The sequence below is a fragment of the Methanomassiliicoccales archaeon genome, assembly GCA_013415695.1.
Classification (GTDB): Archaea; Thermoplasmatota; Thermoplasmata; order Methanomassiliicoccales; family JAAEEP01; genus JAAEEP01.
This window is the reverse complement of sequence record JAAEEP010000007.1, coordinates 1-57671: the sequence shown is the minus strand read 5'-3', so window position 1 is coordinate 57671 and position 57671 is coordinate 1. Positions and strand designations below refer to the sequence as shown.

The following is a 57671-nucleotide window of genomic DNA, read 5'->3' as shown; positions in this document are numbered from 1 at the left end:
GAGAATTGTCAGGTGATTTTGTAGTGACCATCTATCCTGGTGGTTCCAAAAGGTTTTTCCTTCTTCAGTTTCCTTGGTTCAATTGAAATGAGAGTACGAGTCAAACTGTTCGCGTCCTTCCAGGAGATCACCGGAATCAAGGAGGTAGAGCTGGAAGTCAATGATGTCAGGGGAATCATGAACCAGATCGCGGACCTTTTTCCAGCCATGGAAGGGGAGATGTTCACCTCTTCTGCCAGAGAGGAACTTCGACCGAGAGTCAAGGTAATGGTGAATGGCAGGAACATCGATTTCTTGGATGGCCTGGACACAAAGGTCGATGCCAAAGACAGAATCGCGGTTTTCCCACCCGTGGCCGGAGGATGATAGGACCAAGCCTCGTGCATGCCATTCCAATCGATTGAATTGGAATTCATTTCACCTATGCATTTCTCTCAATGATCGCTGGATTCCGTCCATCGATCGACTGACATACGGAAATATTTTCAACTCTACCTGACATTCTCAATCAGGGGTACTCGCTTGACCATCAATTTCGATAAGATGTTCACTTTCTCCCAACCCGGGAGAATAGTCTTCGGCTTTGGAACGATATCAAGGGTGGGAAAGGAGGCTCGATCTCTTGCAGGGGGTCCAAGAGCCCAGGTCATCACGGACAGTAAGCTCATGGAACTGGGTCTTGTGGAACCTGTGATAGAGGCTCTGAAGGCCGCCGGGCTTGAGACCGAGGTCTGGGCTGGCGTCGCCGGAGAGCCAACGCAAGGCTTGATCGAGGAATGTAGAAAGGACATCGAGAACTTTGCTCCAGATGTCTTTGTGGGATTTGGGGGAGGAAGCAGCATCGACGTGGCGAAGATCGTCGCTGGACTGATGACGAATCCAAAGGATCTGCATGATTACTTCATGAAGGATCTGGGGGTTGGGAGGTTCGAGAATCCTTCGAAACCCCTGCTTGCAGTTCCCACCACCGCCGGGACTGGTGCGGAAAACACTTGGCTTGCCATCACATCACTGGACGATGTGGAGGGAAAGGTTGGCTTCGCCGATCCCAAGATAATCCCACCCAGGGCTCTGGTGGATCCTGGGCTTACCATGGCTCTCCCGCCTGGAATCACCGCTTCCACGGGAATTGATGCCCTTACCCACATTCTTGAGCCATACCTCAACGCCAACACCAACCCATTCACAGAGGCGCTGGCGTTGCAGGCAGTGAGGATTGTGCCGGTTTTTCTCCCTAGGGCTTTCAAGGATGGAAAGGAAAAGGAGGCGAGGTTCCAGATGATGATGCAGGCCACTTTGGGTGGGCTTACCCTCAACTACGGAGGCGTGAGTGAGGGGCATCTCATAGGACAGATGGTGGGGGGAAGATACCACATCCCTCATGGGGTCTCACAGGGGATTGCCTTACCATACTGCTTGAGGTACTCCCTGGACATATTCCCAGAAGGGCTGGCAAACCTTGCCAATTGGTGGGGCATTGACATCTCCGGCCTTGATATCAAGGAGGCGGGTCTAGAACTGATCAAGGCGAGTGTGGACCTGCTCAAGGAGCTGGGGATGCCATGGAATCTACGGCAGATAGAAGGTGTCAACAGGGACGATCTTCCCGAGATGGCCAGTGCGATAGCCACGCAGCCCTACTTCATCACCACCGCGGCGAGCTGCTGCAGGAAGATAAACACCGAGAAAGACTATCTCTGGATCCTGGAGAGAATGTACGAGGGAAACTTCCTGGATTGATCCTGGACTGCATTATTCTGTAGCAAAGCCGACCGCAAAATTTCTTATTTGACAATGATATTTAGCCTGGATGTCCTCCAAAGGGGATTCCGATGCGGAGAAGCGCTTCGATAAGATATCCGGAAGCAATCCGTATGGTAATCAGAACAAGCTTCTATGGCACATGCCCAGGATATGTGAGTTCCTGAATACGGGATCGACTTTCCCCATCCAGGTGGAACTGAATCCGACAAACAACTGCAACATGGCCTGCAAGTGGTGCTTGACCGAATACGCGCGCAAGAAAGAGGATATCGACATGGACGCGCTTAGGAAATTTCTCAAGGAGTTCGCCGAGCTCGGGGGGAAATCCATAGACTGGACTGGGGGAGGTGAGCCCTCTATCTACCCGCACATCGACGAGGCGATCGAGTACGCGTCCGAAATGGGATTGAAACAGGGCATGATGACCAACGGTCTGTTCAAGTCGAGCCTGGTCGACATTCTCGTCGAGAACATGACCTGGGTTCGCTTCTCCCTCGATTCGACGGATAATGATTCGTACTGCGAGATGAAGGGCGTGGGCCAGGGAGCCATGAAGCGCGTACTGGAGAACATGTGCTCGATGTGCGAGTCCGAAATTCGTCCTCGAGTCGTCGCCAACGTGAACCTCTCGATGTGGAACTACCCTCATCTTGAACAGACAGTGATAGACGCGAGAGAGCAGGGCATCGACGGCTTTCAAGTGAGGCCGGTACTTCCACAGCCAGGCGAGCTTGTGAGCGAGGAGGAGATCGACTTCTACCGCGACGTGGTCGCAAAGCTGGAAGCGCTCAAGAAGCACGAGCGCGAAGGATTCCAGGTGTTCTTCTCCTACGACAAGTTCATGGACATGGTGTCGGGTGATGTCTACCTTCGGCCATATGACAAATGTCAGTATCACCAGTTCATTCTGGTGCTCAACGCCAACGGAGATCTGTGCGTCTGCACCCACCATCTTGACGACGAGAGATTCACCTTTGGCAATATTCACGATAACTCGGTGAAAGAGATCTGGGAATCGGACATGAGGAAAAGAACGACAGAGTACTGCAATCTACTGGACTTCTCCGAATGCCAGGTCTGCTGCAAGGGGCACGAGCTTAACAAGCTTCTATATTTCATCCAGAATCCGAATCCCAGGAGCGATCCCGACTTCTTCTAGGTTGCCACTAGGAATATGATCAACCCAATTGAGACTCAGGCCACCCTTATCTTCCTGTATCTCTGGTCCCTTTCCGCGGGATCCATGCTCCATTCTTTCTCTGACCAGCAGGATAGTGTGACAGTCTTTAGCCATTGTTTTGCGCCGGCTTCGGCCCTCTGCACCTCTTCGAAACTTGGTCTTCTCCATGGTGCGTCAGGGACCGGGATGTAGCCTATGATGTGGTACGGGATGGTATCGTCAATCGAAGACACGAACTCGGCGATCCTCAATATCTCCTCGACATCGATCAAGCCTGGAATGAGCACCGAACTCGCGTCCAGCTTCACACCGTTCTCGTATGCGGTCCTGAAGTTGCTCTGGACCATGCTGCTCGGTACCCCGCAGTGGTCCACATGGATGTTTTCCTTGAGTGTCTTGATGCTGATGTTCGCCTCGTCGATGCCCTCAGGGGGAACTCTAGCTCCATTTGAGTGGCCTAACTTGGTGACAACCCCCATCTCGTCATGAGCAAAACTCGCCAGTTCGGCAAGTCCAGGATACGTGGTGGGCTCCCCTCCTATGAAATGCACCCGGTCCACATCGAGATTGGACAGTGCTGTCTTGACCTCATCATCGTGGAGGAACCTACAGGGCATCTCCCTTTCCTTCAATCGGTAGGAACACCATGTACACTTGAAGCCGCAACCGTGATTGTGGACATTCCCTCTCCGATAGTCGGGGTTATATGTTACCTTGTGAATAGCCATGCTTCTTCCGCCCGCGGTTTCCTTCGATCCGATAATAATTACGGTATACAATCGTAACACTTATTTCTGAATCGTATTACGAAATATTGGAATAGGTATTTTTACCTTACCCCTATCAGAACAATTCTATGATGGATCCATATTCATTCTTGAATATGGCCTTTTTCCACCAAATAGGCCTTGAGTGCGTCCTTCCAGAATCGCATCTCTATACCCGCCTCCCGCAATCTATGATTGGAAAGGGACGAATCGCTGGGTCTTCTTGCGAGCGTGGGGTATTCCGATGAGATGATCGGATGAATTGCGGGGGTCTTTCCGAGCAGTTGGAATATCGCCTGGGCAAACTCGAACCAGGAGCAAGATCCGTAGTTGGTGACATGATAGGTGTCAAACCTTAACCCTCTCTCTAGAACAGCTCTTATGGCCTCTGCGGCATCCAGTGTGTATGTGGGTGACATGACAACATCATCGACTACTTTGAGCCCATCCTCCTTGTTCACATTCCGAATCATTGTCTCGATGAAGTTGCCCCCCTTTCCGCTGGCTCCGGCGGTTCCGAAGAGGGACGAGACCCTCAGAATGTAATGTTCGGGAGAGTATGCCCGGGTTAGAACCTCGCCTGCGAGCTTGCTCGATCCGTACACATTGATGGGTCGAACCGGATCCTCCTCGTAATAGTGACCACTTGTCCCGCTGAATACGTAGTCGGTGCTGATGTAAACGTTCACCGCTCCGATCGAGGAACAGATCCTCGCCACGTTCAATGCACCTATGGCATTGACCTCAAAGGCTTTCTCAGGCTCGTTCTCGCAGCCATCGGTTCGGTGGAATGCGGCGGTATTGATCACCGCATCTGGAGCGATCTTCTGCAGGACCTCACAACTCGAAGGGTCAGTGACCTCGATATCCTTGTGACCTAGAGCAACGACATCCTCGAAAACCTTGACCAGATCAGATCCCAGCTGCCCTCCAGCTCCTATAACAGCAACCTTCAAGATGATCACTCCTGGAATGGAGCCCATGTTCCATCCTTTTCGGACACTATCACATCTTTCAGAGGCCATTCTATCCCGAAGGCTGGATCGTCGTACCTGTATCCTCCCTCGGTCTCGGGAGCCCAGAGCTCGAATGCCATATACTCCACTTCGGTCTGATTCTCTAAAGCCTGATATCCATGAGCCATTCCCTCCGCCGGTATGAAAAGCATCGTTCTATTCTCTTCAGATAGTAGCTCCCCGACCCATCTCCTGTAGGTTGGGGATCCCTTCCTCAGGTCGACAGCGACATCGAATATCGAACCCCTAGTGCACCTGATGAGCTTGGCCTGGGCTTTCGGAGGCCGCTGGAAATGAAGTCCTCTTATCACACCCCGATTGATATTGTAGGACAAATTGGTCTGGGCCACCTCGGCCTCCAGACCCAAGGCACGGAACTTCTCAGTCTGAAATGCCTCCGCAAAGAAACCCCTCTCATCATAGAAACGCTCCAGCTCGATGATGTAGACGCCGGCTATCGCGGTCTCGATGAACTTCATCCTTATCAGTCCCGAATCTCGTGGGAACACCATTATCCTTTCGTGCCCTTTCTCAACGAAAACCCCATTTTTCGGGTTTTAATCTTAGAAATCAACTATCTCGATGGGTTACGGTTATTGCCATTTCGATCTATACGTGTTTCATGGGATCGGAAGAGTGCAATGATCAGACGCTCACAATCATCGGAATGCAGCTGGTAGGCTTTCTCGCGAACGGAAACTTCGAGAGAGCTCACACTCTTTTTGCTACGGAAATGAAGGCAGCCATGACTCCCCATGACCTGGAAGCGGCCTGGAAGGGTGTGATACAAAAGTTCGGATTGCTCCTGAGGTTGAATGGATCCCGGCTCGAGAGAGAGGGACCCTACAATATCCTGTATGTTACCGGCGTCTTCGCCTCAGGTTCTATTCTGGATGTGAAGGTCGTGTTCAACGAGGCCTGCGAGATCGCCGGAGTCTGGTTCGTCCCCGCCCAATCTGATTTCAAGCCTCCGGAATACGCAGATCCAACAGCGTTCGAGGAGAAAGACTGCACGGTGGGTAACTGCGGTCTTCCAGGGAAGACGACCATCCCCACGGGGAAAGGACCTTTCCCGGCGGTGGTTCTGGTACATGGTTCCGGTCCCAACGACATGGACGAGACTCTCTGGGAGACCAAGGTGTTCCGGGACCTGGCCTGGGGTCTTTCCAGTGATGGGATTGCGGTCCTTCGCTACGACAAGCGACCCAAGGCCCGCCCGGACCTCTTTGATTCATCAATCCCGTTCACAATAATGGACGAGGTGATCGAAGACGCCTTGGCTGGAGTGGAACTGCTTACCCAAACCAAGGAGGTGGACCCTTCCAGGATCTTCGTGCTGGGACACAGTCTTGGAGGAATGATGGCTCCGCGTATCGCATCGCTCGACGATCGAGTAGCAGGGATCGTCATGATGGCAGGCGATGCAGCCAAGCTGGAGGATGCCTTCCTCGAGCAGATTGAGTACTTAGTCAACTTGGATGGGATCATCGATGAGAACGAGGCCGCCCTCCTGGTGGAGGCAAGGGAGACCGTCACCAAGATAAAGGAACTTGACATCGGCGATGGAGAGATGGTGCTGGGCGCTGGAAGGAGCTACTGGGATGACCTTGCTTCTTATGACCAGATGAAGGTCGCCTCTTCCCTCAAGGTGCCCATGCTCATCCTCCAGGGCGAGAGGGATTACCAGGTCACCATGGAGGACTACGATCTCTGGAAGAAGGCGCTCTCTGGCAAGATCGTCAAGTTCATCAGCTACCCCACTTTGAACCATATGATGATAGAAGGTGAGGGTCCTTCCACCCCGCAGGAATATACTCTGCCTGGACATCTGGCCCAAGAGGTTGTAGAGGACATCGTTGACTGGATAGGGAGCTTGTTACCGGATGGTGTTTGACAATCGTCCAAGTTCTTGGTCAATTTGAATTGTTATCATCAAAGATAATAAATAAATAGTATCAGCTCAATCCTTTATTAGTAATCCTTTGGAAGAAAACGAATATGAGAATATCCAGCGGATTACTTCGTCATTCCTGATCATTAGATTAGGTCATCTGACGGCAGAAAACAGCTTTAGAAGATTCAGATCCTTCTTGGGTGAATAAGAAGGGCCTGGAAAGACAGTCGATATTGCGTAATCTCGAAACCCCTTTTGCTACGGTGGCCAAATGGCCATCCCCCCTCTTTTTCCGGTCAGCCTTCTCACTCTCTAGAAAGATTTAAGGGAATGAGGTCGGAATATTATCCAGGGGTGGAAAACCCCGGGAGGAGAAATATCATGATGCATACAATACCGATCGATCTTAATAGGGTCAAGCAAGAGGACATCGACCGTGAGATTCTAAGAACGGCAATCATCGCTGAGCTGGATGCCATTAACCTCTATGAGCAGATGGCCGCCTTGGCCAAGGATGTGAACATCAAGAAGGTCCTGATGGAAATTGCGGGCGAGGAGAAGACACACGTCGGTGAGTTCCAGACCATGCTCTTGATGAAAGATGAAGAGCAGGTGAAGGAGCTCGAAGCCGGCAGGGAGGAAGTCGAGGAGATGTTGGAGGAGTGACCCCTTCGGCGCTTGCCCGGAAAGCTCGATTTTCGATTCGGGAATGGCTTTTCCGGGGGTTTCAACCTCCGCCTTCAACGCTTACACAGGGTATTACCGAAATCGTGAAATACCAAGGGTAGAAATTAATTTGTTTAGGAGGCTATCCATTTGAAAGGGACAATTGAAAGCCTAGCGAAAGCGTTTATTGGCGAAAGTCAGGCGAGGAACCGATACACCTTCTATTCGAAAGTGGCCAAGAAAGAAGGTTACGAGCAGATCGCCGAGATATTCAGGATCACAGCAGACAATGAGAAGGAGCACGCCGAGTGGCTCTTCAAGCTCATGAACCGGTTGAAGAAGGGGGACCCCAACTTCGATGACATCGATGTTCCGGCCGATGTTCCCACCATATGTGGTGACACCATCGCCAACCTCAAATCCGCAATTACAGGGGAGAACTACGAACATACCAGAATGTACCCGGAGTTCGCGGAGATCGCCAGGAAGGAGGGCTTCCCTGAGGTTGCGGAAAGGCTACTGAACATTGCCAGAGCGGAGGAGCATCACGAGGAGAGGTACATGAAGCTCCTCAAGCAGCTGGAGGCTGGCACGCTCTTCAAGAAGGAAAAGGAAGTCTGGTGGTTCTGCCGGGAGTGCGGATACAAGCACTTCGGCAAAGAGCCGCCGGAAAAGTGCCCTTCATGCGATCACTCCAGGTCGTACTACCAGCTGATGTGTGAGGAGTTCTGAAACTAGGAAATGATGATATGACTAAGAGTATGCAGGTTTACGAGTGCGAGGTCTGTGGTAACATCATTGAGGTATTGAGAGAGGGCGTGGGACAGCTGATCTGCTGTGGCGAGCCCATGATCCTCTTGGAGGTACACAGCTCTGATCAGGGTTACGAAAAACATGTGCCAGTAATCGAACGCACATCAAAAGGAGTAAAGGTCAAGGTTGGTGCCAACCCCCATCCGATGCTGGAGGAGCACCACATCGAGTGGATCGAGGTCTGCTGGGGAGCTGGTCTGTCTCAGAGAAAATTCCTAAAGGCAGGCGATGCGCCCGAGACCGAATTCTGTGTCCCCGCGGACAAGATCAAAGCCCGGGAACACTGCAATATCCACGGTCTTTGGTGGGGCGAGGAGTGAATTTCGCAGAAACCATTTCCCCCTCCTAATTTTTCATTTTCTATAGATTCTTAACACCATTAAATATATGATTCAGTAGATACCGTACCTCCTTATAGGCAGGTCTTCCTGAAATATAGGCCAAGGAGTGTAATACATGGGCGAAAATGGCTGCAGAATTGGAGTTTTTCTCTGCAATTGCGGTGGTACTATTGACAGCATAGACCTCCTTGAGGTGGCGGATCATTGCAGGAAGATAGATGATGTGATCCATGTTGAGATGTACGATTTCCTCTGTTCTCCCAGCATGAGCGAGTCCATGGGTCAGACCATCAGAGATTATGATCTCGAGAGGATCGTGATAGGAGCCTGCTCACCGAGAATCTACATGGATCACTTTCGGGATATCATCGAGAGTTCTGGGATGAATCGCTATATGGTCGAGATGGCCAACCTACGAGAGCAGTGCGCTTGGATACACACCTGCGATGGCAAGGGGGCAACAGAGAAGGCCAAGGACCAGATGCTCATGGCCATCGCGAGATCAAGAAGGATGACTCCCTCGATCCACGGCACGATCGCTTCGGTCGATGCCGAACTCTGCGACGGATGCGGTGTGTGCAAGACCGTCTGTGAGGCTGACGCGATATCCATTGTCTCCCGTAAGGATGCAGAGGGGCTGCTATCCAATGTGGATCCCAAGATCTGCGAGGGCTGCGGTGTCTGTGTCTCCTCATGCCCCAGCGGTGCTATGGACATGGAGCTCTTCTCCAACGATGAAATCCTTGCAGAGGTTGACGCCGCTACCGAGGGAAGCAATGGATTTCCTCACATCGTGATATTCGCCTGCCACTGGTGCGGCTACGCGGCGGGTGACATGGCTGGCATCAAGCGCATCCAGATGGATCCAAGGTTTCGGGTCGTCAGAACACTCTGCTCAGCCAGGGTCGATCCCGAATGGATACTGAGGGCGCTTTCCAATGGAGCTGATGGAGTCATGATAATTGGTGGAAAACCAGGACATTGTCACTTTGAGGTTGGCTCCCTTCGCACCAGAAAGAGAATGACCTTGCTTGGAAAGCTGCTTGCACAGTTCGGCTTCGACAGGGGGCGGTTCAGCGTAGCTTGGATAGACGCAGATCAGGCCGAGGAGTACGCCAATGTCGTGGACAGCTTCATAGAAGAGGTGGTGAAGCTGGGTCCAAACCCAATGAACGAACCCAGGGAGGAGGTCTCTGGACTCACTGGAACCTGGGCGGAGAAGCTGGCCCGGTTGAAGGAGTAGTTCGTTAAATTGCACAATTGCGCATTTATACATAAAGATATGCGCAATAATTCATAAACTATTTATATTACTTCTACATAGTTCATATATGGAGTGTCATACGACCTCCTTGGCTTGCACAAGCTCCGGACCCGCGGGAAAATGATGACACTCCATCCCCCCTCATATAGGTGATTGAGATGCCAGGCGGATATGGAAGAGGAAATCGATATAGGTGGATATACAGGCAGACCGGGGTCCCTGGGTGGGCCAGGGGTAGATATCAGATCTACGGTCTGGGTCAGCCTCCGGAAGTGATGTATCCCTATCCCGAACCAGGGATGGTGCCATACCAGTACCCACAACGGATGCGGATCGATCCGGAAGAGGAGATCAGGATGATGGAGCAGGAGCTCGAGATGATGGAGATGGAGCGTGATGACATCTCCGAGGAGATCGAGTCCCTGAGGAAGGAGATAGAGAAAAGAAAGAAAGGTGGTGATTGAGATGCCCAGAGGAGATGGAACGGGCCCCATGGGAGCAGGTCCCATGACAGGTAGAAGGGCCGGATTGTGTGTCGGGTATCCCATGCCGGGTTTCGCCAACCCAGAAGTTCCCAGAATGGGAATGGGATGGGGCAGAAGGCGTGGCTTCGGAAGGGGAAGAGGCCTTGGCATGGGATACGGCAGAGGTCCCGGTAGGGGGTACGGCCGATTCTATGGTTGGGGTCAGTGCTACGACCCTTACTTTGACCAACCCTACGACCCGTACTATGACCCATACTACATGCCCCCAAGGCGCGGGTCCTGGTATCGCTGGTGAATGAAAGGGCCCTAGTGCCCTCCTTTTATTGGAGGTTTCATGAGGCGATCTTCGGTCGAGCAGTACCTCAAGACCATCAAATCCCTTCAGGAAAGGAACGATCGGGTGTGTACTTCCCTTATCGCAAAGCGTTTGGGGATCAGACCATCCTCGGTGAGCGAGTTCTGCAGAAAGCTCAACAACAAGGGATACATTGCCTGGAAGCCCTATCAGGGCGCCCGGCTGACCGAGAGGGGAAAGGAGATCGCTACCAGGGTGGAACAGAGGTACCAGGCCATTCTCAGATTCCTCATCTTACTCGGCGTGGAGGAGGATGAAGCGATCATCCAGGCATGTAGACTTGAGCATGAGATCAGCGACGATTCTGCAGAAAGGCTTCAGAACCTCATAGGCAAAATTGATTTAGTATTGCCACCTAAGTATTAACGGGGTGAAAGTATCTTCGCAACAAGATGGTTCGAATGCGTCAATTGCGGCGAGCTATTCGAGGTACCATACGGAGAACCCAAGCCAAATGAATGCCCTGAGTGCGGTTGTACCGAGATCAAACGAAGCCTTCACGGTATCCTTTTCGATAACAGCGTCATGGAGGAATTCAGGTCTGGCTGACATGAACTGACATGTCGCAGGTGACTTTCTCAAGAACTATCGTTCAAGCTGCTACGACTTTTACGCTCAGCCCCGCCCTCTAATCCATCATGGGCACGACACAGATGAAGTGCAGCTCCCCTTCTCCAATGTTCTGGAAGTTGTGCTTGGTGTTCTCCGGTACGAAGATCACACCTCCCTCGGTCAAAACGGACTCCTCACCGTCACAGACAACCTTGCACTTACCTTTCATCACGAAGACCTCGTGCTCCCAAGGATGGGTGTGAAGGGGGGAGTGCCCTCCCTCAGCGATCTCGAAATACCGCATGGCGAATCTTGTCGCTTGATCTTTCTTCGAGATCAACCACCGGATCTTTGCACCTTCGGCACCCTCTTCGGTGACATTCTCAAGCTCAACGTCAGTGTAGGGAACGGCCTTGAATCCCATATCCCCGTCATGAGTCCCGAGATGATATTTACCTTTTCATATTCATGAGATGAGTGTTCTTGATCCGACCTCATTCCCCTTGTGTAAAATGAATGTATCAATCTTGATTTTTATCAAATGGAATAATGAAATCCAACTGACAAGTTCCCGTCATAATTACCAATCTTGATAACGAACACAAAAGATATATGGGAGGTCATTGTTAATTTTCGGGGGGAGCCTGAAGTCTAGGTGATCAATATTAGTGACAGAGGGAATGGGATAGTCTGCGTCATACCTGCTTTCAACGAGGAGGTTTCCATCGGCAGCGTGGTTCTCGAGGCGAGAAAGCATTGTGAGCACGTCATCGTAGTCAATGATGGATCCGTTGACAAGACATCAGAGATAGCCCGGCTTGCAGGGGCCGAGATCATCGACATGTCAAGGAACACTGGGAAGGCAAACGCACTGCTGACTGGACTCAGACATGCTGGTACCAATGGCTTCAAGGCCATTGTCACAATGGATGGGGATGGTCAGCACGATCCGGGACAGATATCGTCACTTGCCGCTCCCGTTCTGAATGGGGAATCCGATCTAGTAATTGGCTCTCGCTTTCTGGAGAGTAAGCATCGAATACCAGCCTACCGGAAAGCAGGCCAAAAGGTGCTCAACGGACTGACCAACGCTGCATGTGAGCTCGACATAACCGATTCCCAATCCGGTTTCCGCGCTCTCAGCAAGACTGCCATTTCCAACCTTGACTTTCATTCGAAGGGGTACAATATCGAATCCGATATGATCTGCAATTTCGCGGAGAAGGGGCTCAGAGTCAGGGAGGTCCCTATTACCGCTATCTATGATGTGCCAAACAAACACAAGAAGCACCCAGTGACCCATGGCCTGTCCGTGATGGGCAGGATAATCAACACGGTCAGCAAGAACAGGCCCCTGCTCATGATTGGCGTTCCTGGTTTCGTTATCGCATGCGTTGGACTGATATTGGGTTTCCTCTCACTATTTGAGTTGACCATTTGGGGCATGGGGTGGCTTTTCCAGACCGTGGTTGCTGCTTTCCTGTTCACCCTCGGATTCGTCATGTGCATCTGTGCACTTGTGCTGAACTCGCTCTCGGATCTTCTGAGAGGCATCAAGAATTACCTGGAAAAACAGGATGTGAAGCCCCAATGTCGTGGTGCGGATGATTTCCTTGGAGAAATGCCGCCCGAGACAAGGAACATCCTTTCACAGAATGTATCCTCGGCTCAAGGCCATATACCAGATATCGCTCTGGAGAACGCTGTGATGAAGGAGATCAACAACTGATCTCTGACACACTCTAAGTTCATTTCTATTCTTCAGAGGCCGTGCCTTCTCTTGAAAATCTCTATCAGATCCCTTATCTTGCCCTCATCCTCACTGGCCACCATGATATTGGCCTTGGATAGCTTGGAGTAGCCGTGCATTCCTATGGCGCCGGTGATAAGTGCCTCCACACCCAATGAAATGACGATGTCCGCAGCCTTCATACCGGCTCCCATGTCCCAGGTGACCGCCTCATTCTCCACTGACTCGAACTCCATGGTTTCAGTGTCCACAACCAGGAAATAAGGGGAGTGGCCAAGATCCTCCCCTATCTCCGAGTCAAGTGATGGTTCCTCAGCAGAGACTGCTATCCTCATGATATCAAAAAGGAATGGACAGCGCCCTATATGAAGAACCAGGGAAGGACTCTCAATCAACATTCTTTGATAGAACTACCCTCTCGTAGTCCGCCACGTGAATTTCGACCTTGCGAACTCCGGAAACGGATCCCACCGCTTGTTTAATGCTGAAGGCTACCTGAACGCTGGAACACAGCATTGCCCCGGGAGAGAAGATCAACCGGACATGCCCATCCTTGATTTGCACATCATGAACCAGATCTAGGTCATAGACAGAGGCGTTGCTCTCGGGAATCATCACCCCACGCAGGGATTCTATGATCTCAGTCCTTAGAACGTCCTCCGTACGTCTCAATTTTATCCTCTATATACCGTAAGAATGCGGGATAGTATAACTTTACCCTACTACGCCCTTAGCGTATAGGTCATCAACCGCCTTATATAGGGTCGAGACGGCGAGACCTGCGCAGTGCAGGCTGTCCTCTGGAAGGCCTCCCAACTCATCAATTAGATCGTCATCGGTCATCATCAGCACATCTGCGAGTTCCAAGCCCTCGACCATCTTCATCAACCTGCTCCCCACGGCCATGGTTGCCCCGCAACCATCGGTCTCAAAGCTCGCCTCCAGGATAGTCTTTCCATCGACCTTCAGGTAGATCCACATGGTGTCCCCGCAGATCCCCTGAACCTGGGCCCGGCCATGAGCGTCCTCCATCTTCCACATGTGGTAGGGGTTCCGTGATTCCTTCAATACGATCGGCGAGTAGAGGCGTTCCTCATCTTCGACTATCCTGGCCTGTATCTCCTCAATGGCCTTCTCGAACGGGTCCTTCTCACTCACTCAGGATCTCCTCCATCTTGTTCCACATATCCTTGATGATCGGAGCCAGGGGATTATCGACATGCTCGATCAGTGTTTGTCCCTTGATCATGGATTCCGTGGCCGAGTCATGGTAGGGCAGCCGGCCCAAGAATGGTACATCCCGCTCAGAGCAGTAGGTCCTTATCTTGTTGGTGTTGTCCTCATTTATGTCGGCCTTGTTGACGATGACCGCGGAAGGGATTTTGAAGTGTTCGGCGACCCCAAGCACTCTTTCCAGATCGTGCATTCCCGACAGGGTTGGTTCAGTAACCACAAGGACCATAGAAACGCCGGAGATGGCGGCGATCACCGGGCATCCTATTCCAGGAGGACCATCTATGAGTACGAGATCCTTCTCACTATTCTTAGCGACCTTCCTTGCCATCTCTCGCACCATGGCCACCAGCTTCCCCGATGCCTCCTCTCCAGCCATCAGCGATGCGTGCACCATGGGCCCGAACCTAGTGCTTGAGATGAAAGCTTCTCCAGATATGCGGTCTACCATCGAGATGGCGTCCTCCGGGCAAACCAGCTGGCAGACGGCGCATCCCTCACAGCTGTCGCGTATTATCTCGAAATCTTCACTGATGGCCGAGAATCGGCAGTGATCCAGGCAGCGACCGCAGTCGATGCACTTATCCTCGTCCTTGATCGCTAGCTTCAGTCCCAGGAAGTCCCTCCGCTCCTCCACAAGTGGATCGAGTATAAGGTGCAGGTCAGCCGCGTCCACGTCGCAGTCCGCAAGAACGGCGTTCTGGGCAAGGGAGGCGAAAGCGGCAGCCAGCGTGGTCTTTCCCGTGCCGCCTTTCCCGCTTATCACAGTGACTTCCATCACGGTCCCGCCTCCGCTATCTGATATATCCTCCAATAGGACTGGAGCATGATCTCCCTGTACTCTTGTAACTCAAAGATGAAAGGTATCCCATTCGAGTACATCTCTGCGATCCTGCGATCATTGGGGATGCGCATGACGATCTCTATGCCCTCCTCTTCACAATAGCGATCCACACAATCATTGCCCACTCCATCCCGGTTGATTATCACCCCTAAAGGGATGTTCATCTTCCTGACGACATCGACGGCAAGCTTCAGATCGTGTAGGCCGAACGGCGTTGGCTCTGTGACCAGCAGGGCTATGTCAGCATCCTTCAGGGTGTCAATCACGGGACATGCCGTCCCGGGAGGGGCATCGTAAATCACCACGGAATGATCTTTGGCGTACTCCTTGACTCTCCTGATGATGGGCACTGCAAGGGGTTCCCCTACCTCCAGCTTTCCCTGGTAGATGTCCAGTTCGGCAATGCGGGCGTGGTCTATCTCACCAATTTTCCTCGTGGATTCGGTAACTGCGTTCTCTGGACACAGGATCGCACATCCACCACAAGAATGGCACATGTCTTGGAAGAACAGCAGCTTTTCGGGAAAGACCGCGATGGCATTGTACATGCAGAAATCAGCACATTTGCCACAGTAGGTACACCTATCCAGATCGAATACCGGGACAGGAAGTCTCACTTCCTCCAATTTCTGCATGGACGTGTTGAGGAAAATGGCACAATTTGGCTCCTCCACATCGCAATCAACGAGGGTACACTTCTTGAGGGACAAGGCGAGGTTCACAGCCACCGTGGTCTTTCCCGTGCCGCCTTTCCCGCTTGCGACGGCTATCTTCATCATTATCACTAGTGCTCATGCTCTTTACAGGCATTCTGGGCGTTTGCAGGTTCCAATCTACCATCCTGGAGCGCTTCTATTGCCTCCCTCACCGTGCCTTGGGCTCCGGTGTAGACATCGATTCCCAGCTCCTGCAGTCGATTTATAGCCCTCATTCCCGCATTGAAGACTATCATGACATCGGCACCGGTTTTCGCGATCAGGTCCGGTGGAAGCCCCACCCCTCCACGATGTTCGCTGGTGTTCTCAACTATCTTGACAAGGTTGGTCTGGGTGTCAACGATTGTGTATGTGGGTACCTTGCCGAAATGGAGGCCAACCTCTTCGTCCAGCCCCCGCTCTCCATTGGTCGGTACTGCTACCTTCATTCGAATCTCTCCTTCAGTTGATCTGGGCCTCCCAGTATCACATCCTTCCTCTTCCACCTCTCATTCCTGAGTGCGAGCCTGTAGTAGGGCCAGCGGTCGTCTCCTTGAGTGCGCCCGTTTTGAAAGCCTCCACCGTTCTTCTCACCGTCCCGGAAGCTCCGGTGAACATGCGAATCCCCGCCGCACTCAGAGCCTCGAAAGCGTTTGGTCCAATATTGCCGGTGGCCACTGCCTCAGCGCCTAGTCCAGCTACTGCCTGTGCGGCCTGGACACCAGCACCGCCTGCCGCGCCCACTCCCCCGTTCAAGACGGCCTCGAACTCCATGCTCACGGTGTCCACTATCAAGAAGTAGGCGCATCTTCCGAACCGGGGGTCGACCTCTGAATCGAGATCGTCGCCCTGTGATGTCACGCATAATTTCATGTTTGATTTCCTCCTTTCATCCCAGAAGTCCATTCCTGGGTAAAGAGGGGGCCAAGGGGCCCCCCCTCTTTCTTAATCATTCTTTTTCAGTTTGTCGGTGATCTTGTCCACGATTTCCATGAAGGCACTCGCTGCCTGAGAGCCAGAATCGTACAGCACGATAGGCATGCCATCGTCTCCTGAGTGTACTACCTTGGGATCTATTGGAACACCACCCAAGTAGGGAACGCCAAGTTCCTCAGCGGATCTCTTACCCCCTCCGATCTTGAACAGGTCAATGTGTTCTCCACAGTGAGGGCAGACCATGCCGCTCATGTTCTCGATTATTCCGATTACGGGCAGCTTGAGCGATCGTGAGAAGTTGACCGATTTCCTGGAATCGAGCAGTGCCACGTCCTGCGGGGTGGTCACGACGATGGAGCCATCAGCCTTTGGGATTAGCTGAGCGATGCTCAATGGCTCATCACCAGTACCTGGGGGAAGGTCTACTATGAGGTAGTCCAGATCACCCCATTTCACATCCCCAATGAACTGCCTTATAGCTCCCATCTTCATGGGTCCCCTCCAGATGATAGGGGCGTCTCTGTCCTGGAGGAGGAACGCCATGGACATCACCTTTAGGTGTGGGGGTACCTGAACAGGGTACAACCCTGTTTTATCTCCAGTAATGACGGCGTCCTCTATCTTGAGCATCTTTGGGATGTTGGGCCCGTGAATGTCCACGTCCATCAGACCCGTTTCATATCCCTTCATTGAAAGTGCGACCGCAAGGTTGGCGGCAACCGTGCTTTTTCCCACACCGCCCTTGCCGCTCATGACTATGATAACGTGCTTTATTCGCTTCAAATTGCTCAAGACCTTCAGGTCCTCTTCGTTAGCCATGGGTATTGTTGCTTCCTCTGCCATTTGCTTCAGCCTCTTCGTCTCGAATGATACATGACGCCTTTCAGCATTATCTCATCGACGTACATGTACGGGATAAAGAACGAGGGTCGATAGAAGGAAAGATAAAATAACGACAATGAGTAATCAGAATGATAATTGAACGGCTTCGATTGTGCCGTTCAAAATGTTTCAGGTGGATACTTCATCTTTGATAGTGGCCTTCGCCTTCTCGTAGGATTCCTTCACGAGGTCCAGATCTCCATTCATGTCCACCTTCTCGAGTTCGAATATCTCAGCGAACTCCACCGCTTGATCTTCGAACTTCTCGGCGTCATTCAATCCCGTGTCGATCTTGATGACCTTCGTGTATCCAGAGCTCTGGAGTACCATCTTGTAGAGGCTGATATCGTATCCCGGTGGAACCACCCTCGTTCTCACTGCCATCTCCCTCCAGACCTCCGCCCACATCGGTGTCAGAAAGAAAACACCCAGATCCCTGCTGACGATCTTCTGGTAAGCTTCTCTTCCACCTATGACAGCAGCGATGCAATCGTCCACGATCTCTCCCCTCGAATCCCTGAGTATGGTGACCGGCATCCCCGCTTCTTTGGATAGGCCGCCAATATCCTTGAGCGCGTTCCCGCATAGCCCGTAGAACAGCATGGCGGCATCGCAGGTTCCCCTGAGCTTCCGAATGGTCTCTATCATGTCCTTCTTCAGTATCTCGGGGCTCTCATGGAGCGCCATGTCCTTCATCCAGACAAGGATCGAGAACCCATCATTCTTGGGAAGTGATTGGAGTTCATCCTCGTTCAACAGCCCGATGGGAACCCCTTCAAGCCCGTCATTGAGTTTGGACAGTATGCTGTCATTCACCTCGTTCTCTATAACGAGGACGCTCTTGATACTGGAATCATGAGTAATGACGTGAACCATCTCGTCCTCCATGAGGAGGCAGCCGATGATAGCTAGTGTGCCGTTCTCTTCCACGAAATCACCTCCTGTAATTCGAAGGTCTTGCTCATATACCACAACATTTCGAATATCATGTTTTCGGCTCCACCTGGAATGTAAAAATTGAAAGGGAGGTTGACCTCCCTGAATTCGTTTCTTAATCCTTCACTGAGGTATCGGATACCTTCCGAACTCGTAGCAGGTGTCATACATCGCCACCGCGACCTCAGGTGCGGTCTCGGGCTCGATGTTGTGGGACGCTGCTGCGATGTATCCGCCACCCGGAGCCAGGATCTTCAGGTACTCCTTGGTGCCCTCGATGACCTCCTCCTTGGTGCCGAATGCCAGCATCCTCTGCTCGTCGATTCCGCCGTGCAGAACGATGTCCCTTCCGAACTCCTTCTTGAGCTTCGCCGGAGCCATATCCTTGGCCAGAGGTTGAATGGGGTTCAGTATGTCCACGCCGATGTCGATCAGATCAGGGATGAGCTGGTATACCGAGCCACATGAGTGCAGTTTGAGCTTGGCCTTGCTGTTCTTTTTTATGGTCTTGATCAGCTTGCCCATGTAGGGCTTGACGAATTCCTGGAACATCCTCGGTGGCATAAATGGCCCGTCCTGAGCTCCCATATCATCACCGATCAGGATCACATCGGGGTAGTCACCAAGCTTCCCCCAGTAGTTCTCTATCCACTGCACGTTCAGGTCCAGGATGTGCTCCATCATGGCGTGGTAGAATTCCGGGTTAACGATCATGTCGGACAGGAACTTATCGAATCCTGCGACGAACGCGTATGCGTGTCCCAGCATTCCCCAGTATCCGCAGAGAGCGTAAACCGACCAATCCGTATCCTCCTTGAGGTGCCTCAGGGTCTCCTCAGTGCCCTCTAAGTAGTATGGATCGTTGGGGTTCGCCCACTTGCCGTAATTCTGTATATCCTCGATGGTGGTCGCATTTCCCAGAGGGAAGTCGAAGGGGTTATACCAGTTGCCAAGGGGCTTGAATCTGATTCCATGCACAACGGTCATCGTTCCGTCCTCGTGGACGGTGATGGGTCCCTCGGCGTTCGGAGGGAAAACGTGCCTGAAATCAGAGTGCAATCTCTGATAGATCCTCTCATCAATATTGGCCACGCTGTTCAAGATGTAAGCCACAGCAGGCTTTTCATAATCAGTGACACCCAGATGTTCTGCCAGAGCACGATATCCATAGGGGCCTGCATCCAGTATTGTGGATATCAAGCCGCCAAAATCGATGGGTACTCGATCAGGCTCCTTGAATCTGCAGGTTGTCTCAACCCTCTCTCTTGGAGTCATCTCATCCATTTTTATGCCCCCATAGCTTTCTTGATCACAGTCACCGCCTCAAAAGCGTTCGGAGCGTACAGGTCACCGCCGATCTCCTTCATGTACGCGGCGTCTATTGGCGCTCCCCCGCCAATGACCTTCACGTTCTCCCTGACACCATCTTCATTCAACAGATCGACGGTGTTCTTCATATTAACCATGGTGGTCGTGATCAGGGTGGACATGCCCAAGACATCAGCGTCAGCGGACTTGATCGTGGAAGAGAATGATTCTGGCGTGACATCGTTTCCGAGATCAATCACGTTGAACCCGCTTACCTCCAATGCGACGCATACGAGGTTCTTCCCAAGATCGTGTATATCTCCCTCGACGGTTCCCATTACTGCGGTACCTATCTTCTTGTCAGTAGCCTTGAAATGGGGCCTTATCAAGTTCATAGCGATCTTGAAGGCGTTTGCGGCTACGATGACGTCAACGAGATACGCTTCCCCTTTGTCGTACTTCTCACCGATGATCTCCATTCCGGCTGCGAGACCTTTTTCAACGATCTCTGTGGGTTCTTTACCCGATTCGAGAGCTCCGTCAACAAGCACTGTGACTTTCTTGACATCACCAACCGCGGTTGCCTGTGCCAATTCTTCATACAAAGTTACTCCTCCGAGCCCTTTCACCTTATATGGGTTTGGGCTAAACTATTGTATAATAATCCCCTAAAAAAAGTTTACGTTATATCTGCCTTTCACTATTGTTAAAACGAACATTATCAAAACGATATTCGTAGACAACATCAAAACTAAAATCAATACCGAGTATTTAAATCTTCGAATTTCTCTGATTCACCAACTATTTACGGAGAATTCGACTCGTATCTGAAGTCATTCTACATTAAACTATAAATAAATCTTCTGACCAACAGCCATCGCGAACATCTGGTTCGAAGGAGAGAGAATCAATGGTAATGACTTATAGATTGAAAGAAATGGACTGGATAAAGCCCCAGCTTCCATTCGTTTGGAAGTCTCCGGCCATCTATGTTCAGGGTCCCGAGGCTTCGAAGGACACTGGTAAATACTGTGGACACCTTGGAAAGAAGGCGTTCATAATGGGTGGAACGACGGCGTTGAAGATTGCCGGCGAGAACGTCAGGAACAGCCTTGCCGAGAACGGCGTAGAGGTTGCTGATGAGTATCCAGGCGTTTGGTTGTGTTCCGACACCGAGAACAACAAGGTAACCGAGGCGGCCAAGGCATCCGAGGCCGACTTCATCGTTGGAGTCGGCGGGGGATCGATGTGCGATGTCGCCAGGAGAGTTGCCAACAATGTGGATATGGGCGGCAAGCTTGTTCTTGTTGGAACAGTCGCCTCCATGGCTGGTTTCACCAGCGCTCTCTCGGTCATATACAACGACGATCTGACATGGAACAGGTACGATCTCTATCCAGAGGACACTCACGCGGTAATCATGGATTCAAAGATCATCGCGGAAGGTCCAGTATCCCAGACCATAAACGGAATGGGAGACGCGATGTGCATCAAGTTCGAGATGGAGGCTTCCAAGCAGGCCGAGACGCCCACGCTTGTAGGGGGATATTCCACCGTCTCTTCCAGGCTAATCGCGAATGAGTGCTGGAACCAGCTGAGGGAGTTCGGTGTCCAGGCCTTGGCAGCCAACAGGCATAAGGTGGTCACACCTGCGCTCGAGAGGATTATCGAGACCAACACCCTTATGGCGGGTGTGGGATTCGAGAGCGGCGGCCTGGCTGGAGGACACGGAATTCACGATGGTCTGGTTGGAGCTGGATTGCTAGCCCTGCACCGCAAGGCGGACAGGCACATACCGCACGGTCAGGTGATATCGTTCACCACCATAACCCAGATGATCCTTGAGGACCGACCTTCGGAAGAGATCTGGGAGGCAATTGCCTGGGCAGACTCCGTCGGGCTGTCGATAACCTTCGAGGACCTGCTGGGCAAGGGAGTCTCACCGGATCTTGACCTGATCTGGGCTGGTGCCTGCAAGTCCTGCATGCAGGACAAGGTGCTATTGCTGGGAGCGACACCAGTGAGTCCTGCAAGGGTATACTCCGCTCTGATCACCGCGGATGAGCTAGGTACCAAGTACAGGGAAGAAATCAAGCCTAACTGGTGATTTCAAACCCCCCCTTTCCTTTTTTATTTATTTCCATCCGGTTTGGATTTTCACGCCCATAGAATTTCTGCGGTTTGTGTCAAATGCACGATGAAAACGCTCCATTAATGGCGTCATGCCGACGGGTAGATACTAAATAATAATATATTTCAGAGACTTGCGACAGATAGAGGTAATCAACATGCCCAAGGTACTGTTTGAACCATCCGGCCTATCGGTGATCACATCATCGGAGGCAGGTTCGCTCGCCGAGATCGCTGAGCACAACGGCATATCTCTGGAGATGGTCTGCGGTGGAAGGGGAAAATGCGGCAGGTGCAAGGTCATTATCAAGGAGAATGCGCCGCCAATAAACGAAGAGGACCGGGCTCACATCTCGGAGGAAGACCTTGGGCGAGGGATTAGACTCGCATGCCTTGTGACCGTTTCAGATGACATGGTGGTCGAGGTACCGGCAGAATCAATGAGAGGTGACCAGGTCATCCTCGAGGATTCAGCCATATCGATCGCAATGGAACCTGTTGTTCGCACCTTGAGATTGAGAGTACCCACAGCTTCTCTTGATAATCCCGTTGCTGACCTAGAGAGGTTCAACTTGGCGCTTGGGGAGAACGAAATCTCTACCAGATTGCCGTCCCCCCATGTGCTCAACTCCCTTTCAGCCAGTCTGAGGTCAGGCGAGGAGATCCTGGCCGTGGTTCGCCAAGGAGAGATACTTGGAGTTCTCCAAGAGGGGAACGAGGGAGTCAATGGATTGGCCGTGGATATCGGTACCACCACGGTCGTCGCGTACCTCATGGACCTTGAAACCGGTGAATGTCTTGCCGTCAGGTCCATGATGAATCCTCAGATCAAGTACGGCGATGATGTACTCTCAAGGATGACCTATGTCATGCGCAACGAGGGCGGGGCCGAGACCTTGCAGAACGTCATTTCTTCCGCGATAGAAAAGCTGGTTGGTGAATGCTGCAGGGAAGCAGGAAGATCCAGACAGAGCGTTTACGAGATGGTGATCGTGGGCAACACCGCCATGCACCATCTATTCTTCGGGCTCGATACATACGGGCTTGGACGCGCCCCCTACGTACCCGTTGTGGCGGAGCCCTTCGAGGTAAAGGCCAGCAGTCTTGGGATCAATCTCGCTCAGGAGAGCTACGCATATTCGCTTCCAAACGTGGCCGGATTCGTGGGCGCTGATCACATGAGCGTCCTCATAGCCTCTCGGATTTGGGAGAGTGAAGAGCCACGTATGGTCATCGATATCGGTACTAATGGCGAGATCTCAATTGGCAGCTCCAATGGAGTGGCAAGCACATCATGCGCGGCCGGTCCCGCTCTTGAGGGCGGGAACATCAAGCATGGTATGAGGGGCTCAAGTGGAGCCATAGATCATATCATCATAGGGGACGACCTTGAGGTAACAGTCTCCACCATCAACGGGGCCAAGGCCAAGGGTATATGCGGGTCCGCGGTGGTCGATGCCATAGCCGAGATGTTCCGGGCGGGCATCATTAACGAAAGGGGCAAGATAGACAGGGAACTGGATCATCCGCGAATATGCAATATCGACGGAGCGCTTCAATTCGTCCTTGCCCCAGAGAGCGAGTCGGCCAATGGGGAAGTGATCTCCATCACCCAGAAGGATATCGGAGAGGTCCTCAGTGCCAAGGCGGCAATGTACGTGGGAGCGGTCGCCCTCATGGAGGAGATGGGAATAACCCAGGATGAACTAGACAGCATACTGCTTGCTGGAGCCTTCGGCAATTACATCTCACCAAGGAGCGCGCTGTTCATGGGTATGCTGCCAGAGATTCCACTGGAACGGATAATACCGATCGGGAACGCAGCGGGTTCCGGCGCAAAGATCGCTCTTCTCAACCGCGGATCAAGGATGGAAGCTGAGCGGCTGGCTAAGAACATTAAGTACATCGAGCTGGCGGCTCGTTCCAATTTCCAGGAGCAGTTCTTCGAGGCTCTATTCCTCCCCCATTTCCGGGACGAGTTATTTCCAGGCGTAATATCTCAGCTGCGTCGTTGATCGTTCGATACTACTCACGAGGTGAATTGAAACATGAAATTTGGCCTGGGCATCGACACCGGTGGCACTTACACCGATTCAGTCATTCTTGACATGGGGACCGGAAATGTATTGAGCAAGGCGAAAGCACCAACCACCCGGGAAGATCTTTCAAAGGGAATCTCAAATTCCCTATCTCAGCTGGACAGGGATCTATTCCCTTGCATCAAGCTGGTCTCGCTGTCTTCCACACTTGCCACGAATTCCGTGGTAGAGGGAAAGGGATCAAGGGTAGCCCTGATCGCCATTGGTGAGGAATACAGCCTTTCGGTTCCAACCGAGAAGCGGATCAAGGTGAAGGGAAGGCATGACCTTGCGGGGGAGGAGACCGAACCTCTTGATGTCGATAAGGCCAAGGGGTTCATCCTCGAGGTAAGGGATTTCGTGGACGCGTTCGCCGTCTCGGGTTACTTGGGAGTGAGGAATCCAGAACACGAGGTCGAGACCAAAGAACTCATCAGCACCTTGACTCACCTTCCCGTGGTATGTGGTCACGAGCTTTCCACCGATCTTGGATTTCAAGAGAGAACATTGACAGCCGTTCTCAATGCCAGGCTGATACCAGTGATATCGGAACTGATCTCGTCAGCGAAATTGATACTGGAAGAGTTACAGATTCAAGCCCCCTTGATGATCATGAAGGGGGACGGATCGATTATGAGCGAGAAGGTGGCAAGGGAACGTCCCGTGGAAACGATACTGTCAGGGCCTGCGGCAAGCATCAACGGGGCCAAATATCTGACGGATGAGGAAGACGCGGTGATCATCGACATGGGCGGCACCACCACCGACATAGGGATTCTCAGAGACGGAATGCCCAGGCTGGACCCCGAGGGGGCCAGGATCGCCAACTGGAGGACAAGGGTGAGGGCCATAAGCGTCTCCACCGGAGGGATAGGCGGCGACAGCCGGATCGTGGTGAACCGAGGAAACATCCGACTCCTACCCAACAGGGTCATTCCCTTGTGTCATGCCTGTTCCATCTATCCCAGGATCCGAGAACGATTGGAGAAGTTGGATCTGGACGAGAAGTACTCGGATCCCACATACATCGACAAATCCAGGCTTTATCAACCGACGGATTTCCTGATCTTCAACAGGATACCCAAGAACTTCCGGCTGGGCAATGAGGACTGGCAGATCTTGAGTGTACTAGAAGAGGGACCAGGCCTCCTGACGGATCTCAAGGAGAGAACGGGGATACTTCCCTTCTCCTACAGCATCAGCCGTCTTGAGGAATATGGTGTCATCAGTCGGGTGGGATTGACCCCAACCGACATCCTTCACGTAGAAGGATCATATGTGATACACGATCCATCCGCATCGATATTGGCCGTGCGGTTCTATAGCGAGCGGCTGGGGACGAGTCCCAAAGAGTTCTGCACAATGGTGAAACAGAAGGTCATTGACGAGATTTCCAGGGAACTGTTGAGGAAGCTGGTGTACGAGGAGACGAGGGAGACATCCTACTGCCCGGTGGCGGATCATCTGGTTGAAATGATGGTCGCTGGAATGAGAGGACCGGACTACTCCTGCAGAATGGACCTCCATAAGAAGATCATCGGGATTGGCGCTCCAGTCGAGACATATCTCCCCTCGGTGGCAAGGAACATGGGAACCGAACTAATCGTTCCAGATCACAGCGAGGTCGGGAATGCGGTGGGCGCCATTACAGGGAGCATCATCGAGACCGTGGAGATACTGATCCAACCCAAGCCAGGAATGGCTGGGCTGGAGGATCCGCCATGCTCTGTGCATCTGCCCGGCGAAAAGAAGGACTTCGAAAGGCTCTCCCAGGCCATCGCGTACGCCAGGGAACTGGGAGAGGAGATCGTGGTCAGCAGGGCACGTCAATCAGGTGCCCACGGAATTGAGGTGTTCAAGGAGGAGGAGCCGATCGCGCTCTCTGGTCTGGAGAATGGGGATCGGGACCTACTGATACAGCTGAACATGGTCTTCAGATCAATAGGAAAGCCAATGCAGTTCTATGAGAGGGCGTAGATCGAACCTCAATAGTACGATGGACTCGAGTCGATTATCTAGAAAAGTGGTTGCGGTCGAGGATCAGGATACGAACAAGATCATTTGTGTTTGAAGAACGACTCCACGATATTCCTCTCGCCCCTCTGGAGGATCTCGTTCAGGGTCGATGGGGAGATATCCAGCTTCTGGGCGAGTTTTCTGATGGTGATCCTCCTGGGATATTCGTAGAATCCATTCTCCAGGGCGAACCTCATGATCTCCTCCTGCCTTTTGGTGATAACGTTCTGTCCACTTATCTTCGTGATGCTATTGATCTGGACAGTGCATCCCGAATCCTTCAGGCGGTCGACTAGCTTCGCCAGTGAGGAATTACCGCCGCTGGTCACGGTCCATTGCACCTTACCGTCAGGCATGCTCCTCGCCCGGGTCAGGAAGCACTCTGTTCCGGTCAATGCCCTGCACGCCACGCATTTATTGGTCACTATCGACCCCGAGATACGGCCGTCCCCGAATGTAGAAACATCGACCTTGCACACGCTGGGATGCTTCTTGATCTCCTCGATCATCTGGTCAGTAGTAGTGGGGTCTCCCTCTATCTCCACCAGTGACCTTCCGCCCGACTCACCGTAAGGCAAGCACTCTATGAACTTGATGGGGGTCGGGAACTTGCTCCCTACTACCTTCACCCAGTTATCGGGCATCTCCAGGGTAATCGAGGCCTCAATCATTCCAACGTAAATATATGGGACCACCTGATAAACATAACCATCTTACTCAAGCGGATTCTGAATAAATGATTGTTAAATAAGCGTATTATCGGGATTGACCCGAAATCCTTGCTCAAGATCCCTTACGAATCCAGCACCGCGTAATATTGCGATTGCCGTATTCAGATTTGCGTATTCTCTTAACTAGACTGCACTATTAAAATTACATCCGTCAAATAGCGATATGTTTCACTACGCATTTCGTAACATATTTGAATATGCTGAACGAATGATAACATTAGGTGAGAAGGTGGCTACCAAAATCTTAAGATTGGATATGACCGAGCTCAAGGCCACCATGGAGGATGTCCCCGACAAGTGGAAGAATCTTGGTGGAAGGGGGTTGACATCGTCCATAGTGGCTGAAGAGGTCCCAGCGGACTGCCATCCATTGGGACCGAACAACAAGCTCGTTCTAGCACCTGGTATAGTTACTGGTACGAAGGCACCGACTTCTGGTAGACTATCGGTTGGGGGAAAATCGCCCCTGACGGGGGGAATTAAGGAGGCTAACGCGGGAACCAGCTTCGCGCAGAAGGTGGCCCGACTTGGGCTCAAGGCCATAGTGGTCGAAGGACATCGCAAGAAAGATGACTACTTCATGGTCAACATACTCAAGGATGAGATCGAGTTCCACGATGCTACCATTTGGTCGAACATGGGACTGTATAAGGCGTACGATGATATTCGCGCACGATTCGGTGTCGATGTGGGCATCTGCGCCTGCGGCATAGCCGGTGAAATGGGAGGAGCGGGGGCCGGAGTGGCTTTCAACGACCCAGAGGGAATGCCCTCGAGGTACGCGGGAAGAGGAGGACTTGGAGCTGTAATGGCCGCCCGCGGTCTGAAGTTCATCGTAATCGATGATTCTGGCGGGCCGGGGGTGAAAATGGCCGACGAGGAGGTCTTCAAGATCGGGACCAAGAAGCTGACCAATGCTCTTACCTCGCATGACATCACCAAGAAGGGTGGTACCCTCAATACCTATGGAACATCCGCCCTTGTGAATGTCATCAATGAAGCTGGAGCGTTACCCCACCGCAACTTCTCCGCCGGATACGATGACATGGCACCAATGGTGTCTGGAGAGAAGAAGGCCGAGGTCATCAAGGCCAGAGGAGGAGAGAGGCCGCACGCCTGCAGCCCAGGTTGCATCATCCGATGTTCTGAAGTATGGGTGAAGCAGGGTGGCGTCGATCCAGTTGGCGTTCTCGAGTACGAGTCCGTGTGGGCTCTGGGGCCGAACTGCGGCATCTACGACCTAGACGACGTGGGAGAGCTGAACAGAGCATGCAACGATTTGGGCTTGGACACTATCGAGATGGGTGACACAATGGGTGTGGCCATGGAAGGAGGTCTCGCAGACTTCGGCGACGGCAAGAAGGCCATCAAGCTGATGAAGGAGATCGAGAATAAGACCGCAACCGGGCGCCTGCTGGCTAACGGATGTGCTTTTGCGGGACAGGCCTTCGGCGTTCACAGGGTCCCAGCGGTGAAGGGTCAGGGGCTGCCCGCCTACGACCCCAGGCCGATCAAGGGAATCGGTGTGACCTACGCCACGACTCCCATGGGTGCGGACCACACGGCTGGATATGCGATAGCTCCAGAGATCCTTGGCGTGGGGGGTAAACTAGATCCCTTGGACAAGAAGAAGGGACAGCTATCAAGGAACTTCCAGAATTACACCGCCTTCATCGACTCTTCGGGATACTGCCTGTTCACGACCTTCGCGACCGTGGACATACCCGAGGGATTTGATGGTATTGTGGAATCCTGCAACGGAGTGCTGGGAACAAAATGGTCCGCAGACGACGCGATCGCCCTCGGTTCCAAGATAGTGCTCTTGGAGAGGGACTTCAACATCAGAGCGGGATTCTCCAACGAGGACGACAGGCTCCCCGAGTTCTTCAGGATCGAACCGTTGCCTCCGTCGAACGAGGTCTACGACGTCCCAGATGAAGAGCTGGACAGTGTGTTCGGGAAGTGAATCACTTACCCCAAACCCTTTCCCCTTTAAATTTATTAAAGAAAGAGGATTCACCATGACCGTGCAGGTTAGGCTTTTCGGGAATCTCAAGGGCAAAGCACCTAAGCTAGATGATAGCGGATACGTGGGCATTGTGGAAATGCCCATTGACGACATTGAAACGATCAATGACATACTGGGGATACTCAAGGTCGACGAGATGGAGACCAGCCACATATTCCTCAACCATGAGTACACGGAATTGAGTTCATCGGTAAAAGATGGTGACAAGGTGGGGATCTTCCCACGAGACATGGCCCTCCTCTACCGCTGGTACTTCAAGGGGGGAATCAAGCGCTCCTACGCAACTGGCGAGAAGGCCAGAAAATGATCCTCGTGGAATTCCTCGGTACCAATTCCATCTGATCTAGCTGCAAATTCAATAAGATGATCAGAGAAAAAGCTCTAGGACCATCTGGACGGTCAGCACCAGGGCTACGCATACTGAGGCACAGATCAATCCCAGGAACATCAGTATTCCGGTGCTCATTGCGGTATTCGCGAATTTCATCCTTTGGTCACGGTTCAACAGATCGATCCGCTCCGATTTGATTTTGAAGCACGCAGAATCCAATCCCAGTATAAGAGGATTTCCTGATATTCTTTGACACAGAGGGTCGATCAAGGAATCATGAATCCTAGCGGATATAGGCGATTCTCTCGCAATCATTTCATCCTGTAGGTGGGATTCGGTGCTGCGGGAGAGAAGAAATCCTCCTTATCGAGTTCAAAGATCAATCCGAACCTTTCGGCTGCGTGGTCAACCGCCTGGTTCACGATCATCCTGAGGATCTGAGGATCAGTGGCGATCCGGGCATTGATGGTCATCCTGGCCTCGCCTGAAGCGAATCTAGAGCCCGCTACGGCGTCGATAGAGACACGCCCCATCACCGCGCTCATCTTTGCCGCGTTCGATTCGGAGGCAAGCATGATCTTGGCGTGGGCAACATCCTCCACCGGGAATTTCGACGAAATATCTTCGAGCAGCTCCCGACATAGCAGGTATGCATCCAACCTCTCCACCTTCGCAAGGAAGGTCCCATTATACCAGCCCAGCTCCGCCTCCGCCTCGGCATATACATGGTAATCAATTTCCCGAGGGTCAATGCGACTTTCCTCCTCCGATAGCGCCAAGGAGAGAATAGCATCAAGGCCATCCTCCGCACCAGATGAATAGAGGAATACCTTCGCCTTGGGATTGATCTCGTTGACCATGGAAGATACTCTTTCGAGATCCCCTTTGTCAACAAGATCTACTTTGGACAGGACCACATACTCAGCCTCCGAGATCTGGTGTTGCCTTAGGTATCCTCCCAGGGAATTGTCATTCATCCTGTTTCTGACGGCCCTATCGGCATCCACCATGATGATCAAGGGAGCCACCTGGAACTCGTTTCCGTAGACCCGCTTGAGCGGTGCGGCTACCGTCGCCATGAGGTCCGTGCAGCTGCCTACTGGCTCCGCAAATATCAGCGTAGGGCCCTCATTTTTCACCAGTTCCCTAGCGTTCTCAAGGAAATCCGGGAATCGACAGCAGAAGCATCCTCCGGCGACCTCGCAGCAGTCCAGCCCTAGCTCTTTGGAGTACTGGGTGTCCACCAGGGAATCGACATGATCGTTCATGATTATCCCAACCTTCATGTCCTGATCCATCAGCTTCTTCGCCATCTTGGTTATCAGGGTGGTTTTTCCGGCTCCAAGGAAGCCTCCGATTATCTGGATACGAACAGGCAAATCATCACCAAGCAGCGCTAATTCGGATCGCTCTCTCTGTCAAATGAACTGTTGATAGATAAAACCATTATTCAATTCCAGAATCAATCAATCAGATCAACAGATTGCGATCTGTTGCGCCACCTTCATTTTTCAACATCAGGATGGAACAACGTCCGACACGGGAAGGGCTGCTCCCCAACAGATATAAGTGATATTTGGGCTAAGGGGCAGGTGATGAGGTACAAGGTGATCTCCTTCGATGCCGACGGAACACTCGTCGATCATCAGTTCAGTCACATCGTGTGGTTCGAGAAGATCCCAGAACGGTACGCTGAGAAGAACGGACTTGGGATCGATGATGCTCGAAGTGAACTGTTTAGGCAGTTCGGTACGGTGGGAGATGAGAATCCAGATTGGTTCAGCCTTGATTACTGGTTCCATCGCCTTGGTCTGGGAGATACCTCCTCCTTCCTGGAGGAAATCAAAGGTCTGGAAATACTCTATCCGGAGGTGGAAGAGGTGCTCGAGATGCTTGGGGCTGAACACCGCCTTATCGTCACCTCCAACGCTCCCAAAGAGTTCCTGGACATCGAGCTGAAATCCATCGAGGATAGGTTTGACCAGATATTCTCAGTTCCATCTCACCTCCGCATGGTCAAGAAGGATCCAAGATCGTATCAGAAGGTGTGCTCCCTTCTTGGAGTGGAGGCTGGAGAGGTCGTCCATGTCGGGGACAGGTGGTTCGATGATGTAGACTCGCCATCGAAGGCTGGAATCACAGCTGTTCATCTTGACCGGGAAGATCAAGGGAATAGTGACTCAGTCGTTAATCTAAAAGAGTTCGGCAAGAGGGTCCTTGAACTCGAAGGGAATGGATTCCAGTAATCCAATTGCTGTTGTCGGTCCATCGTGAGTCCCCCCTCTTTTCAATGCCAGGAAAAGGTTAAAGCCTACCCTACTGCCATGTTCACGATGGAGATGAAATCATGGATAAGAGATCTGAGGCCCTGGATGGCAATACCGCTGCTGCCAGGGTCGCGCATGCCTGCAACGAAGTGATCGCCATATATCCTATCACTCCATCGAGTTCAATGGGCGAGATCGCCGACGAGCTATCGGCCGAGAGGGAGGAGAACATCTGGGGAGTCGTGCCCGACGTGGTCGAGCTCCAATCGGAGGCGGGTGCCTCAGCCACCATCCACGGGGCCTTGGCATCGGGAGCGCTGGCAACCACCTTCACGGCCAGCCAGGGGCTCTTGCTGATGATTCCCAACATGCACAAGATCGCCGGCGAGCTGCTGCCCACGGTCTTCCATGTGGCCGCAAGGTCGCTGGCCTGTCAAGCTTTGTCAATATTCGGTGATCATTCGGATGTGATGAACTGCCGAACCACAGGTTTCTGCATGCTATCCTCAGGAAGCGTCCAGGAGGTTCAGGACTTGGCGATGATCGCCACCGCTGCCAGTTTAGAGGCGAGTTTGCCCTTCATCCACTTCTTCGACGGGTTCAGGACCAGCCACGAAGTGCAGAAGATAGAGATCCTGGAAAAGGACGACATCAGGGAGATGATCGATCAGCAGGCCGCCCTCCGGCATCGGAACAGGGGCCTTTCTCCAGACCACCCGATGATAAGCGGGACCAGTCAGAACCCTGACGTATACTTCCAGGGACGGGAGACGGTCAACCTCTACTACCAGAGGGTTTCGGAGATAGTTGAGAGGTGCATGAAGAGGTTCGAGCAACTCACCGGTAGATCGTATCAACCTTTCCGCTACTTCGGGGCGGACGATGCGGAGCGGGTGATCGTGATCATGGGTTCTGCTGGAGAGACCACCAAGGAGGTGGTGAACCTCCTTAAATCGAGGGGTGAGAAGGTGGCCGTGGTGATCGTTCACCTGTACCGACCGTTCAGCGTCGAGCATCTGGCTAATATTCTTCCGACATCGGTCAAGAAGATCGCCGTACTGGATCGCACCAAGGAACCGGGAAGCCTGGGCGAGCCGCTTTACCTGGATGTTGTAGCGGCTGTAGATGAGATGCTGGAAAAAGGGATCAGCAGCTTCGAGACCAGACCGCTGATCATCGGGGGAAGGTATGGCCTCTCGTCCAAGGACTTCAGCCCGGGAATGGTGAAGGCGGTGTTCGACAACCTGGCCCAGGATGATCCCAAGGACCATTTCACGGTGGGAATAAGAGATGATGTGAGCCACACTAGCCTCGATTGGGACGAAAGCATCACCGAGGTCTGTGGAATGGGATATCAGGCCATGTTCTGGGGGCTTGGCTCGGATGGCACCGTGAGCGCGAACAAGAGCACCATCAAGATCATTGGAGAGGCGACGGACAAGTACGCCCAGGGTTACTTCGAATACGACTCGAAGAAGGCCGGCAACAGGACCACCAGCCATGTTCGTTTCTCCGACATGCCAATACTCAGCACTTATCTCTGCCAATCGGTAGACTTCGTGGGATGCCACAACTGGTCCTTCATCGAGAAGTACGACATGCTCAGGTTCCTGAAGAAGGGAGGCACCTTCCTTCTGAACTCCCCCTACGGGCCCGATGAGGTGTGGGACCGGCTGCCTTTCAAAGTGCAGTGCCAGATAATCGAGAGGGAAGCGAACTTCTACATACTGGACGCCACCGACCTGGCAAGGGAACTGTACCTGGGGGTGAGGATCAACACCATCATGCAGACGGCCTTCTTCAGGCTTGCAGGAATCATTCCCATGGATGAGGCTTCGAGCCTGATCAAGAAGAACATTGAGGCGGCGTACGGCCGCAAGGGAAAAGAGATCCTTGACAGGAACTACCAGGCAGTCGACCGTGCCTTGGAAGGTCTAAGTAAAGTGGAGTACAAGACCAAGAATTACTGCAGCATTATCCAGATCCCTCCCACTGTTCCTGATGACGCTCCCGATTTCGTCAAGGACATCACGGCCAAGATGATCAGCCTACAAGGCAACGAGATCCCGGTATCATTGATGCCCCCGGACGGCAAGTGGCCTTCCGCCACCTCGCAGTTCGAGAAGAGAAACATCGCCATCGAAATCCCGTTCTGGAGGCCTGAACTATGCATACAGTGCGGCCGTTGCTCGCTCGTCTGCCCTCACGCCACCATCCGGACGAAGGCCTATGATCCTGGGATACTGGAAAAGGCACCACCCACCTTCAAGTCCGTGGACGCAAAAGGAAAAGCGTTCCAGGGGATGAGGTACACGGTACAGGTCGCACCGGAGGACTGCACCGGTTGCGGGGTATGCAGGGAAGTGTGTCCTGGAAAGGATCCGGAGGACGGCGAGAGGAAGGCGCTCTACATGCATGACGCCTTCGAGTTGAGAGCGGAGGAGAGGAAGAACTGGTCCTTCTTCCTTGATATACCGGAGGTGCCTCAGGATCTGTTCAACAAGGGCACCGTCAAAGGATCGCAGTTCCTCCGACCGCTGTTCGAGTTCAGTGGCTCCTGCGCTGGATGTGGTGAGACTCCCTACGTGAAGTTGATAACTCAGCTCTTCGGCGACCGTATGCTCGTGGCCAACGCGACAGGCTGCTCGTCCATTTACGGAGGCAACTTGCCCACAACGCCGTACTGCAAGAACTCCGACGGATTGGGTCCCGCGTGGACAAACAGCCTCTTCGAGGACGCGGCGGAGATCGGATTCGGTTTCAGGATGACCTGCGACCACCTGGAGCACGCGGCCAGGGAGTATCTCGCAACGGTCCCTTACCTCCCCAACAAGATGAAAGGCGAGATACTGGACGCTGATCAATCCAGCGATATGCTGGTGCAGAAGCAGAGGGACAGAGTTAGGGAGCTCAAATCCCTGGCGGAGAAGAAAAAGGACGATAGGATGCTCTCCCTCGCAGACCACTTGGTCCGAAAGTCGGTGTGGGTGTTCGGTGGGGACGGCTGGGCCTATGATATTGGATTTGGGGGGCTTGATCATATACTCGCCTCCGGGAAGAACGTGAACATGCTCGTGCTCGACACAGAGGTGTATTCGAACACAGGTGGGCAGATGTCAAAATCCACTTCGAGAGGAGGAACGGCCAAGTTCGCCTACGCCGGCAAGTCGATGCCCAAGAAGGATCTTGGATTGATGTTCCAGACCTATGGGTACGTCTACGTTGCGCAGGTCGCGCTGGGCGCCAATCCAGCTCAGGCGGTGAAGGCGATCATCGAGGCCGAGAGCTTCGACGGACCGAGCATGGTGATCTGCTACAGTCCCTGCATAGCCCATGGAATCAACATGACCCGTCAGCTGGAGGAGCAGGAGAAGGCGGTCGCATCGGGACACTGGCTTCTGTACCGCTTCGACCCCAGGAGAGCTGAGGAAGGTCTCAACCCTCTTCAGATAGACTCCAAGGAGCCCTCAATTCCTGTGAAGGAGTACATGTACTCGGAGAACAGGTACCGCATACTGAAGTCTATGGACCCTGCCAGGGCGGAGGAGATGGCCCTGCTGGCACAGCAGGACGTCGACAGGAGATGGAATCTCTACAAGCAGATGTCCGAGATGGATTACGGCTGGTCGAAGAAGAAAAGGGGCTGAACCTCTTCGATCGATTTCAAGACCAACAGATGATCCACTCCGAGACCAAGCTTAATGAGGGTGCCCCTTCTTATCGAGGATACTATGGTCGAGACCGACCCGATCTTCAGGCAGCAGAGGCGCAATTGGGACGGCGAGTACAAACGCAAGGGCGTAATGTGGAGGGGAATAACCAAATTCGAGATCTCGCTGCCCAACGGTTCAAGGGTTCTGGAGATTGGATGCGGGAACGGAAAGACCATCGCATCCCTCAAGGGGGATGATCTTCCGATCGTGGCGATCGACTTCTCCTTTAAGGCGATCGAACTCTGCCGCTTCGCGGTCAAGGAGAAAAAGGTAAGCTTAATGGTGGCCGATGCCCGCTTCCTGCCTTTCCACGATGATTATTTCGATGTGGTAATCTCATCCCATTTGCTGGAGCACCTTTCAGAATCTGGAAGGAATGAAGCCGTCGCTGAGATGGAGAGGGTCCTAAGGCCCGGGGGAAGGACGATCGTTAGCGCTCTTTCCACAAGGGACATGAGGTTCGGAAGGGGCAAAGAGATCGAAAGGAACACCTTCCTCAGAGGAGGATCCATATCCACTCACTACTTCACGCCTGGAGAGATGCGTGAGCTCTTCGAGCATTTCATCGAACTAGACCTACACGAGGAGGTGGAGGAGACGCTCTATTCCGGGGAACCTGTGAGGAGAGCGAATATCGATGGGATCTTCATTCTCGACAGATCATGATTCCATGAGAATCGAATTGGACATCTTTATCTTGTCTCAACAGGTGCGGGTCTTTACCTGATTGAGTCTGAGGCTACACCAGATCATTTGAGGACATGGGTCCCGAACCCCCTTTATGGGCGGCTGGAATATGAGTTTCAACCCTTGTCCAAGGATCCAAATGCTACGACTATGATCTCTCGGTAGTCATCGAACTCTGCTTCTCTCGGGCCCGCCAGGTTTGCTGAGGACATCAAGGCTCTTTCCACCAGGTTCTCAAGTTCGGTCTCGTAATCCTTCCAATCGATGTCCATCTCACATATCTCGCATGGCAGACCTATCTCCATCATCAGCTCCACCAGTGCTTGGGCAAGGATGTTGGGCGCGTCCTCCTCGAAATCGAAGTCGATCTCCAGGGCATCCAGGATCTCAGCGTATCTGGAGGAAACTACCTCTCCGTTGTACCTGATGACGTGTGGAAGGAACAACGCGACAGCCTTTCCGTGATCAATGCCGAAAATCGCTCCTAGCGAGTGTCCTATGGCATGTGCCATTCCCACGAATGAGTTGCTGAAGGCCATCCCGGCCATGGTCGCGGCGTTCTGCATCATCTCCCTTGCCACCATATCCTCGCCGTTCGACACAGCCAAGGGGAGATATTCGAATACCATTTGAATAGCCTTGATAGCCAAGGTGTCCGAGAAATCATTCCTCCAGTTGCTTGCGTACGCCTCGATCGCATGAGTAAGAGCATCCATTCCACTGCTAGCGGTGAGATGAGGGGGCATTGTGGAGGTGAGCCAGGGTTCCAATATCACCACATCAGGAACCAGTTCCCTCGAGGCGAGCTCTCTCTTCACCTTCCCCTCCCTGTCCGTGATCACGGTCGCCCAGGTGGCCTCCGAACCGGATCCGCTTGTGGTGGGAATGCACATGAACCGTGCCTTTTTTCTTAGTCCCAAGGTCTCAAGGGGTGAGATGTCACCGACATCCAGGTCCGGTCGCTCGTAAAGAGCCCATATGGCCTTCGCTGCGTCCATGCTGCTCCCTCCCCCCAGACCGATGATCCAGTCCGGCTCGAAATCTCTGGCGATCTCAGCCACCGCCTTCACCGTTTCGATCGAAGGCTCCGGCTCTATGTTGTCGATAACCCCAACATCTATGTCCGCCTCCGCCAGAAGCTCGGAGACTTTGTCGATGAGGCCCAGTCTCTTCACCGTCTGACCGGCAATGATCAACGCCTTCTCCCCTTCAAGCTCTTCCAGACTGTCCAACGCATCCTCGCCGAAGATGATTTTTTGTGGACTGGTGAACTGCCACATCGTGCCACCAACTCTAGTCTTCTAAGGTTGGGACTCTTGTTGAGGCCTTGGTGAGCTCAGCGGCGGCCTTGGTGTACCTCATGGCCTTGGTCATGTTACCCTTGAGTTTCATCTTCCCGGTCAGGATGGCCTTCATGCCGTCCAATTTACCTTCTCCCATCTTCCTCCAGTTCTCGTACTTTCCAATGTACATGAACTCCGCTTGTTTGGCATCTCTGCTCTCCACCTTGTAGTGATCTCTCACCTTTCCATGGTAGAGGTCCAGATAATAGACGTACTCCTCGTCGAAGTTCTTGTCCGGAGTGATCACGTAGAGGAAGTCCCCCTCCCAATCCTTAGCGGCCTCTGCGTACTCCTTGCTGTTGTTCAGCTCCTCGACGTACCTGTCGAACCATTCCTCGCTCGGGAATTTTAACTTCTCCTCCATTCATATCACCTTTGTTCTGGATTGAAAAGGCATTCTTTCATTGTGAATAGGATTTAACGGGGAGGATTGCTCCCTCTTGTGATCAATGCCAAGGAAAGTCCCACCTTGCCCAATCAACCATATCGAATTCGGAGTTCGCTATATATATGATTTATCCAGGTCCCTCATCAATTCAATCAGCTGTTAGTATAATAGAATCATTGGCCTGGGAATGAACCATCTCGTACTATTCATTTGAGTTGATGAAATCGCTCACCAAGATACCGTTCCTCACCGCTTCTGCCCTAACGGATCCCATGATCGAGCTCAGCTCCTCACTTACCTGGTCTTTCCTATTCCAGATCTTCTCGATCTTGTCGATGAGCTTCTCCATATTGAGATCCTTAACATCCAGAATGAAATCCTCCTGGCCCAATATTCTGCCGATGATGCCATGTGTCTTATGAGAATAGGCGATTGCGATGGTGGGCACCGACTGGGATGTGGAGGCAATAGTCGAGTGCATCCTCGAACCTATGAATAGATCGCATTTTCCAATGATGCCCTTCACCTCCTCTGAAGCGTACTCCTTCTCGAGGGAAATACATCGTGATCTAGCTCCCAGTTTCTGCACGATATCCCTGCTGACAATCCTGTCGTCATTTCTTCCAGGTCCCATCACGTGTGGAACGAGCACCACGCTGGCATTCATCTTGGAGTTGATGTACTCCACCAACTTGGACATGAGTGAGGTGTAAGCTTCGTACTTGGCCTTCGAATCCTGAATATCATCGAAGCCGTAGCTGGCGATTATCTTGCTGGGGGCTATCCCAAACAATAGGCCATCTATATCGGACAACCCCTCCTGCTCCAGTATCTCATTTACTCTATCCTCAGGAGCAGGTTCGAACAGGAATGCCGAATCGGTGGTGACATGTATCCTGGACTCCTCAACTCCGATATCAAGAAGATGACCTTTTGAGATCTCGTCCCTCAGCGTGATGAGGTCGACTCGTCTGAATGTGTACTTGGCAAGCATCCTGCTCAGCCTCTTCTTGAAGGGTCCCACGGATTCAGCATAGATTATCACAGGCTTTCCCAGGGTCTTCCCCAGCGTGAGGTTCGAAGCGGTTGACGCAAGGGAGAGCAGGCCATAATCTTCCGTGAGCATATCCCCTCCGGTCGAGACTATGTAATCACAAGCATGGTATCTCCTTACGCTCTCGTTGCCCATACTCCCCCATCCCTTGGAGGCAAGCAGGATCTCTATTAGGTTCTTGAACGATTTGAAAAGTACTTTGGGAGAGCGCCCTATTGACAGCACGTTACTACTAAAAGTGATGTCCACATCTTTCAGGTACTCCATTTCGGGAGTGAAGTCCGGATCGGCACCGAACACCTGAAAGCGGGCGTTAGGAATCAGTTCGTTGAGAAGCTTGACTCTTGTTTTTACCAGGGCGGCCGTGCCCTTGTTCAGACAGGAGGTGTGGTTGACTATCCCTATTGTGGTCTTGGGGTTACCAGGGAAGTCCCTCCCCATCCTCATGGTGATCTGCCAAACAGCGTTCTCAGCCCTCTTTGATAGGCTGGATACTTTCCCACCGATAATCCTTGATCGTGCCAATCTTGAGATGATCTGGCTATTGCATAGGTAAAATACAGAGTGTAGATAGTCAAAGGGGTTTGTCAGGTGCCTACTTGGCGATATCCTCACACCCAAGAGCTTCCCTCTTGCCTCTATGCTGGCCTTCTTCAGATAAAGCATTCTTCCTTGAGAATCAAGTATCTCCTCCATGCCAATGTTGCCTAGCTGGATCCTCCCCGCATCAACGGCCCTGTCTAGGATTTCCTCCCCCAACTCAGTCCTTGAGATGGTCAGGGATGTTCCAGAATCATCATTGGAGAACATAGGGAGCCAGGCATCCCCAAATGAGATATCGGCCTTTTCACAAAGACCATCGTCGCATACCAGACACCCAGTGGCATAGAATAGGGAGGATCCAAGGATATCCCATGATGAAGGAAAGCTGGAACGAACGGTCCTGCCATCCTTCAATTCGACCTTTGAGAAACCTGGATATCCTTCACCCCTGTATGAGATTTCCGCAATCTCATCACGACCCACATCGAGCTTGTTGATTAGCGATCTGGTCCCCCAGAATGTGGGGGTATGATTGCAGAACAATCCCAATTTGAGTGTGATTCTGCCCTTGAGTTTACTCACGGACTCACAGGCCTTGCTCAAACCCTCCACATGGCAGGGGAGTCCCACGATTGCGAACCTCTCACCCTTGTCCGAATCCAGAACGGCTCGAAGAGCAGCGTTAACCGGTGTGGGACAGTACTTCGATCCCGAGCATTCTAGGACTTCTTCCCGCGTTCTGGCTATGAAGGTCTCGGGTTCGAGCGGATCATCGGGATTCATTCTAGTCACCAAGGCTCCGTCAACCATTCCCTCCTCGAGCGCGAAAGCCAGGATCTCGGTCACTAGTCCTCCGGACGATGAGGAGTTCCTTATTTCCGGGTTAGTGGAGAATCCGTAATAGGTACCCAGATAAGGTCCTGTCACTGATTCCATCTCTGTTTTGCTAGAAACAATCCTTTCCCAGGGCTCTTCGAGAAGCTCCCCTCTATGACATATCCGATAACAGAAGCCGCATTGAGTGCATTTGCCACCAACCTTCGGTTGAAAGATGCCCTTCTTCCGATCAATATAGAGCGAGATAGCCTTGCTTGGACAGAGCCCGATGCAGGTACCACATCCTGAGCAGATCCTTCTTGCCACGATCTCCTCAATGGTCTTTATGGCTATCCGATGCACCTCCAGATTGAAATGATGTGAGTCAGGAAGCTCACCTGCCCAACAATTCCCTTATTATTCTTCTATCTTCTTGGTCCATTCCATTGATCAGGAAAAGAACTGCCAGGTAGATCATCACGGCCAGTGGGACCGAGATGAATGGGCTGAAATCGGCGAGTAAATAGAGGGTAAATATCATTGGCAGGCTAGCTATCAAAGGCTTGGTCAGCACTGGCGTCAACTTCACCCTGTGGAAATGAGCAGACACGAACAGGTAGTAGAACGAGAAGAGGACGACCTCTGTCGCCACCGTTGCCATGGCCGCACCATTGGCCCCGTAGATGGGTATGAGGATTAGGTTCAGACAAACATTGAATACCGCGGCCAATATCGCACTGATGGCCCTCCTAGATTGCCTGTCTGTCGACGAGAGAGTGTAACCGGTGGCGTGGTTCATGAACCTCAATGGCAGATACAGGGCAAGTATCTGGAGAATCATAATGGTGGGTTCATATTCCTCCCCGTAGAGGAAAGGTATAATTTCACCTGATACGGCGACGGTGAGTATAGCGATGGGAAGCCCGATCATGAATAGGTACTTCATGGACCTTTCCAGAAGTCTTCTCAGAAGCTCCTTTGAGCTGATGAAGAGCCTTGACATCACCGGGAAGATGGCATATCCGAAGACCTCGGGGATGAACACCAGGCTATAGATGAGAGTAGTGGCGGCCTTGTACCAACCAGCTGGGGCATCACCCTTCATGATCGAGAGCATCACTATGTCAATCTGGAGGTATATTATGCCGAATAGGATGGTGACAGTAAAGGGTAGCGCTAGGTAGATGATCCTCTTGCAGAACTCCGGATCTAGCTTGAACTCAGGTCGGGAGAACTTGAAGGTAACCAAGATCAAGGCCAGGCCGAAATCTATCACAGCAGCGATGATGTATGCGTACGCAACCTCGATCAGGCCGTATCCCGCAAAGAGAATTGAGATTCCTACTGAGGTGACGATGATGCTCTTCACGATGTTGAGGGCCGCTTCGTACTCCAACCTCTCGAACGCCCTGAATATGGATCGCAGGAAGGCAGAGAAACTGGTGATTATGGCACTTCCACCGATGATGTATACGACCATCACGGTGTCCTGGGGGTATCCCAGAAGATTGATGACCAGGGCGATCAAACCAAAGGTCGCTATTGAGAGCAGCAGTTTGATCATAAAGATGTTGCTGAGGAATTTGGGCGTCTGATCCTTTCTCCTTGCCAGCTCCCTTATGGTCACCGTGCTGAGTCCGATATCGGCGAAGACCACCAGGAACTCCGTGAAGGATTGGGCAAATCCCAGCTTACCGAAATCTACGTCCCCTAGATATCTTGCCAGTAGAACGAGGAACACAAAGCCAAGGGCCATGGTGATGGCCTTCGCTATGGTGAAGGCTCCAATGTTCTTCGCCACAACTCTTACCGTACCCATTGTTGGCGCAGCTTATCCCATGATATCTTATCTAATTTTAGATGCAATATCCATTATTGGGTGAGACTTCTGATATCGTTGAAGGTTTCAGATCAGACACAGATGTTTGTAGATAGGATGCGTTCAACCTCTCCTGTCCCTGATTAGCCTATCGACAATGTGAAGAGAGTCACCTAATGCGATTACTGGAAAGAGATCCTTTTTCTCTATCTCTTCATTCATCAGCTCGATCCTGCTCCCGTTCCCATCAGATCGTCCAGCGTTTCCCGTTCACTGACAGCACCTTGAGACACATGGCAAGGGAACCATGGTCTAGTTGGGATCGCGCCCTTAAATCAGGACGGAATCGACCACGAGCAGTGTGTCTTCCTGTTCGTAATTCGTTGTAGGTCGAAGATATCTCGAGAATCGCAATTCAACATGCCTTTCAGGCGGATAGGTTCTTTTACCTCGGGTGCAATCGAGACTGCTAATGACAAGCTTGGTCACGGGAGCATCCGGATTCCTAGGAGGGCATGTGGTCGAGGAGCTTTACCGTCGTGGCGAGGACGTCGTCGTCTTCGCCCGCAAGACCAGCGACCTATCTGCCGTTAAGCATCTCCCCATCGAGGTCAGGTATGGAGAGCTTCGCGATGCGGATTCCATGAAAGGGATCATGAATGATGTCGACATGGTCTTCAACTGCGCTGGCTCGGTGAGATTCCATCAATCCTATGATAAGATCCACGACATCAACGTGGCCGGGACAGAGAGGATTGTGGCCGCCGCAGCTGATGCAGAGGTCGACAAGGTAGTCCACACCAGCTCCATGGCGGCGCTTGGTCCAGATGGTGCCGTGGATTCTGATTCGGTGAAGACCGACCGACCAGACATCAAGAATGTATACTCCCGGACAAAGACAGAGGCCGAGGCGGTCTTCTTCAAGAAGTGTGCAGAGAGAGGCATCAAAGGGACCGCCCTGAGGCCCGGTGTGATATATGGACCGCGAGACATGACAGCCGCCTACTACTGGTTCAACATCATTGATAATGGTGAGGGAATGATCGTCGGCGACGGCAAGACGAGGTTTCCCCTCATCTATGTGGATGATGTCGTTGAAGCCTTCATGAAGGCTGCAGACAGGGATAATGCTGTGGGAAGGACCTACAACATTGACGGTCCGGAGAGGGGCCGTATCAGACGGATATACGATCTGATATCCAACGAGCTTGGCAGGGAGTCGAAGTACAGGTCAGTGTCCTATCGATCCGCCATGTTCGCAGCGAGGATGAACGAGTTCAAATCGGCGCTGGGCGGTTACAAGAATGAACCCAGATATTCCACATTTGTCATCTTCCTGTTCGGCAAGGATCATGGGGAGCTGGACTGCTCGAACGCTGTGGCGGATCTTGGATTCCAATCCAGGATCGGCCTCGATGAGGGCATCAAGAGAACAGCCATCTGGTACAAGACTTTGGATACGAACTCCAAGACCTAGAATATAATTTCTGATCGCATTTCGCTCTTCATTCACCGGCCAGTATATCGAAATCCATGTCCCCGAGGCCGTGGGGGGGATCACTCCCCCTTCCGGATAAGGGCGTCCACTATACTGAGGGAATCTCCTTTGACGATCACAGGGTTCAGGTCCATCTCGTCGATCTTTTCGTCTTTGATATGGATTCTGCTCACCTTCTCCATGAGATCTGCCAAGGCATTCCTGTCCACTGGGGTTGTTCCCCTATATCCATTGAGGATCTCCTGAGGCTCGAGGGCATCAATGATGGAGATGCAGTCCTGACGGGTGCACGGACAAACCCCTGCAGATGGAGAAAAGAGATCGGCCATGAACCCACCCACACCTAATGTGATTATATCTCCGAAAACGGGATCGAGTATCCTTCCCACGATGATCTCCACCCCGCCATGGATCATTCTCTGGACGAGTACATTTTCAGAAGGCCATTTCTTCTTGAAGGAGTTCCAGGTTTCCATTAGCGTCTCATGATCAATTATGTCGGTCCTGACAGCTCCAACATCCGACTTGTGTGCGATCCTCCTTGACAGCACCTTCAGCACCAGCGGGAAGCCAAGCTCTTCCTCAGCCTTCACCATCTCCTCCCTGGAGGAGACCACCCGTTCCTCTACGACCGGCAATCCCGCCTCGGCGAGTATCATCTTGGACTCGTGTTCATCGAGAATACTATCTCCGAAGTGAGAGGCGCTCACCATGATCTGGGGTTGCTGGTTCCCCCTTTCCAGTATCCTCTTCACAGCATCCATGTATTCAGATAGAGCGATCAGCCCCACCGCAAGCTCCTCGGCTGTGGTGTAGATAGGTATTCCAGCCTCATGGAGCTGATCCCTCTCGCTGCCGAAGATCTCGATTGAATCGGCGACATGGCAGTGTAGGATGGGCTTCCCGCTTCCCTTCTTGGCTTCAAGCAGCTGGTCCTTTGGGAACAGCAGGCCCGCAGTGCTGACGGTCGCCAGAAGATCGAATCCCGGATCTGCTGCGTAGGCGTTCAGAAAGTATTGATAACTTTCAGGAGTATAGCCCTGGCCGTCAACATCCATGGGGTTCTTGAGGATGGTCGGAGGGGCTCCCTTCATAAAATCCTCGAAGATCCTGATGGTCTCCTCGCTCGGTTGGGGAAGGGTGAAGTGATCATTGAGCAGGTCTGCCGCGGCAATGGTGGGTCCCGCCGTATAAGTGAACATTCCCAGCTGTTTTCCACCGATCCTGCCCGCGATAGCGAGGGCTTTGAGCTTTGCCACTAGATCCCTGGTAGAATCGGCGGTCAGCACGCCATGCTGCCTGAACGCTCCCTTGTATGCCCCCGTCTTCCCGATACCGGTCCCGGTGTGGGTTACCGCCAGATAGTCCACGGAGGCGCTCTTGCCCATCTTGTAGACCACCACAGGCTTGTGGGGAACGATCCTTGCTGCGAGCTCGCAGAATTGCTTGGCCCTTTCCGTACCCTCCATGAAGGCCCCTATGACAGTTGTGGACTCATCCTTGGCAAGATATTCAAGGAACTCTGGGAAGTCGAGCAGCGTCCTGTTTCCCACCCCGATCCACTTGCTCATTCCAACTCCCTCTTCCCTCAGCTTGGAGATGATGGAAAGCCCCATCCCACCGCTCTGGGATATGATGGAGACGTTTCCCTTTGATGGCAGCAGTCGGGGGTTGAAGTTGATCTGGAGGCCGATGTGATTGTTGATGAAGCCCAGGGTGTTGGTACCAAGCAAGGCCATTCCATTCTCGGAGGCGATTTCCCGGATCTTGCGTTCGAGCTCCGCCCCCTCCTCCCCGACCTCCTCGAATCCGCCGGTGGGAATGACCGCCGCCTTCACTCCCACATTGGCACAATTCTCCAATAGGTCGATGGCCACCATCTTGTTCGTCGCAATGACCGCAAGGTCCACATTCCCAATGGACTCGATGGAATCGTAGCATTGCAGGCCAAGAAGCTCATCATACCTTGGATTGACGGGATAGACCTTCCCTTCGTATCCACTGCTCACGATGGAATCGAGGTAGATGTAGCCCACGCTTCCCTGCCTGCCGGATGCACCGATGACCGCGATCGATCTCGGATCGAAGAGGCTGTCGAGGTCCATGTACTCCTCCTCGACATACACTTTGAGGTACTCCTCATTAACGGTCATTCCCCCCTTCATCAAGAGGTCGATGCGCTCGTCACAGGTCCATGCGGGGATTCCGAATCTTAATCTGCACCTAATACTCTCTCGGTCAGCGACCTGAGGAAGGGGGCTGGGTGAACGGACGACGATCGGAGATATCGACGCATTGTTCTTCTCATCACCTCCATAGGTGCCATGATGGCACCTCTGGACAGCACCATCGTGAGTGTCTCGCTCCCCACCATCGCCCAGGATCTGAGCATGGACTACGCCGAGATCATCTGGGTGCCCACTGCGTACCTGCTTGCCCTCTCAGTGTTGATCCTGACCATGGGGCGGTTCTCGGACATCCGGGGCAGGAAACCGGTGTTCGTGGGCGGATTCTTGATATTCGTTCTCGGCTCGCTGCTCTGCAGCCTCTCCCAGACCGGTGCAGAGCTGATCGTTTTCCGGATCATGCAGGGGATAGGGGCGGCGTTCATCGGGGCCACCGCCACCGCCATCGTGACCGACGTGTTCCCCAAAGAGGAGAGGGGTAAGGCACTGGGGGTCAATGTGATGGCAGTCTATGTCGGGCTTTCCCTCGGTCCCCCGTTGGGAGGCATCCTCACCCACGCCTTCGGATGGCAGTCGATCTTCTACATCAACATCCCCATCGGGATCCTGGTGATTGCCCTGGCCATGATCATCATGAGGGAATCGAAGCTCGAGACCGGCCGGGAGCGATTCGATGTGGCCGGGCTTGTCCTGTTCTCTGTGGCTCTTTCTACTCTCCTTGTGGAGCTGACCCTGGGGGAGCAGTGGGGGTGGATCGGCTTGGAGAGCGTGATGCTGATCCTGATCTCGGGGCTGTGCTGGATCGGATTCATCCTCGTCGAGAGGAGGATGGGGCAACGGGCCCTCCTGGATCTGAGGCTCTTCACCCACAACAGACTGTTCGCGTACGCCAACCTCTCCGCCCTTCTGAACTACGCCTCCTACTTCGGGGTCTCCTTCATGATCTCCTTCTACCTGCAGCAGGTGCTTGACCTGACCGTCCTGGAGGCCGGCACCATCCTTCTGACCATGCCGGTCACGATGGCCGTTCTCTCCCCCTTCGCCGGGTGGCTCTCTGATAAGCTGGGGTCAAGATCTCTCGCTTCCGGTGGGATGTTCATAATCGCCTTCGGGCTGCTATGGTTGAGCTTCATCGGGCTCTCTTCTCCAGTGTGGTTCGTGGTGATGGGGCTCGTCATCATCGGCCTGGGGATGGGGATGTTCTCCTCCCCCAACACCAGCGCGGTCATGGGCTCGGTCGAGAGGAGGCAACTCGGGGTGGCATCGGGGACCGTCGCCACCATGCGGTTCGTGGGTCAGTCGATGAGCCTGGCCATCATGGGTGCGATCGTGGCCAGCATCGCGGGGATGGCAAGCCTCTCCGGTCTGTTCTCGGGTCTTCCCATGGATATCGGTATCGACGCATCAGCATTCGTCGAGGGGCTCAGGGCTGCGTTCCTGGTGTCAGCTGGGATAGCGATGATTGGGGGGTTCACCTCCCTGGCACGGGGGAAGAAGGTCTAGAAGGCGATAACCGGTCAGTGTCCTTCCCAGGTGGCGTCGAACATTCCCCTCAGGGTCCTGGGACCATAGAGGCCTTACTCGAACCTCAACACCTCAGCGGGACTGACCTTGCTTGCTCCCCTGGCGGCCGGAAAGACGCTCAGCAGAGTTGCTAGGAACGCTCCGATGCCCACAATGATGATCTCTCCCCAGGGAATGACAAAATCATATCCGATCTCCTGGAATGCCTCCAAATACACAGTGTAGCCCACGGATATCCCTAAGAGAGAGCCCAGAACGATACCCAAGAAGGAGATGAACGAGGATTCCAGGGCGAAGTTAGTGACCACCATCCTCTTGGTGTAGCCGATGGCGCGCATCATTCCTATCTCCAGCCTTCTTTCACGAATGGAGCGTATTGTGATGATCCCCAGACCAGAGATTCCTATGATCAAACCTAGACCGAGGAACGCCCTGAACAGGGTGAACACGCCGTTGATCTGCTGAACGATCTCTTTGGCCACGGTGTCCACCGGAATGGTCTGCATCCCGTAGGCGAGGAACTCTCTCTCCAGCAAGGCTGCCTGCCTATCCACATCCAGACCCTCCTCAATTTTGATCAGGTACACTCCAGAATAGCGGATGTTCATACTTTGCCCTGTGAACTCATGACTGACGAACATGCCGGTCAAAACAGGCTGCTTCATGATGCCCACGACAGTGAAGGAATATGTTCCATTGGATGTCGTTACCGAGATCTCGTCCCCGATCTCAGCTCGGGGTCCAGGCATGAAGTCGGACATCTCGCTTATCAGCATGCTTCCGTCGACGATCACCAGACTGGTATCGGCCAGTACGGCATCCCACACCTCCTTTTCCGAGGCGAATCTGTCCTTGTTCCAGTCTGCCAGCCAGTATTTACCCTCGGTTATCAAGGTGCTTTCGAAACCCAAGATATTATAGGGTGTTTCATTGCGTATGAATTCGCCAGAAGAGGTCTCTACTAGACTGTTCATCAAGCCTCTTCCAGAATCCAACGATACCACGTTGGTGATGTTCGCTCCGTCAAGGAACGAGGAGGATGTGTTGGTGTAATCCCATAGTCCTTCCTCCAGAGGCGTGGATGGGTTGGTGAAGGCGATGATGTCGAACCCCCCGGAGGTCTCAGCGGCCATCTTGGGGATGCCCACACCCAGGATGCCTGACATCACGGATAGGGTGGTGACAGTGAAGATCACCAGGCCAAAGATGAAAACGCTCAGGGCGGTGCGGAACTTCGACTTGAGCGGGTACGATATGGCTGTCTTGATCACCGCCCGGTACCCTTTCCTCGCCCTCAAGATCTTGGTGAAGAACCAGATGATGCCGTTGGAGTTGAACATCACCAGTATGAGGGCTGCGCTCACCATGAAGATTCCAGCCAGGACGAAGAGCTCGATGAACCCCTCGTAAGGAAAGATCTCAAAGGGCAGGGGAAGCCAGATGATCAGTGTGGCTATAGCCGCCATGTTCCATGCTATCCTGTCCCCCAGCAACTCCCTGTGCAGGAATCCAAGGGATATCGTTACGCAAGATAGACCGCCCATGCAGAACAGCTGCGACTCCATAAGCACCCCCATGATGACCAAGGCAGCTCCGCCCAAGCAGAGTACTATTCCCATCATTAGGCTCCTGCGATCATTGCGGGCCAGAGGTGGCTCGGGTATGTTCCTAATCGCCCTCACGATGTTGAGTGTGGATATCCTCCTGGTCGCGATGTAGACCACCAAGAGGGTGAGCAGGAAGCCTATGAGATACGCTATTGCCAGCGAGAAGGGAGTGAAGGTGAAGTACTCGGCAAGTGGGAAGTCGCCGAGGTTGAAGACGCCTGCGGCCATGGAAACGAGAACATAGGCAAGCGCAAGCCCAGCTAGAGTGCCAATCCCCGCGGCCATGGCCGCATACAGCATCCCCTCATAGGTGAACACACGAATAAGGTGGGACCTCTTCATGCCAATGGCCCGGGAAATGCCCATCTCGCTCTTTCGCTCCTCTCCCAGCATGGTGAAGATGTTGGCAATGAGAACGATGCCGGCTATGACGGAGAAGGACCCTAGCATGAAGAAGAGGCTGGTATAGGTGGCCATGTTCTCCAACCCATCTTCGATCGATTGCTGCTTGTCCTCAGTGATCTTGAACCCTTCCACCTGGTATGTCTGCAAGGTCGAGTTGATGTCCTCTCTGGCCTTGTCGATATCGGATATCTGATGGCTTCCTAGCGAAACGAACAGTATGTTCTTATGATCAGGGTGACCGGTGAGATTCTGCGCGGTGCCCAGGTCCAGGTATACATGGGGTTCGAGATCAAAGCTGCCCAGCTGCTCATACTTTGCTATGCGCTGAACAACGAGGTTCAAACTAGTGTTCCCGGTGAACAGTGTAAGGTGATCCCCCTGTGCTGCGTCCAATTCGGTGGCGAGCTTCCCATTGATATACGCCTCCCCTTCATTAGGCACGCTGGAGATCTGCTCTCCGCTCTGATCGACGAGGCTATAGGACGATAGAAGACCAGGGGTAAGCCCCATGAATCGTACATCCGCATTGGAGAGCTGGGTCTCGTTGTCGAGCACGCTAGCGGAAGACTCCACGAAAGATTGGACGAATTGGACATTGTCGATGCCTAAGAGGTCATCCTCGAGCGAGGTCATGACAGTGTCATTGAATAGCCTAGTGCCTTGCTCACCTGGAGATTCGATCACGAAGTCTACCCCAGCGCTTCCCTTGGTCGTCTCCCCTACGATCATGTTGTCCAGGGTGTCTCCCACCACGAACGATGCCGAGATTATTGCGGTTCCCACCATGAGCCCGCACACCACGAGAGCAGTTGTGCCCTTCCTCCTGAGGATGTTGCGCCTTCCCATCAGGAAGAGAACTCGATTCCAGCGGGCATCGATCAGAATGAATACGACTATCAGGGCTATCCCAACCAATAGGGCGTCGGGAAAGGAAAGCATGAGAAGTGCGTCGATGAAGAGTATGACGAGAATAAGGGAAACGATGGCCATACTCAAGCGCGTCACAGTCTCACCCCGTTTCTTCGATTTTCTGAGATATCCCGTCCGTTCCGCCATCGTTCATTATGAGTCCGTCCCTCATGTGGATGATCCTATCGCAGCTTGCTCCTACCTCGGGGTCGTGGGTGACGAGGACAAAGGTCTGCTCCTGCTCCTTGTTCAACTGCCTGAGCAGTGAGACAACACCTTCTGCTGTTTTCTTGTCCAGATCACCGGTGGGCTCATCGGCGAACACGATTGCGGGATTATTTACCAGGGCACGGGCAATGGCGACCCTTTGCCTTTCTCCACCAGAGAGGGCGGCTGGTCGCTGTGTCGCCCTTTCCTTCAGACCGACCCGGTCAAGTAGTTGCTGGGCCCTACTCCGGGCCTCGTTGTCCTTGGACCCACATATTAGCAGGGGAAGCTCCACGTTTTCGGTAGCTGAGAGCACAGGCAGCAGATTGTAGAATTGAAAAACGAAACCCATTCGGTTGGCACGGAAATTAGTCTTCTGATTGTCGTCGAGTGTGGTAAGGTCGATGTCCTCTACCCAGATCTTCCCAGAGGTAACCTCATCAAGGCCGGATAGGCAGTTCAGGAGGGTGGTCTTTCCGCATCCGGAGGGGCCCATGATGGCCACCATCTCCCCTTTCTTGATCTCCAGAGTGATCCCTCTCAGGGCTTCCACTCGGATATTGCCTGTGATGTAGGTCTTTGTAAGGTCTTTACAACTGATGATGGGCATCAAATACCTCTTTTTTCGGTTTTTGATATAATATGTCACATATAAAGACTGTCGAAATAATGATGTGAGCGTCAACATGATCGATTGCCGAATAATTTGAATCATCTATTTATCGATTGCAATGCATTAATCTCATTGGCCCGTTCGGCCAGTTGCCACTAGTGCTGAGGGAGGTATGCCACATTCTTCCTAGATTCAAGGCCAAGGACAATGATCATGTCGAATTGCCCCAGAGGATCGCTTCTTCCTCGATCGACCAGATCATGAACCTGGGGACCGTCGATATGGATGGACAGGCCCGCATCCTTGTATTCTTCGACGGTCATGTTGACGAGGGACGTCTCGCCAGGGCTGCGAGACTTACCATTGAGGCCGAGCCGATGCTTGGGTATCGATTCGTGGACGATCGATGGCGCCCCTATTGGCAACTGGTAGACGAGAAGGACTGGTCAAGTTTTTTCACCATGGTCGAGTGCTTGCCTTCCGATCTTGACCTCTTCGACTTCATGATCGAACCGGTGCTGCCGGAGAAAGCTCCCCAGATCCGGGTAGGATTGTTCCGGTCGGATTGCGATATCCTATGCATCAGATCCAACCATGTGGCCATAGATGGGGGTGGAGCCATCCACTATCTCTCTCTGCTCGCCTCGTTGTACCGAGAACTTGAGGAGAATCCACATTATTGCCCCAAGGCCAACACAAGTGGCCGCCAGGGACCCCGTCAAGTGCTGAAGCAGACTGGTCTCCTCCCTGCAATCAGGGCCCTCTCTCGGATTCAGAAGCCAGGGTCGGGCTGGGGAATTTCGAGAATCAGTGATGACCTGTCCAGGCAGACCTTGACCATCAGGCAGATTGGGCCAGAACGTTTGGCCATCATTCGTTCATACGCTAGGGAAAAGGGGGTCACAATGAACGACGTGCTCCTCACCGCCTTCTGCCGTTCTCTCTTCATAATCTGTGATCCACCGCTGAATAGGCGCCTCAGGGTGGAGGCTCCGACCAACCTACGCCGGTACCTTCCCGAAGGGAGGGAAAAGATCATCAGCGACATCTCGGCGGTCTACTTCCTTACCATCGATCGAAGGGATGATGAGAGCTTTGAGGAAACCTTGCAAAGAGTCCACCAAGATATGGACAAGAAGAAGAGAGACCGGGTGGAGCTGGCAGAGATGTTACTTCTAGAGTTGGCCCTACTTCCAGGCACATTCTTCTTGAGAAAGCTGAAAGAGTACACCAACTTCAAGATCGCTCATCCTGCCCTTTCGAACCTGGGCATGATCGATCCCGAGGCGGTCGATTTCGGTCATGTTCCCGTCAAGGACCTCCAGATGCTGGGACCAACTCTCTACCCTCCCAACATAGGAATGGGTGTGAGCACCTTCCGCCAAACCATGACCTTGAGCCTCAGCTACTGCGATTCTGCGATTGAGGCCAACATCATGGATCGATTCCTCAATCTATTTCTCGATGAGCTCCCTGGTGAACATGTCGCATCCGATTTGGTAGGATGTTCAGAATTCACTGATCGAGCCATCATGGACCACGAATAGGCAGAACGATCGAGATCCAGTTCTCTATCTTCCATATTTATCGCGCATGACGCTCTTGAACTCCTCATCGGTCGACATCACATAGATGTGCTTGGGCTTCAATTGTCCATAGGAACGTCCTTCTTTGATTCGCCGGTCTATCTCTGCCTGGATCACGTTGTAGTCCTGGGGAGACAGAACGATGACCTCCAGCTTCTTCAGATCATTGGCGATCTGAAATGACTGAGGCAGGTCCGAATGCTCCTCGGTGAGGCGGCGTACCACCTCGTTCTTGAACCGCTCGACATCCGCTGGGCCAGATTCAGGGATGACCACCAGAGCCAGGCGGGCTGGCATCTCTCGAATATTGTAGAGTTCCCACCATTTAACGTTGCTGGAGCGGTGAAGGGCTTCGTTGACATACCTTGAATAGATCTTGATCCCCAAGAAGTTGCCCGACTCATCTTGTGCTTCGAAGTCCAATGTCTCCACCGATCTGCCCAGGACCCTGATTAGAGGGAGCTTTAGCGCAAGTGGTACGCCGTTCACCTCGACCTCGATCTCGTGAGCGGAATCCAGAACTTCGATGGTATCTCCAGTAGGGTAGCGCACCAGAGGAAGGCACTGCCCCTGGCGGGTGATGAGGAGTTCCCCTTTCATCCCAGGCTTCCAATCATGCCACAGAACCCCCTCGACCCTGTACTGGGGGTCTTCCTTGCCCTTGAGCACATCCTCCGGTGAGGCGATCTCGGGAATGAGCGTGTTGAGGAAGATGCTCAAGCCGTTGATCGAGAGATCGATCTGAGCGGCCGTGATGGGATTTTCCGTGCTTCCGTAAACATCGTAGATACGGAGGCGGGGGTAGCACTTCTCCAACTCCCCCATGTATGGATTAAGCGCCTCGGCGTATGAGATGGCTATAGTAACATTATCGGTGATGTCCTTCAGTGCACCCATATCTATCCCCCTCAGGTAGATCCGTCTGGCGAGCTTTGCCAGCGGTCTGGGGAGGTGGTACGTTCTGATGGCCTTATCCTCGACCAAACCACTGAGGAAAAAAGGTTCCTGGCTCATCCTTCCGATCAGGTAAATTATGAGGGCACCACTGGCCATGATGTCTATATCCTTTTCAGAGGAAATCCGTCGAAGTGCCTTGATCAGATCCTTATCGTCCTTTAGAAGGGTGGAGATACTATCGTCCATATGCAGTATCTTACCCACCTCGATCAGAAAGTAACCGGAGAGGTCGGGAAGACGTCCTCCCAGGTTCCACGCCTTCTGTCCAGGCTTGACACCAATGATCCGGGACATCATGGCGTATTCGAATGCGATGCGATGGATGTCCTCTTCTCCATAATAGAAACGCTTAGGTTCTCCAGTTGAACCTGAAGTGTGAAAGCACTGCACTATGGGAGCCAGCAGGACTTTATCCAGACCTTCCTTTTCGGTGCGTTCCAAAATGAATTCGTATGAGGTCAAAGGTAGGGAGCTAAGCTCTTCTAGGGAGGACAGCTGCCTTATGCGATCAGAATAAATGGGAGATTTCAACGCTTGAGAGGTGATCTCGGTCAGAAGCTTCTCATGCCTTTTCAAACGTTCATCGTAGGAAATGGAGAATTCATCGACCACCGTATGGTCCAGTTGGGTGATATCCTCTGACACCACAGGGCAAGATAGGGCTGGCTTGTATAAAATATTGGTGAGCATGAAAAATCGTGCCGATGTAACACATCACAAAATGATGACCTTGGGGACGGGAGAGCCTTCGACGTCCCCATTGGGTGGCAGCTATCGGGGGTTGAAGATCCTCTCAAGATCCATTGTCTCCCTCAAGACCATGAAGTGATTGAAATGAAGCACAATCTTCTTTTCCAACCCAACTCGCACGATCACCGGCCACCCCTTTTCGAAGCTTTATCGATCGGAGGCTGGTACTGAGTCTCAACAAGGCCATTATTCCTCTCTCGATCGAGAATCCTTGAACTTCCTGAAAGCGATCGACTGGCTCCGATTCATGGACATCATGGAGCCCACCATCATGGCCTCGAAGATCTCCTCCTCGGTGACTCCGAGACTCTTGGCCTGCTCGATGTGGACACCGAGACAGTGCTCGCTTGCCAGCGCGGCAGCGCTGCTTATCGCCGCCAGCTCGACGGTCTTCTGGTCCAGGTGCTTAGGTCTGAAGAATACGCTCGCAGTGAGATCCGTGAATGGAATGAAAATATCGCCCCGTTCAGAGAGGACCTCGGACACCAGGGGTGTAAAACCGTATACTTTCCTGATCTTCTCCAGCCTTTCCTTTACTACCGAATCCTGTTCATTCTCCTCGATAGGTTCCATAGTGTCGGTCATTTGGATATCTCCGAGCACCGTACTTGCATCGTATGGGTAGTCACTTCATCGAATAGGCACGGTGAGCAGTTCATTTGACAACTAATATTTAGCAATGTTTTTCTTGAAGACCGAGGCTTTTCGGGACTTTCTGCGGTCCTCAGTTCACATCATAAGAATTTGATCTACTTAGAACGGACATAGCAAAGCGATCTCATTAGAGATGTCGATTGTCAATTCAAATGGTGGCAAAATGGGTTCTCGGTCGTCGTCTTGAAGTTGTCGGCCACATCGCTGATGAAATCTCTTTCTTCTCATCATTCCCCCTAATATGTATCCACTTGGTATGATCTAGAGCCAACCCAGAGTTTTCGGAACAGTACTGTAAATGACTCGACCGCCCTTCTTTTGGAGGACCTGACGACAAAGACATACCCCAAATGCCCAAGCAGACCTTGAGTTCCATCAATGACCTGAGCAAACTGGCGAATGACTACTTCCTGAGGATATTCCACACCAGGATCTCAGAAAAAGACGTGTTCTTCATTGTAGACAGCGGAACCGTCTACCAGTTCGCGATCGACGGTGAAAACGAGGTATCCGCTCAAGACAGTTGACCGCCCAGTAGACAGATTTGCGTTCAGGGCAACATTTAGTAGATTGTACGTCATTAACCCCGACAGGAGGAAGAGCAATGACCGATTGGATTCTGATACTTCTGATAGTTGCTGGTTTGTTGACCCTTCTTGGATTATTCTTGGTAATCTTCCTCTGGAAGAAGAGAAAGGAGGGAGCGGTGGAGCCGGACTACAGGGCCTTTTTCATCCTCGGAATTATCTTTGCCCCAATGGGGATCGTCCTCTCAGTAATCGTCACTTGGGCGTTGCTAGGAATAACCGCCCTCGGTGTTATTTACCTGATAATCGGGTTGACCAACCGGGACAAGTGGAAGACATAGGTCCAAGTTGGATACGGTCACCATTGTAAAATCAAGTTTTCCATTGACCACCAATGCAAGGGTCTATTAGGTGTTAATTACAATATTATTATCGGTGTTAAGATGACCTCTATAGAGTCAATGGACTTGCTCGGGATGTTTGCGAGAATCATTGATCTGAGGGAAGACGAGGAACTGGTGCAGGTCTACAGTGCCTTCCAGATCAAAGTCGAGGAGATATTCAAGAACATTAATCTACCAGTCATAAGCGGACCTCTTGAGACAGAACTGATCGACATCTACTCCTCAATATGGGAAGGGTTCATAGAGGGTGCTCTCGCGGTAACGGATCAGCGATTGGCATTCCTGAGAAGGATCAAGGTGAAGAGAAAGGGAGTTCCCTGGAAGTCACCTCGCTATGAGATTGAGGAAATGGTCGAGATCGACGATCTCTCCAGGGTCAGGGTGAAGGATGATCTGCTAGAGGTGATATGCGATCTCGAGACCAATCCCAGGGTTCTCTTCTTCACGAGCTTCAATAAGATGGAACTGAAGGAGACCGGTATAGAGTCGATGCCACTGATGATGAGAGCGAGCGCCGACGAAGTCGCAGACGTGGTCGTGAAGCTCATGCCACCATCATCCGAGATAGAACCAGATAGGGTGTACTCCAAACCATCTAAAAGCTTCGATGAATGCGTGGATGCACGCACTTCGGTGAGGAAGTACAAGCCTGACGCGCTCTCGGATTATATCATAAACGAGACTTTGAAAATCGGCAATAGAGCACCTTCAGCGGGCAACCTGCAGGCGAGAGATTTCATCATCGTGGTCGACAAGGAGAAGAAGAAGGCCCTCGCGAGCGCAGCCTTTGGCCAGAAATTCCTGGCCGAAGCTCCGGCGGTGATCGTTTGTTGTGCGAACATGTCAAAGATCGAGACCCAATATCAGGACCGGGGGAAGGAGCTGTACGTGCTGCAGGATGTCGCCTCCTCTGTCTCTTACATGGAGCTGTATCTTGTGAGCAAGGGTTACGGAAGCTGCTGGGTAGGGTGCTTCGATGAAGCCATTGTTTCAGAGATCCTTAAACTTCCTGATCATGTAAGACCGATCGTCCTGTTGACAGTGGGCAAACCTGGTAGGGATAGAAGGTCGAAACCAGGGAGGGTGGATATCAAGCAACTGACCCATAGGGAAAAGTGGTGAACGGAGAAGATTCTCTGGAACTCCTTCCTGATCGCGGCCTTGATGCAAAGCAGTCCACTGACGGCTCACGGAATGACTGAAAGGGTGGTCGTCGTCTGAACGCACTCATTGGAACGGATATCCTCGAAGATGAGCTTCTTCAGATCATCCAGATTTGAGATCTCAGCCTTGACGATAAGATCGTACTGCCCGAATACCACGTGGGCTTCCTTGACGATGTCCAACTTGAGAAGCTGATCTCTAACGTTGAACGAGTTGCAGGAAGGAGGTTCGCGGGAGGTCACCAATATGTATGCAATAACCATTCAATCCCCTGCGTATATTAGGAAATCATCTCATATTAAATCAATCCCGTTCTCAAATGCTTGGGGATCGCGCCTCCTCATTCGTATGACGCCAACCGCTAGGTCTTCATAGAATTGAAAAAGGTGAGACCAGGTCCTCATGTTCCCTGGATCTCACCGAGAAGCAATGCCCTCTAGATAGCCTCAATGGTCGAGGGCGGCTTGGTCGCGAGGTTGTATGTGACGCTCACTACCCCAGGCACCTCAGCGGTTATCCTGTTTGCCAGGCGGGTGAGCTTCTCGAACGGCAGGTTCGTGGGCGTCGCGTTGACCGCATCGGTGCTGTCCCAGCACCTGATCTCGATCTGAAGCCCGAAGTCGCGCTTCTTGTCACGAATCCCCGTCACACGGTCCTCGTGCAGAATGGCGAGATACTGGAAAGCCCCTATTCCCTTGAGCTCCTGCTCGACTATCACCGTGGCTTTTCTGACGGTGGCGACCCTCTCGGGCGTGACCTCTCCAATGACCCTGGTGGCCAAGGCAGGTCCGGGGAAGGGCGGGCTCTTGAAGATCTCCTCAGGAAGTCCCAGAACCTTGCCCACAGATCTCACGCCGCTCTTTCGAAGCTGGATGATGGGCTCTATGACCTTGTATCCATATTCCTTCTTGGTGTCGATGCCCAGCTGCTCTAGAATATTGTGTTGCCTCTTGATGCCGGCCACCGTCTCCTCCACATCGGTGAAGTTGGTTCCCTGGAGCAGGTATTTGGCCTTGCTCTCCTTGACGATGCGGCCGAACACTGTCTTGTAGAA

Annotated in this window: 56 protein-coding genes (1 of these 56 running past the window's edge); 27 read left to right on the top strand and 29 right to left on the bottom strand. The window is 52.6% G+C overall.

Features of this window, described 5'->3' with window-relative positions:
• The 4 genes from GKC03_04930 to GKC03_04915 form a co-directional block, all read left to right on the top strand.
• Positions 1-24: the 3' end of a glucose-1-phosphate thymidylyltransferase gene (locus GKC03_04930; protein NYT11882.1), read on the top strand. The gene continues 1050 nt to the left of window position 1, outside the view; the window shows 24 of its 1074 coding nt (coding positions 1051-1074); the start codon falls outside the window, past its left edge; it ends in the stop codon at positions 22-24.
• Positions 25-87: 63 nt separating this feature from the next.
• Positions 88-366, top strand: coding sequence for a MoaD/ThiS family protein (locus tag GKC03_04925; GenBank protein NYT11881.1), 279 nt, complete (start codon positions 88-90; stop codon positions 364-366).
• A gap of 156 nt (positions 367-522) precedes the next feature.
• Positions 523-1740: an iron-containing alcohol dehydrogenase gene (locus GKC03_04920; GenBank protein NYT11880.1), complete on the top strand. Its 1218-nt coding sequence runs from the start codon at positions 523-525 to the stop codon at positions 1738-1740.
• Between the two features lie 70 nt (positions 1741-1810).
• Entirely contained in the window at positions 1811-2923 is a 1113-nt protein-coding gene (locus GKC03_04915) for a radical SAM protein (GenBank protein NYT11879.1), read from the top strand.
• 35 nt (positions 2924-2958) lie between these two features.
• Here GKC03_04915 and GKC03_04910 read toward each other — a convergent pair whose 3' ends face one another.
• From GKC03_04910 to rfbC, 3 genes are all read right to left on the bottom strand, one after another.
• Entirely contained in the window at positions 2959-3672 is a 714-nt protein-coding gene (locus GKC03_04910; GenBank protein ID NYT11878.1) for a radical SAM protein, read from the bottom strand.
• A gap of 143 nt (positions 3673-3815) precedes the next feature.
• Positions 3816-4667: a dTDP-4-dehydrorhamnose reductase gene (gene rfbD / locus GKC03_04905; protein ID NYT11877.1), complete on the bottom strand. Its 852-nt coding sequence runs from the start codon at positions 4665-4667 to the stop codon at positions 3816-3818.
• 5 nt (positions 4668-4672) lie between these two features.
• A complete protein-coding gene (gene rfbC, locus GKC03_04900; GenBank protein NYT11876.1) occupies positions 4673-5206 on the bottom strand; it encodes a dTDP-4-dehydrorhamnose 3,5-epimerase in 534 nt (177 codons plus the stop codon).
• A gap of 143 nt (positions 5207-5349) precedes the next feature.
• Here rfbC and GKC03_04895 point away from each other — a divergent pair, with 143 nt between their 5' ends.
• From GKC03_04895 to GKC03_04860, 8 genes are all read left to right on the top strand, one after another.
• Positions 5350-6621, top strand: coding sequence for an alpha/beta fold hydrolase (locus GKC03_04895; GenBank protein ID NYT11875.1), 1272 nt, complete (start codon positions 5350-5352; stop codon positions 6619-6621).
• A 381-nt stretch (positions 6622-7002) separates the two neighbouring features.
• Entirely contained in the window at positions 7003-7287 is a 285-nt protein-coding gene (locus GKC03_04890; protein ID NYT11874.1) for a rubrerythrin, read from the top strand.
• 150 nt (positions 7288-7437) lie between these two features.
• Complete coding sequence (locus GKC03_04885) at positions 7438-8019, top strand: rubrerythrin family protein (protein NYT11873.1); 582 nt, start codon at positions 7438-7440, stop codon at positions 8017-8019.
• 17 nt (positions 8020-8036) lie between these two features.
• Positions 8037-8420, top strand: a complete 384-nt coding sequence (locus GKC03_04880; GenBank protein ID NYT11872.1) for a desulfoferrodoxin — start codon at positions 8037-8039, stop codon at positions 8418-8420.
• 136 nt (positions 8421-8556) lie between these two features.
• Positions 8557-9684, top strand: coding sequence for a hydrogenase iron-sulfur subunit (locus tag GKC03_04875; GenBank protein NYT11871.1), 1128 nt, complete (start codon positions 8557-8559; stop codon positions 9682-9684).
• A gap of 179 nt (positions 9685-9863) precedes the next feature.
• On the top strand, positions 9864-10169 hold the full coding sequence (locus tag GKC03_04870; GenBank protein NYT11870.1) for a hypothetical protein: 306 nt from the start codon (positions 9864-9866) through the stop codon (positions 10167-10169).
• A 1-nt stretch (position 10170) separates the two neighbouring features.
• Positions 10171-10485: a DUF5320 domain-containing protein gene (locus GKC03_04865; protein ID NYT11869.1), complete on the top strand. Its 315-nt coding sequence runs from the start codon at positions 10171-10173 to the stop codon at positions 10483-10485.
• 39 nt (positions 10486-10524) lie between these two features.
• Complete coding sequence (locus GKC03_04860; GenBank protein NYT11868.1) at positions 10525-10911, top strand: metal-dependent transcriptional regulator; 387 nt, start codon at positions 10525-10527, stop codon at positions 10909-10911.
• Positions 10912-11173: 262 nt separating this feature from the next.
• On the opposite strand, the gene GKC03_04855 is transcribed toward GKC03_04860, so the two are convergent.
• Positions 11174-11521, bottom strand: coding sequence for a cupin domain-containing protein (locus GKC03_04855; protein ID NYT11867.1), 348 nt, complete (start codon positions 11519-11521; stop codon positions 11174-11176).
• 231 nt (positions 11522-11752) lie between these two features.
• On the opposite strand from GKC03_04855, the gene GKC03_04850 reads away from it, so the two are divergent.
• Positions 11753-12826 carry a glycosyltransferase family 2 protein gene (locus GKC03_04850; protein NYT11866.1) on the top strand — a complete coding sequence of 358 codons (1074 nt, stop codon included), beginning with the start codon at positions 11753-11755 and terminating at the stop codon, positions 12824-12826.
• Positions 12827-12858: 32 nt separating this feature from the next.
• On the opposite strand, the gene GKC03_04845 is transcribed toward GKC03_04850, so the two are convergent.
• The 11 genes from GKC03_04845 to GKC03_04795 form a co-directional block, all read right to left on the bottom strand.
• A complete protein-coding gene (locus GKC03_04845; protein NYT11865.1) occupies positions 12859-13245 on the bottom strand; it encodes a hypothetical protein in 387 nt (128 codons plus the stop codon).
• On the bottom strand, positions 13235-13519 hold the full coding sequence (locus GKC03_04840) for a DUF59 domain-containing protein (GenBank protein ID NYT11864.1): 285 nt from the start codon (positions 13517-13519) through the stop codon (positions 13235-13237). Before GKC03_04840 ends, GKC03_04845 begins: the two co-directional genes overlap by 11 nt.
• Positions 13520-13561: 42 nt before the next feature.
• Entirely contained in the window at positions 13562-14005 is a 444-nt protein-coding gene (locus GKC03_04835; protein ID NYT11863.1) for an iron-sulfur cluster assembly scaffold protein, read from the bottom strand.
• A complete protein-coding gene (locus GKC03_04830; GenBank protein ID NYT11862.1) occupies positions 13998-14861 on the bottom strand; it encodes a P-loop NTPase in 864 nt (287 codons plus the stop codon). The genes GKC03_04835 and GKC03_04830 overlap by 8 nt, the downstream gene beginning before the upstream one ends.
• Positions 14858-15700, bottom strand: coding sequence for a P-loop NTPase (locus GKC03_04825; GenBank protein NYT11861.1), 843 nt, complete (start codon positions 15698-15700; stop codon positions 14858-14860). The genes GKC03_04830 and GKC03_04825 overlap by 4 nt, the downstream gene beginning before the upstream one ends.
• A gap of 8 nt (positions 15701-15708) precedes the next feature.
• Complete coding sequence (locus GKC03_04820) at positions 15709-16068, bottom strand: dinitrogenase iron-molybdenum cofactor biosynthesis protein (GenBank protein NYT11860.1); 360 nt, start codon at positions 16066-16068, stop codon at positions 15709-15711.
• A gap of 37 nt (positions 16069-16105) precedes the next feature.
• Positions 16106-16492 carry a dinitrogenase iron-molybdenum cofactor biosynthesis protein gene (locus GKC03_04815; protein NYT11859.1) on the bottom strand — a complete coding sequence of 129 codons (387 nt, stop codon included), beginning with the start codon at positions 16490-16492 and terminating at the stop codon, positions 16106-16108.
• Between the two features lie 72 nt (positions 16493-16564).
• Positions 16565-17398, bottom strand: coding sequence for an Mrp/NBP35 family ATP-binding protein (locus GKC03_04810; GenBank protein NYT11858.1), 834 nt, complete (start codon positions 17396-17398; stop codon positions 16565-16567).
• Positions 17399-17566: 168 nt separating this feature from the next.
• A complete protein-coding gene (locus GKC03_04805) occupies positions 17567-18367 on the bottom strand; it encodes a DUF1638 domain-containing protein (GenBank protein ID NYT11857.1) in 801 nt (266 codons plus the stop codon).
• Between the two features lie 129 nt (positions 18368-18496).
• On the bottom strand, positions 18497-19657 hold the full coding sequence (locus GKC03_04800) for a hypothetical protein (protein NYT11856.1): 1161 nt from the start codon (positions 19655-19657) through the stop codon (positions 18497-18499).
• Between the two features lie 2 nt (positions 19658-19659).
• Positions 19660-20286 (bottom strand): cobalamin-binding protein, encoded by a 627-nt coding sequence (locus GKC03_04795; protein NYT11855.1) that lies wholly within the window; start codon positions 20284-20286, stop codon positions 19660-19662.
• 332 nt (positions 20287-20618) lie between these two features.
• Between GKC03_04795 and GKC03_04790 the strand changes: the two genes are divergently transcribed.
• The 3 genes from GKC03_04790 (at position 20619) to GKC03_04780 (ending at position 25866) form a co-directional block, all read left to right on the top strand.
• Complete coding sequence (locus GKC03_04790; protein ID NYT11854.1) at positions 20619-21788, top strand: glycerol dehydrogenase; 1170 nt, start codon at positions 20619-20621, stop codon at positions 21786-21788.
• A 181-nt stretch (positions 21789-21969) separates the two neighbouring features.
• Positions 21970-23826 carry a DUF4445 domain-containing protein gene (locus tag GKC03_04785; GenBank protein NYT11853.1) on the top strand — a complete coding sequence of 619 codons (1857 nt, stop codon included), beginning with the start codon at positions 21970-21972 and terminating at the stop codon, positions 23824-23826.
• A gap of 33 nt (positions 23827-23859) precedes the next feature.
• Positions 23860-25866, top strand: coding sequence for a hydantoinase/oxoprolinase family protein (locus tag GKC03_04780; GenBank protein ID NYT11852.1), 2007 nt, complete (start codon positions 23860-23862; stop codon positions 25864-25866).
• A gap of 80 nt (positions 25867-25946) precedes the next feature.
• On the opposite strand, the gene GKC03_04775 is transcribed toward GKC03_04780, so the two are convergent.
• Entirely contained in the window at positions 25947-26576 is a 630-nt protein-coding gene (locus tag GKC03_04775; protein ID NYT11851.1) for a hypothetical protein, read from the bottom strand.
• Positions 26577-26844: 268 nt separating this feature from the next.
• Here GKC03_04775 and GKC03_04770 point away from each other — a divergent pair, with 268 nt between their 5' ends.
• Entirely contained in the window at positions 26845-28602 is a 1758-nt protein-coding gene (locus GKC03_04770; GenBank protein ID NYT11850.1) for an aldehyde ferredoxin oxidoreductase, read from the top strand.
• Between the two features lie 55 nt (positions 28603-28657).
• Complete coding sequence (locus tag GKC03_04765; GenBank protein NYT11849.1) at positions 28658-28972, top strand: hypothetical protein; 315 nt, start codon at positions 28658-28660, stop codon at positions 28970-28972.
• Positions 28973-29032: 60 nt separating this feature from the next.
• Here the strand turns inward: GKC03_04765 and GKC03_04760 are convergent, their stop codons facing one another.
• The gene (locus GKC03_04760) at positions 29033-29170 is read right to left on the bottom strand and encodes a hypothetical protein (GenBank protein NYT11848.1); all 138 of its coding nucleotides are present in this window, start codon (positions 29168-29170) and stop codon (positions 29033-29035) included.
• A 137-nt stretch (positions 29171-29307) separates the two neighbouring features.
• A complete protein-coding gene (locus tag GKC03_04755; protein ID NYT11847.1) occupies positions 29308-30375 on the bottom strand; it encodes a hypothetical protein in 1068 nt (355 codons plus the stop codon).
• Between the two features lie 216 nt (positions 30376-30591).
• Between GKC03_04755 and GKC03_04750 the strand changes: the two genes are divergently transcribed.
• The 3 genes from GKC03_04750 (at position 30592) to GKC03_04740 (ending at position 35642) form a co-directional block, all read left to right on the top strand.
• Positions 30592-31242: an HAD family hydrolase gene (locus tag GKC03_04750; GenBank protein ID NYT11846.1), complete on the top strand. Its 651-nt coding sequence runs from the start codon at positions 30592-30594 to the stop codon at positions 31240-31242.
• A gap of 101 nt (positions 31243-31343) precedes the next feature.
• Positions 31344-34910 carry a pyruvate:ferredoxin (flavodoxin) oxidoreductase gene (gene nifJ, locus GKC03_04745; protein ID NYT11845.1) on the top strand — a complete coding sequence of 1189 codons (3567 nt, stop codon included), beginning with the start codon at positions 31344-31346 and terminating at the stop codon, positions 34908-34910.
• A gap of 54 nt (positions 34911-34964) precedes the next feature.
• Positions 34965-35642, top strand: a complete 678-nt coding sequence (locus GKC03_04740) for a class I SAM-dependent methyltransferase (protein NYT11844.1) — start codon at positions 34965-34967, stop codon at positions 35640-35642.
• Positions 35643-35779: 137 nt separating this feature from the next.
• On the opposite strand, the gene GKC03_04735 is transcribed toward GKC03_04740, so the two are convergent.
• The 4 genes from GKC03_04735 to GKC03_04720 form a co-directional block, all read right to left on the bottom strand.
• Complete coding sequence (locus GKC03_04735; protein ID NYT11843.1) at positions 35780-36943, bottom strand: iron-containing alcohol dehydrogenase; 1164 nt, start codon at positions 36941-36943, stop codon at positions 35780-35782.
• 13 nt (positions 36944-36956) lie between these two features.
• Positions 36957-37370, bottom strand: a complete 414-nt coding sequence (locus tag GKC03_04730; GenBank protein NYT11842.1) for a sterol carrier protein — start codon at positions 37368-37370, stop codon at positions 36957-36959.
• A gap of 226 nt (positions 37371-37596) precedes the next feature.
• Complete coding sequence (locus tag GKC03_04725; protein NYT11841.1) at positions 37597-40170, bottom strand: hypothetical protein; 2574 nt, start codon at positions 40168-40170, stop codon at positions 37597-37599.
• Between the two features lie 31 nt (positions 40171-40201).
• A complete protein-coding gene (locus GKC03_04720; protein NYT11840.1) occupies positions 40202-41626 on the bottom strand; it encodes a flippase in 1425 nt (474 codons plus the stop codon).
• Positions 41627-42098: 472 nt separating this feature from the next.
• On the opposite strand from GKC03_04720, the gene GKC03_04715 reads away from it, so the two are divergent.
• Positions 42099-43103: an NAD-dependent epimerase/dehydratase family protein gene (locus tag GKC03_04715; protein NYT11839.1), complete on the top strand. Its 1005-nt coding sequence runs from the start codon at positions 42099-42101 to the stop codon at positions 43101-43103.
• Between the two features lie 80 nt (positions 43104-43183).
• Here the strand turns inward: GKC03_04715 and GKC03_04710 are convergent, their stop codons facing one another.
• Positions 43184-45277, bottom strand: a complete 2094-nt coding sequence (locus GKC03_04710; protein NYT11838.1) for an acetate--CoA ligase family protein — start codon at positions 45275-45277, stop codon at positions 43184-43186.
• A gap of 174 nt (positions 45278-45451) precedes the next feature.
• Here GKC03_04710 and GKC03_04705 point away from each other — a divergent pair, with 174 nt between their 5' ends.
• Positions 45452-46813 carry an MFS transporter gene (locus tag GKC03_04705; protein NYT11837.1) on the top strand — a complete coding sequence of 454 codons (1362 nt, stop codon included), beginning with the start codon at positions 45452-45454 and terminating at the stop codon, positions 46811-46813.
• Positions 46814-46887: 74 nt separating this feature from the next.
• Here GKC03_04705 and GKC03_04700 read toward each other — a convergent pair whose 3' ends face one another.
• Both GKC03_04700 and GKC03_04695 read right to left on the bottom strand, forming a co-directional pair.
• On the bottom strand, positions 46888-49851 hold the full coding sequence (locus GKC03_04700; GenBank protein ID NYT11836.1) for an FtsX-like permease family protein: 2964 nt from the start codon (positions 49849-49851) through the stop codon (positions 46888-46890).
• A 4-nt stretch (positions 49852-49855) separates the two neighbouring features.
• The gene (locus GKC03_04695) at positions 49856-50572 is read right to left on the bottom strand and encodes an ABC transporter ATP-binding protein (GenBank protein ID NYT11835.1); all 717 of its coding nucleotides are present in this window, start codon (positions 50570-50572) and stop codon (positions 49856-49858) included.
• A gap of 152 nt (positions 50573-50724) precedes the next feature.
• On the opposite strand from GKC03_04695, the gene GKC03_04690 reads away from it, so the two are divergent.
• Positions 50725-52122, top strand: a complete 1398-nt coding sequence (locus GKC03_04690; protein NYT11834.1) for a hypothetical protein — start codon at positions 50725-50727, stop codon at positions 52120-52122.
• A gap of 24 nt (positions 52123-52146) precedes the next feature.
• Here GKC03_04690 and GKC03_04685 read toward each other — a convergent pair whose 3' ends face one another.
• Complete coding sequence (locus GKC03_04685; protein NYT11833.1) at positions 52147-53763, bottom strand: hypothetical protein; 1617 nt, start codon at positions 53761-53763, stop codon at positions 52147-52149.
• A 291-nt stretch (positions 53764-54054) separates the two neighbouring features.
• On the bottom strand, positions 54055-54453 hold the full coding sequence (locus GKC03_04680; protein NYT11832.1) for a carboxymuconolactone decarboxylase family protein: 399 nt from the start codon (positions 54451-54453) through the stop codon (positions 54055-54057).
• Positions 54454-54887: 434 nt separating this feature from the next.
• Between GKC03_04680 and GKC03_04675 the strand changes: the two genes are divergently transcribed.
• From GKC03_04675 to GKC03_04665, 3 genes are all read left to right on the top strand, one after another.
• The gene (locus tag GKC03_04675; GenBank protein NYT11831.1) at positions 54888-55049 is read left to right on the top strand and encodes a DUF5305 domain-containing protein; all 162 of its coding nucleotides are present in this window, start codon (positions 54888-54890) and stop codon (positions 55047-55049) included.
• Between the two features lie 77 nt (positions 55050-55126).
• Positions 55127-55390 carry a hypothetical protein gene (locus GKC03_04670; protein NYT11830.1) on the top strand — a complete coding sequence of 88 codons (264 nt, stop codon included), beginning with the start codon at positions 55127-55129 and terminating at the stop codon, positions 55388-55390.
• Between the two features lie 609 nt (positions 55391-55999).
• Positions 56000-56575: a nitroreductase family protein gene (locus tag GKC03_04665; GenBank protein ID NYT11829.1), complete on the top strand. Its 576-nt coding sequence runs from the start codon at positions 56000-56002 to the stop codon at positions 56573-56575.
• A gap of 65 nt (positions 56576-56640) precedes the next feature.
• Here the strand turns inward: GKC03_04665 and GKC03_04660 are convergent, their stop codons facing one another.
• Together GKC03_04660 and GKC03_04655 are read right to left on the bottom strand one after the other, a co-directional pair.
• Positions 56641-56880, bottom strand: coding sequence for an Lrp/AsnC family transcriptional regulator (locus tag GKC03_04660; protein ID NYT11828.1), 240 nt, complete (start codon positions 56878-56880; stop codon positions 56641-56643).
• Positions 56881-57053: 173 nt separating this feature from the next.
• The coding region (locus GKC03_04655; protein NYT11827.1) for an ExsB family transcriptional regulator at positions 57054-57671 on the bottom strand (618 nt) is incomplete at its 5' end.

What these genes read in the sequence shown, in the direction of transcription:
- GKC03_04925 (NYT11881.1), top strand. Translation starts at nt 88, where the DNA reads ATGAGAGTACGAGTCAAACTGTTCGCGTCCTTCCAGGAGATCACCGGA.
- GKC03_04915 (NYT11879.1), top strand. Translation starts at nt 1,811, where the DNA reads ATGTCCTCCAAAGGGGATTCCGATGCGGAGAAGCGCTTCGATAAGATA.
- GKC03_04910 (NYT11878.1), bottom strand. Translation starts at nt 3,672, where the DNA reads ATGGCTATTCACAAGGTAACATATAACCCCGACTATCGGAGAGGGAAT.
- rfbC (NYT11876.1), bottom strand. Translation starts at nt 5,206, where the DNA reads ATGAAGTTCATCGAGACCGCGATAGCCGGCGTCTACATCATCGAGCTG.
- GKC03_04895 (NYT11875.1), top strand. Translation starts at nt 5,350, where the DNA reads ATGGGATCGGAAGAGTGCAATGATCAGACGCTCACAATCATCGGAATG.
- GKC03_04890 (NYT11874.1), top strand. Translation starts at nt 7,003, where the DNA reads ATGATGCATACAATACCGATCGATCTTAATAGGGTCAAGCAAGAGGAC.
- GKC03_04880 (NYT11872.1), top strand. Translation starts at nt 8,037, where the DNA reads ATGACTAAGAGTATGCAGGTTTACGAGTGCGAGGTCTGTGGTAACATC.
- GKC03_04875 (NYT11871.1), top strand. Translation starts at nt 8,557, where the DNA reads ATGGGCGAAAATGGCTGCAGAATTGGAGTTTTTCTCTGCAATTGCGGT.
- GKC03_04870 (NYT11870.1), top strand. Translation starts at nt 9,864, where the DNA reads ATGCCAGGCGGATATGGAAGAGGAAATCGATATAGGTGGATATACAGG.
- GKC03_04865 (NYT11869.1), top strand. Translation starts at nt 10,171, where the DNA reads ATGCCCAGAGGAGATGGAACGGGCCCCATGGGAGCAGGTCCCATGACA.
- GKC03_04860 (NYT11868.1), top strand. Translation starts at nt 10,525, where the DNA reads ATGAGGCGATCTTCGGTCGAGCAGTACCTCAAGACCATCAAATCCCTT.
- GKC03_04855 (NYT11867.1), bottom strand. Translation starts at nt 11,521, where the DNA reads ATGGGATTCAAGGCCGTTCCCTACACTGACGTTGAGCTTGAGAATGTC.
- GKC03_04845 (NYT11865.1), bottom strand. Translation starts at nt 13,245, where the DNA reads ATGTTGATTGAGAGTCCTTCCCTGGTTCTTCATATAGGGCGCTGTCCA.
- GKC03_04825 (NYT11861.1), bottom strand. Translation starts at nt 15,700, where the DNA reads ATGAAGATAGCCGTCGCAAGCGGGAAAGGCGGCACGGGAAAGACCACG.
- GKC03_04820 (NYT11860.1), bottom strand. Translation starts at nt 16,068, where the DNA reads ATGAAGGTAGCAGTACCGACCAATGGAGAGCGGGGGCTGGACGAAGAG.
- GKC03_04815 (NYT11859.1), bottom strand. Translation starts at nt 16,492, where the DNA reads ATGAAATTATGCGTGACATCACAGGGCGACGATCTCGATTCAGAGGTC.
- GKC03_04810 (NYT11858.1), bottom strand. Translation starts at nt 17,398, where the DNA reads ATGGCAGAGGAAGCAACAATACCCATGGCTAACGAAGAGGACCTGAAG.
- GKC03_04800 (NYT11856.1), bottom strand. Translation starts at nt 19,657, where the DNA reads ATGGATGAGATGACTCCAAGAGAGAGGGTTGAGACAACCTGCAGATTC.
- GKC03_04790 (NYT11854.1), top strand. Translation starts at nt 20,619, where the DNA reads ATGGACTGGATAAAGCCCCAGCTTCCATTCGTTTGGAAGTCTCCGGCC.
- GKC03_04785 (NYT11853.1), top strand. Translation starts at nt 21,970, where the DNA reads ATGCCCAAGGTACTGTTTGAACCATCCGGCCTATCGGTGATCACATCA.
- GKC03_04780 (NYT11852.1), top strand. Translation starts at nt 23,860, where the DNA reads ATGAAATTTGGCCTGGGCATCGACACCGGTGGCACTTACACCGATTCA.
- GKC03_04775 (NYT11851.1), bottom strand. Translation starts at nt 26,576, where the DNA reads ATGATTGAGGCCTCGATTACCCTGGAGATGCCCGATAACTGGGTGAAG.
- GKC03_04770 (NYT11850.1), top strand. Translation starts at nt 26,845, where the DNA reads ATGATAACATTAGGTGAGAAGGTGGCTACCAAAATCTTAAGATTGGAT.
- GKC03_04765 (NYT11849.1), top strand. Translation starts at nt 28,658, where the DNA reads ATGACCGTGCAGGTTAGGCTTTTCGGGAATCTCAAGGGCAAAGCACCT.
- GKC03_04750 (NYT11846.1), top strand. Translation starts at nt 30,592, where the DNA reads ATGAGGTACAAGGTGATCTCCTTCGATGCCGACGGAACACTCGTCGAT.
- nifJ (NYT11845.1), top strand. Translation starts at nt 31,344, where the DNA reads ATGGATAAGAGATCTGAGGCCCTGGATGGCAATACCGCTGCTGCCAGG.
- GKC03_04740 (NYT11844.1), top strand. Translation starts at nt 34,965, where the DNA reads ATGAGGGTGCCCCTTCTTATCGAGGATACTATGGTCGAGACCGACCCG.
- GKC03_04735 (NYT11843.1), bottom strand. Translation starts at nt 36,943, where the DNA reads ATGTGGCAGTTCACCAGTCCACAAAAAATCATCTTCGGCGAGGATGCG.
- GKC03_04730 (NYT11842.1), bottom strand. Translation starts at nt 37,370, where the DNA reads ATGGAGGAGAAGTTAAAATTCCCGAGCGAGGAATGGTTCGACAGGTAC.
- GKC03_04720 (NYT11840.1), bottom strand. Translation starts at nt 41,626, where the DNA reads ATGGGTACGGTAAGAGTTGTGGCGAAGAACATTGGAGCCTTCACCATA.
- GKC03_04715 (NYT11839.1), top strand. Translation starts at nt 42,099, where the DNA reads ATGACAAGCTTGGTCACGGGAGCATCCGGATTCCTAGGAGGGCATGTG.
- GKC03_04710 (NYT11838.1), bottom strand. Translation starts at nt 45,277, where the DNA reads ATGACCGTTAATGAGGAGTACCTCAAAGTGTATGTCGAGGAGGAGTAC.
- GKC03_04705 (NYT11837.1), top strand. Translation starts at nt 45,452, where the DNA reads ATGGCACCTCTGGACAGCACCATCGTGAGTGTCTCGCTCCCCACCATC.
- GKC03_04695 (NYT11835.1), bottom strand. Translation starts at nt 50,572, where the DNA reads ATGCCCATCATCAGTTGTAAAGACCTTACAAAGACCTACATCACAGGC.
- GKC03_04680 (NYT11832.1), bottom strand. Translation starts at nt 54,453, where the DNA reads ATGACCGACACTATGGAACCTATCGAGGAGAATGAACAGGATTCGGTA.
- GKC03_04670 (NYT11830.1), top strand. Translation starts at nt 55,127, where the DNA reads ATGACCGATTGGATTCTGATACTTCTGATAGTTGCTGGTTTGTTGACC.
- GKC03_04665 (NYT11829.1), top strand. Translation starts at nt 56,000, where the DNA reads ATGCCACCATCATCCGAGATAGAACCAGATAGGGTGTACTCCAAACCA.
- GKC03_04660 (NYT11828.1), bottom strand. Translation starts at nt 56,880, where the DNA reads ATGGTTATTGCATACATATTGGTGACCTCCCGCGAACCTCCTTCCTGC.